A 57,671-nucleotide genomic window follows, 5' to 3' on the forward strand; every position below is an offset into this window, starting at 1 on the left:
CTTTCACTCTTTTACTTGCGACTTTTGCACTTTTGCTTGCGACTTCCACTCTTACTTGCGGCTTTCACTCTTTTACTTGCGATTTCCACTCTTTTACTTGCGGCTTTGGCACTTTTGCTTGCGACTTCCACTCTTACTTGCGACTTCGGCACTCTTACTTGCGGCTTTCACTCTTTTACTTGCGACTTCCACTCTTTTACTTGCGACTTCCACTCTTACTTGCGACTTTCACTCTTTTACTTGCGACTTCCACTCTTTTACTTGCGACTTCCACTCTTACTTGCGACTTTCACTCTTTTACTTGCGACTTTTGCACTTTTGCTTGCGACTTCCACTCTTTTACTTGCGGCTTTGGCACTTTTGCTTGCGACTTCCACTCTTACTTACGACTTCGGCACTCTTACTTGCGATTTCCACTCTTTTACTTGCGACTTTCACTCTTTTACTTGCGACTTCGGCACTCTTACTTGCGATTTCGGCACTCTTACTTGCGACTTCCACTCTTTTACTTGCGACTTTGGCACTCTTGCTTGCGGCTTTCACTCTTTTACTTGCGCCTTTTGCACTTTTGCTTGCGACTTCCACTCTTTTGCTTGCGACTTTCATACTCTTGCTTGCGACTTTGACACTCTTGCTTGCGGCTTTCACTCTTTTACTTGCGACTTCGGCACTCTTACTTGCGATTTCGGCACTCTTACTTGCGACTTCCACTCTTTTACTTGCGACTTTGGCACTCTTTCTTGCGACTTCCACTCTTTTACTTGCGGCTTTCATACTTGCTTGCGACTTTAGCACTTTTGCTTGCGACTTTCACTCTTTTACTTGCGGCTTTGGCACTTTTACTTGCGACTTCCACTCTTTTACTTGCGACTTTGGCACTCTTTCTTGCGACTTCCACTCTTTTACTTACGACTTCGGCACTCTTACTTGCGACTTCCACTCTTTTACTTGCGACTTTGGCACTCTTTCTTAAAACTTCCACTCTCTTCCTTACACCTCTCACCACTCTTTCTTAAAACTTCCCCACTCACCGCGAAACCCCAAGCTGCTTTCTCACCTCTTCCAAAGTTGGCAAGGTTCTGGCGCGCGCTTTTTCTGCTCCTTTTGCAAGAATGGCATCTATTTGCTCCGGGTTTGCCATTAATTCATTATATTTTTTGCGGGGTTCTTCTAAAAAGCGATTCATGACATAAAACAATTCCTTTTTGACTTCTCCCCATCCGACGCCATTTTCGTATCTTTTACGCATCTCTTCCGTTTCTTCCACGCTTGCAAACTCTTTATACAAAGTAAACAGAATAGACGTTTCTGTATCTTTTGGCGCTTCTGGAGGCAAGGAATCTGTCTTGATTTTATTGATAAGCTTCTGCAATTTTGTTGGCTCTTCAAAAAGCGGGATCGTATTATGATAGCTTTTGCTCATTTTTCGGCCATCTAACCCTGGTAAGATGCTCGTGTCATCATCCACAATATATTCTGGCAATACAAAGGTTTCCCCGTATTGATGATTAAAGCTTTCGGCAATATCTCGTGCAATTTCCACATGCTGAATTTGATCTTTGCCGACAGGCACCATATTTGCCTGGAATGCAAGAATATCAGCAGCCATTAAAATTGGGTACGTAAACAGCCCCATGTTTACACCATCATCTATATCTTTTCCTGCTAGTTTATTACTGTCGACAATTCCTTTATAAGCATGGGCCCGGTTCATCAGCCCTTTTGGAGTAAAACAAGCTAAAATCCAGTTCAACTCAAAGATTTCGGGAACATTGGATTGGCGATAAAAAATCACTTTTTTCGGATCTAATCCAAGCGCTAACCATGTTGCCGCAACTCCATATGTCAATGTTCGAAATGTTTCTCGATCATGAATTTTCGTTAATCCATGATAATCTGCGATAAAATAAGCCGCCTGATCCTCGTCATTTTCCGCTAGCTTTAAAGCTGGCTTAATGGCACCTATATAATTACCTAAATGAATCTGGCCCGTTGGCTTAATTCCAGTTAAGACGATGTTTTTCATTTTCTGATCCTCCTCTTATATTTTTAAAGCAACACAAAAAGGGCTACCCATCCTGTAAATAAGGACGAGTAACCCGTGGTGCCACCTTTATTCGTTTATAAAAATAAACGCACTTATCCGTACAGAAACAAAGCCGTTTCTTATACTTTGTCTTTTTTAACGGTAAGACATTCCGCGCAGCCTACTATTTGTTCAGCTTTGTAGCTCCGAAGCCCATTCAGCAATCAATCCGTACTGATTCGCACCAACCATCAGCTCTCTTTACACATTTCCATTGCTTACTCTTCTTCCTCATCGCTCTTTTATATTAGCTATATAGTAAATTATATGGGAAAAAAGGTCAAGAGTATTTCACTCTTGTTAAATGATTTTATGGATTGCCAATTCCAGATGGCACGAAGCGGAGCCAATGGCTTAAAAACGTACAAAAAATCACTTTTTTTTACTTGATATGGGAACAAAATTTTTTCAAAGGAATATAAAATTGCCTCTTGAATTTCCGAATTGTATCTGTTAGTATCTTTATAAAGTTAGTACTAACTTGATAAATTTGTTTATAATGTCTTTATATATATGCTTTGATTGGAATCAGTAGTGCCTATTTCCCTGTTATTAGAGAGTCAATGGTTGGTGTAAATTGACACAAAAATAGACGCGAATTACCTCCAGGAGCATTCTTTGTGAAAGAATTTTATTCCATTAGCGAAGAACGGATGAGCCGTTACCCATAATGAGTGGAGGAATAGTCAATATTCTTCAATTAGGGTGGTACCACGTGCATAAAAGCAACCACGTCCCTTTTTTTTAGGGGCGTGGTTTTTTGTTTTTTTTATCATTAATTTAACGAAAGGAGTAAGAAAGATGAGTCCATTTATTGAACAGTTAACAGTTGACCAGAAAAAAGAAATGCAGAGGCAACTAGATGTCTATCGTCAAGGCGTGCAAGATATAATCCCAACAGAAGAACTCGCAGAAAAAATCGCTAAGTCCCTTGTCACAAATACACCTTTAAAGGTAAAGCTCGGTCTTGATCCGTCTGCACCAGATGTTCACCTTGGCCATACAGTTGTCCTGAATAAGCTCCGTCAATTTCAAGACAACGGGCATACGATTCAACTAATAATCGGTGATTTCACTGGAAAGATCGGCGACCCAACTGGCAAGTCATCCGTAAGAAAACAGCTAACAGATGAAGAAGTGAAGGAGAATGCGAAAACGTATTTTGAACAATTTGGCAAAGTATTGGACATGGAAAAGGTCGAACTTCATTATAACTCTAAATGGCTCTCTTCCCTTTCCTTCGAAGATGTCATTGGACTGGCCGGAAAAATAACGGTTGCTCGTTTACTAGAACGGGATGATTTTGAAGAGCGGTTAGCATATGGAAAATCGATTTCCTTGCATGAATTTTTTTACCCGTTAATGCAAGGCTATGATTCAGTGATGTTAGAGGCAGATATTGAGCTTGGCGGAACTGATCAGCATTTTAATATTCTTATGGGACGCCACTACCAAGAGAAGTTTGGGAAAGAAAAGCAGATTGCGATATTAATGCCCCTTCTAGAAGGGTTAGATGGTGTTGAAAAAATGTCGAAATCGAAGAAAAACTATATCGGCATCGATGAAAGCCCATCTGAAATGTATGGAAAATCAATGTCTATCCCTGATCCATTAATGAGCAAATACTTTGAGCTTATTACAGATATTGAGCTTGCTGAAATAACGCAAATCAAGAAGGATTTACATGCTGGTTCTCTTCATCCTAGAGACGCTAAAATGCTGTTGGCAAGAACGATTGTCCGGATGTACCATGGAGAAGAAGCCGCCGAAAAAGCAGAGCAGCAATTCATCACTATTTTTCAAAAAGGCTCCTTACCAGATGACATTCCGACCATCCATTGGACTGGAAAAAATCCTGAATCGCTCATCCAGCTTCTAGTTGACTTAAATCTATTAACTTCCAAAAGTGAAGCAAAGAGGATGATTCAAAATGGAGGAGTTCGGATTAATGGAGAAAAGGTTGAGGATACGGAACTTGAGGTCACAATCCCTAATGAAATAATTATCCAAGTTGGAAAAAGAAAATTTGTAAAGTTGCTTGGATAATATACAGAGGCTGGGACAAATCTAAATAACTAATCTTTAAAGACGAACAATCTCTAATTTGGCTCTTAAATATGCTACTTTTTCATATTAGTTATTTATGGTTTTAAATATATTCAAGTGTAAAAACTAAGTCGTTCCATTGCGCTACAGACGGTCGATGCGCCGGGGAGGAAGCTGGGCCTCCTCGGCACGCACCTGCGGGGTCTCAGCCTTTCCTCTATTTCCCGCAGGAGTCGACCGTCCTCCGCTCCATTTCACTTTATTTTTAAATCTTTTTCTAAAATATAAATACGAACGATTACACAAACTCACCGTATAATCGTTCGTATTTATTGTTAACTGAAATGTTTATGTCCCAGCCTCACTAATTACGAGCTTACTGTTTCGCCCCCATTTACATGGAGGACTTGCCCTGTTACAAAACGAGAATCATCGGAAGCTAAGTAGACAAACGTTGGAGCTAATTCAAATGGCTGTGCTGCTCTTTGCATTGGGTTATCAGTACCGAAAACGGCAACTTGGTCAGAAGAAAAGCTAGCTGGAATTAACGGTGTCCAAATTCGTCCTGGTGCTACTGCATTTACTCGTATTCCATCTTTAATAACGCTTCTCGCAAGGGCACGAGTGAAACCGACATTTGCTGCTTTTGTAGCAACATAATCAATTAACAGTGGTTCCCCTGCATATGCAACAACAGAAGCCGTATTAATAATGCTGCTTCCCGGCTTTAAATGAGGAAGTGCTGCTCTTGTTGTATAAAAGTGGGAGTAAATATTAACCTTGAATGTATTATCAAATTGTTCATCTGTGATATCCGTTAATTTCGCCTGTTGAAATTGAATACCGACATGGTTACAAAGAATATCCAACTTTCCAAACGTTCTTACCGTTTTCTCCACAATGTCAATGCATTGCTTCTTTTTCCGTAAATCTCCTGGCAATAAGAGACATTGCTGCCCTAATTCTTCGATTCTTCTTTTCGTACGATTTGCATCCTCGTGCTCATCTAAATAAGCAATCGCCACATCTGCCCCTTCTTTTGCAAAGGCAATCGCAGCAGCTGCACCAATTCCACTGTCTCCCCCTGTAATTAACGCCACTTTCCCTTTTAGCTTTCCACTTCCTATGTAGTGGTCATTTTCGATAATCGGTTTGGGAACCATATAGCTTTCTAACCCTGGCTGACGGAGCTGTCTATTCTCAGGAAAATTAATCGGAATTTCTTCATACTTTGTTACTTTTCCGTAATTCGGATAGAGCGGATATGGATTGGTTTGCTTATTTGCTTCAAAAAGTTCTTGGATTTCGGTAAGCTGGATATGCTTTTCCGATTGATGATTTCGTTTTTCTAATAATTCATAATATGCTTCCGGAACTTGATACATCGAATCTCTCGGATCATTCACATAAAAGGACATACAGACCCCTCCATTTATTAGTAGTAAATTATCCTATGTTACGCTGCTATTTTGGTGCCTAATTATTTACTATGCAAAAAAGGGAAAGCTCTCTTTTTAGGAAGTCTGAATACGTTAAAGGAAGGAGGGGTATTGAATGAGATATGAATTTAATCCAAAACTAAAATTATTGCTCATGAAACAATCAAAAGATACGGTTAACATGACGTATATCAATCATAAATGGCCGATGCCAAAAACAACGATGAGACCACCTTATTATAAAAAGCCGATTTATGAAATGCATTTTCCGAAGCTTTGAAGGTATCCAAACTTACTAATCAACCATTCTCCAATAAAAAAGATTGGGAATAATTTTTTATTGGAGAATGTTCGTTGACTGGAGTCTCTTGAAATGCAATCAAAACTTTTCATTCTATCTCAGATATTATCTTCTTTAATAAATCTACTGGTAAATCATAGCTTAAACGGCCATTAAGGGTATTATGTAATTCAATTGTCACCCCACTCGCTTCCTCTTTACTCTTTTTTATTCTTAAGACCATTCTAGGATCCTTATAAACTTCTACAGCATCTAATTTTTGATTGATTGTATGTTCCCCATATTTTTTCTCCAAGTCAGAAAACCTCCTCTTTTACTTCACTTATTTTGCGTTTAAAAGCAGCCCTCGTTTGCCCCCAAAAAATAAGCACAATGCCGATAACTTGGAAAATATCCGGACGATACGCTGTTAATACAATGTCCATAAAAATCGCAACTGCTGGATCGATAAACACGAGAACGGCAATAGATCCAGAAGATAGTTTCGGCAAGCTGCTGAAAAATAAATAATACACGAAGCCAGTATGGATAATTCCTGTTAATAAAATATAAAACCAGTTTTCCCCTGTTAGATGAAGAAAATAATCCCATTTTACAAAGGGAAGGAGCATAATGATGCCGACACTTGTTTGAATAATGGTTGTTATAACGGGGTTTAGCTTAGCAATTTTCTTCCCTGTCAATGTCGTTAACGCATAGAATAACGCAGCCCCAAAAGCCCATGGCAATCCAGCAGACATCAGCTCATCAATAGACAGATAATCCTGCATTCCCCCGACCAATAACGTTCCGATAAAGCAAATAATCACCGTTAGCATTAATTTAAACGTAATCCTTTCTCGATAAAGAAAGCTTCCTAATAAAACGACAAGTACTGGTGCCAAATGATAAATCGAAACGGCAACTGTTACAGACATATGTTCAAAGGAACGGAAGAAAAATACCCAGTTCACGACAAGAAATACGCCACAAAACACACTATAGCCAATCTCCTTTTTCTCTATCTCTTCCTTTTTTCTCTTTGAAAAAAGATAGACAATACTTAGCACCACACATGCACAAATACACCGAATAAAAACCAATTCAATAGATGGCAAATTCGCTTTCGCGGAAAAATAGCCAATCGAACCAAATATCGCCATCGATAATGCAAATTTCACTGTTGCGTTCATACTCTTCCCCCACTGCTGTTTTCACACTGCTAGTATTTTTTGCTTATTTCTCTATCATATAGAAAAGTGTAGTGTTAATAAATACGATAGCACGCTCTTTTTCCCTTATATAGTAAATTCTATTAAAAAGTAACAACAGTGATATGATCCTAAATCCTGATTTATTGTCCACCCCTCGCAACTCTCTAAAAACAAATAAAAACCCTATCCAAAGGAAAGGGTTAAATTCTTTTTGCGCCATAATATTTTGTTTTCCAATAGGAGTTGGATAGCTTGTCCACTTTTACTCCTGAAGAAGAGCTATGAATAAACTTATTACTTCCTATGTATATACCGACATGGGATGCACCTTTTTTATATGTTTCAAAGAAGATTAAATCTCCCTTTTTTAAGTTCGCTTTTTTTACTTTCTTCCCCTTTTTATACATACTCGCAGTTGTTCTTGGCAACGACTTGCCTACTTTTTTATAGCTATAGACAACAAAACCGGAGCAATCAAATCCTTTTGGAGTAGTTCCTCCATATTTATAAGGGGTACCAATATAGTTTTTTGCAACAGTAACAACTGACTTTTTTGAAGCAGCACTTGCTTCCTGTGTACTAAATACCCCACTAAAAAATAATCCAAATGAAAGGAGTGACAAAACAATAATCTTTTTCATCTAGTGACCTCATTTACGTAAAGATTAGTTTCCAAGGCTTCCTTCTATCAACCAATTTATCTTCTCATATTATTCAGATAATTAGGTTACATCTATATGCAAATTAGATTACAAGTCTATTACATTATTATATAAGAATAATATTCCTTCTGTTCCATAATATTCATCTTGCTTAGCTATTCTTATTTTACGAAGAAAAAGTCGTAACATGATATACTAGTAGAAAAATAGAGGGAGCGTGTAAACAGTGGATTTTATTGCTATCGATTTTGAAATAGCAAATGCTGATATGGCTAGTGCTTGTTCGATTGGATTAGCTTATGTGGAAAATAACGCCATTGTAAAGGAACAATATTTTTTAATAAAACCCCCAAGTCTATCATTCCATCCAAAGTTTATTGCCGTTCATGGGATAACAGAAAAAGATGTGGAAGATGCGAAAAGCTTTCCGAAAGTATGGGAAATGATAAAAGAGGACATTTCCAGCCATACAATCATCGCACATAATGCACAGTTTGATATGAGTGTACTCTATTGTTGTCTGGAAAAATATCAATTGGATAAGCCTGATTTTCCCTATATTTGCAGTATTCCTATTAGTAATCGGGCAACAAGAGGAGCAAAGATTGGGCAATCTTTAAAGGATCGCACCTCATACTTTGGCATCGCGATGGAAGAACATCACCATGCAGGTTCTGATGCTAGAGCATGTGCGGAGCTCGTGATTGCTTGTATTGAATCAAGAAAAAAGGATTCATTAACTAATTACTGTGCTTCTTATCCTACACTTCCCATTAAACTGTTTTCAGAATTAAAGCCACAAACTACTTTTGGAAGAGCAACAACTTTTGCAAAAAGAAAGCCTGTTAAACAATTCAATTCCGTTTCTATATCAGAAATTTCGCCTACAACTGACTCATTTGATGAAAATCATCCACTCTATCAAAAAAATCTAGTTTTTACTGGAGACTTGCATTCCCTTGATAGGAAAGACGCGATGCAACAAGTTGTAGACGTTGGTGGCGTCATTAAAAGTGGTGTAAGCAGCAAAACCGATTATTTGGTTGTAGGTGTACAGGATCAAAAACTTGTTGGCTCTGAAGGCATTAGTTCAAAAGAGAAAAAAGCCTATGATTTACAAGCAAAAGGAAAACCAATTGAAATTATTAACGAGCAACAATTTTTAGCGCTTTTGAAAAAAGAGCGAGTTAATCATTAAGGATATTTCGTGAAGTTTGTTGCTATGACCCGCAGCCTGAATACACTCTGCTTTCCATGGGGCGAGCGGTGAGCCTCCTCGGCACGCCTGCGGGGTCTCACCTTTCTCGCTAATCCCATAGGAGTCTACATGTATTCAGGCTGCTCAGTGTCACTAATTAAGTTATTTTTCCTATTGAAAAATAAACATCTTCTAAAAAACAGCCTCTTTACCTTTTCCTTCTAAGTTGAAAAGGCAGAAGCAAGAGAAAAAACAATGCAAGTGCTACTACTTCAAGAATCAACAAGTAATATGGATATGGCCCTAAATAATCTAATAAGGAGCTGTTTGCAGGCTTGTATGCTAAAAACATATAATTGCCCCCTGTTAAACGATTGACTATCCAGGTTAGCGCTGCACTGCTATTTAAAAAAAGAAAGGACAAAACTAGTCCTTTTTTTGTCGGTTTATACTGATGGACAAGCACAAAGTACAGACAAGTCCATATAATAAGAATGTGCGTGACAAAAAAGTGGAAATAGCGGAAATGGGGATAACCTAAAAATAATTCTGGCGTGAAGATTGCCATTGATGCGCCAATAATACCACTAAAATAAACTACTTGAAATACAAGCTCCCATTTAGTTAGCAGAAGCAATAAACAAAGGATTAAACTGATGGAACAAAGATGGAACGGCAGCATAAAAGCAACATCCCATAACCCATCCTTATACATCCAATAATGGTACATCGCCTCTAGACCGAATAATAATACGAAAAACACAGACCGAAATAAACTGCTTCGTATTCGGATGTAAGTTCGAAAAATAGTAAGCAAAACTCCCCCAATGAAAAGTATCCCTATCATAGCTAGATGAGATATAGAAAATAATTCAAAGGGGAAATCCTCATACAGATGCCCGTACCATCCATTCATTTAAGCAAATTCTCCTTTCTGGTATTTTCCAAAAAAGTATTTTTTCCAAATTATTTTTGCAAACTAGGTATAAAAGTTTAATAGTTTGGGAATATTATAGACAAATACTACTGATAAGAAAATCAATTTCAAAAGGAGAGGATTACAATGAAAATACAAACAAATTCTGCGGTGACTGACTTTATTGAGAAAGATAAATTTGAATTAGAATCCTACCTTGAATATTTATTTAGCATTGTTTCGGAAAAATAAATTGAAGAATACGTTAATTTATCCCTAATAATATGGGCATTTGACATTTCCCTTTTAAAGAGGAGATGTGTCAAATGCCCATTAACCTACGAAGATTAACAAAGGCCACACTGATTTGATAGCAAACACTTTTACGAAAATCATCGTATCCTCCAAACTTTCTTTGTATTCCGCTGTTTTTTCGTCCATGTAAGCTCCAAGCCTATATAAAGCCATCTCCCCACATTTTTGTAAATTTTATTCAAAAAGAGCTTAATATTTCCAATTTTATTTGATAGAATAGTATAAGCAATCTATAAAAGGTAGGAGCATCATAAAATGGCACTTTCCAGAATAAACGTCGAAAATGTTTGTGAATTATTGGACACAATCGATCTTTTAAAAATCAAATTGCTTAAATACGGGATTGAAAAAGGCTTAAATGATCCCAATACCATACGAATAAGCGAGCTGCTAGATACATATATTGTCATGTATCAAAAAAAGATAGCCCAAAAATAGATAAGTATGCATACACCTCGTTCAGACTCCTACTAAACCGATTCGATTCCACTCTCTAACTTAGCGAATGAGATTAATCATATCTTTTAAGGCTGCCGCCGCTGCTCCTTTAGGATGAGAGGCACCGCCCACACAGCAAATTGTTCCCATCTCCTCTGTTTCAAACAATATTCCTTTATTTGTCCCTTTTACATGAATCAATGGATTTTCAGGAGCAAGAATTTCTGGTTTGACCTGCAAAATAAGCCTGTCTCCTTGTTTTTTTGCTGCTGCAATAAGCTTCCACTCACACCCATTTATTTTTGCCCGCTGCATATCCGCTTTTGTAATCTTCTCAATTCCCTCTATTGCCATATCTTTTAATGTTAACTTCGTATGAAATAATCCATTTGCCAACAGTAAAATTTTGCAGGCACTATCAAGTCCTTTAATATCTAAATCAGGGTTCTTCTCTGCAATCCCCTTCTCTTGTGCTTGATGTAGTGCCTCTCCAAAGGTTATATTCCCCTCTGACATACTTGTTAAAATAAAATTGGATGTTCCATTCAGAATTCCTTTTATCGATAAAATATTGCTTCCAGCCAAGCTAAATTCACCGATGTCTAATGTTGGTAGTGCAGCTGCTGTTGCCCCACTATATTTAATTTGGCGTCCATTTGCAGTTGCTCTCTCTAGTAATTCTGGCAAGGAATGGACAAGTGCTCCTTTGCTCACAGAAACAATATCCATCTTTGCCTCAAGGGCTTGTTTCATGTAAGAAAGGGCCGGACCGCCTGTTTCTAGATTGGTAGGTGTACATTCTAGTAGAATATCCCCTTTTAGCAATGGGGATTCAATCGATAAATCTTTCCTACTAGCATATTGCGAAATTCCTAGAGACCCTTTTGGCAACTGATGCAATACAGAAAGATTTAAGCCGTCCGGTTCATAAATCATCCCGATAGATCCGATGACTCCAACTACTTTAAATTCCGTATGATATTTTTCTACAAGTTCTTCTTTTTTTTGATCCAATAACTCGACAAATTCTTTGGCAACCGTTCCATACCCGGTAATGGCTATTTTTCTTTGCTTCATCACAGCTTTATTCCTTTCTTTCCTTTTCTTTCTATTGATTTCTTTCTTTTTGAAGGTATTTCCTTTATTTTGGATTAAATATTTTCATTTCAGTTAATTTGCTGTAACTTTTCGTAGACTTAACCGTGTTATTAGAGAGGCACTGAAAACTGTTAGCTATTGATGGGTAGTGGTAACCGCCCTTAAACTTAGATATGTAAATGGTTTAATAAATCATCATTTAATTTGGATAATTAAAAGAAGAGACCCTAGCGCGTTCAAGCACTATGGGTCTGTCCCTCCTACAAATATTTCCGGTGCATTGCTTTGCCATCATAAGTATAAAGAAGTTTTTTATCTTCTACTATTGTTTCGATATGAACGCCTCTTCCCCATAATTGATGAATATATGGAAGCACCTTTTCTAAGTATTTTAAGTCTAGTTCAATCCCTTCATAACCATGCTTTAAGTATAACTCCCCATTTTTGTTATAATCTCCATCATTGACTGTAATATATGGGAAGCCTCCATTTACCCGCATGCTTACCAATTGATCCCGCACCTGTTCCCAAGCTTTATCAACAATTTTATAATCTCTGCCCTGTTTTTGGAAAAGATACATATCTTCTCTCATCACAAGATCCTTTGTTAAATAGTTTCTTAAAAAGGAAATATCTGATTCTATTTCACGTACTTCAAACATTTTTTCCCGCCCTGATCCTGGTTTAACTCCCCGTTTCTTCATTTCTTCTGTTGGATTATTATAACGATCCTCAATATCTTCAAATATCTTTAATCCTAGATAATAGGGGTTAATGCCTGTTTTAGACGGCTGTACTACTCCTGCATTTAGCTTGGCAAATTCAATTGCTTCTGCACTTGTTAAATCTAATTCCCTTACAATTCGCTGATGCCAATAAGATGCCCAGCCTTCGTTCATAATCTTTGTTTCTAACTGTGGCCAGAAATAGAGCATTTCTTCTCGCATCATCGTTAAAATATCCCTTTGCCAATCAGAGAGCTCTCTACTAAAGTTTTCGATAAATAGCAGTAAATCCTTTTCTGGCTGTGGCGGAAATTTCTTTGCGACCTTTTTCTTTTGCTTTTTTGGCTTGTTTCGATCATCTAATCCCCATAGTTCATCATAAGGAGTACTGGTTATTTCCTCTTCCTCCACAAATTCCACATCATCCATCGACCATGCTAATTTTGGCCGCATCAAGCTTGGATCAATATGTTCATCAATCGCTAATACCGCATCCAAAAAGGTTTCTACTTCATGCTTTCCATATTTGATTTCGTACTGGCGAATCCGATCAGCCGTTGCCGCCATGCTTTCGACCATTTCACGCTTCGTATTTTGAAAACGAACATTATTTTTAAAGAAATCACAATGCGCCAAAACGTGGGCAACGATTAGTTTATTATTGATTAACGAGTTACTATCAAGCAAAAAGGCATAGCACGGATTTGAGTTAATGACTAATTCATATATCTTTGATAAACCTAAATCATAATGTAGCTTCATCTTATGAAATTGTTTTCCAAAACTCCAATGGGAAAATCGAGTAGGCATTCCGTACGCACCGAATGTATAAATGATATCCGCAGGACAAATTTCATATCTCATTGGATAAAAGTCTAGTCCAAATCCAGAAGCAATCTCAGTAATTTCGTCAATGGCATATTCTAATTCCTTTTGTTCTACCTCATTCATTCCGCTCTCTCCTTTCACCGTTTAAACTAATGTATGAAAGGAAGAAGTGAATCATGAGTAAATTAGATAGAAATTGCGCTAGAGGTTGGTTTTTATTAATCGGATAGACGGAGATTAGGCATTAGTAAGATGGATATTTTTAGGAGGTTTTGCTTTTCGTGGATTTTAGTCTATTTTGGGATATCCTAGTGTTGCGGTGCTTTTTTGTTTTACTTTTGCTTTCGTTTCGGCGTTCACTTGCTTATTGAACACCACTTTTCCTACCTGTCCAGCGGATTCTGGTTTTCAGCCCCCTTTATAAACACAACTTTTCCCCTTACTCCTAAACTTTTCGGGTTTTATCTCACTTAAGTTCCAACTTTCCTCAAAAATAAAAAAGGAGCATTCCATTCGAACACTCCTTTTCCCCTTATTCGATTATCTCTTTCACTTTTTTGACGACGTATCCGGAACTTCCTTTGTCTTGGACGCCTTCCATCATCATTGCAATTAAAAGGTCCTTATTGTCTTTATCATAGGTAACATACCAGCCATTTTCTGTTCCTTTTTCGCCTTGTTTCTCTTTTAATTCGGCTGTACCTGTTTTTCCAGCAAATGTTTTTCCACTTATTTTTCCAGCGCGTGCCGTACCATTGGGATTTTCAATTACTTGCTGGAGATCATCAGAAATCGTCTTAGCAACAGATTCGTCCATGATCTTTTCTTTCCAGACTTTGCTCTTCTCCTCGCTATCCAATAATACAGGGGTCATGAGGTTTCCACCTGTAACAAACGGAGTATACGCTGTAGCAAGATGAATGACACTCATTTCCACATGGCCCTGACCATAGCCTGAGTCTGCTAATAGCTGTTCCGTATCTAATGTTCCAAAAGTAGATGTTTCAATTGGATATGCATAAGGAAATGTCTCTTCAAAGCCAAATTTCTTTAGTTCATTCGCAAATTTTTCTTTCCCTAAATCGAGTGCCGTTTGGGCAAAGTAAATATTATCACTGTAAAGAAGAGCATCTGCTAGGTTTACGGGTGCTGAACTGCTATGCACTCTTGTTATATAATAGCCGCCCCATGATTTATCCTTTTGCCACTGTTTTGTGGTAATCTTTCTTTCCAGTTCTGGAGTAATTACACCTTCTGTTAAAGCAGCTGCAGCAACAAGAGGCTTCAGGACAGAACCAGGTGCATAGTTATTTTTAAAACGATTAGTAAAAGGGTCTAGCTTATTATTGTCATATGCTTCCTTCTCTGACGTTGTAAGGCCAACAATCATCTTATTTGGATCAAATGCTGGGCTGCTAACTAGCGCAAGTGTTTCTCCTGTTGATGGATTGATTGCAGCTGCAGCACCTGCTTCTCCATCCATTTTTTCATATATTTCTTTTTGTAAATCTGCATTAATCGTCAATTTGATGTTTTCGCCATTTTGCACTTCTTTTTCCGCTAATGTAACTGTACTACCGTCTGCCTTTTGAATTAAAATTTGTTCGCCATTAGATCCCTTTAATCGATCTTCTAGTACTTGCTCTAAGCCTCTTTTTCCAATTACATCTGTGCTTGAATAGCCTTTTCCTTCATTTTCCTCTAGCTCTTCTGCTGTAATACTGCCAATATAGCCAATCAAATGGGCAGCACTTTCTCCAAATGGATAAATTCTGCCTTTTGTATCTTGTTTTTGAACACCAGGTAATGCAAATAGTTTTTCCAAATAAGCACTATCTCCTGTGGCAACCTTTTTAATTGGAACAAAAAAGCTCGGTTGGACCCAGTCTGCATCTAATGCCTTTTGAATGGTTTCTTTTTTTATGTCTAGGAGTTTTGCTAGTTCATTGATAACTGTATCTGGATTATCTCCCATTTGCTCTGGAACAAGTCCAATTTCATAGATGACACCATTCATTGCAAGTGGATTTTCATTGGTATCGACAATACTGCCGCGCTCTGCTTGAATCGTGTTAACAGAGATTTTATCGTCAGGACCTAATTCTGAAAAAATAAAAGTAGTATCCCAATTTATATACCAGTTCTCGTCTTTCTCTCTTTCTTCTTTAACCAATGTAGCATCATTGTCAAAGCTGATTTCGCCTGCCATGCTATTCATTTTTACTGAAAACGGAATTTCTGCTTGTTCTGCTTTATCAAACTTCTCGTCTTCCGATGGTTTTGTATAGGTTATCTCTAAATCATTGATGTCTAAATCCTTGTAGATTTTTTCGTATCTGGAAACAAAATCGTCTTCTGAGATGTTTTCTTTCGCCTTTGTGGAAAGAAAAGCATACATCTCCTTAAATTTCTGATCATTCCAAAGCTTTATATATTGTGATAGCCGCTCATCTGGGGTAGGCTCATTTTTATTGCATCCTGTTGCCACTGCTACCAGTATTAATATCAGTAAAAGCATCCATCTCTTTTTCATTCCTATCTCCCCTTCTAATCTACTACTACTAGCGTACCATTTTTTCATAAAAACGGAAAAAGAATTACCTGAAAAGTTTATTTTTTTATTCTCTGTCTACTACCTGTATATTATTATCCTCCCAAAAAAATAATAACTCTATTACGAAAAGAAATAGGGAAAGTTTCACATTTTATAGATACTTTTTCATCCTTATTTGCTACAATACATGCTAATGATAGCCACCTTTTTGTAGGAGGAATAATGTGATTATCTTATTTGACGGAGTTTGTAATTTATGCAATTGGAGTGTGCAATTTATTATTAAAAGAGATCTAAATAGCCAATTTTCCTTTGCTTCCTTGCAAAGCGATGTTGGAAAAAGCTTGCTTGAAAAACATCATCTTTCTGATGTGAATAGTGTTGTCCTTATTAAACAGGGGAAAAGCTATGTAGAATCTGATGCAGCATTAGAAATATGCCGGCATCTTTCAGATGGATGGAGACTTCTAACTATTTTAAAAATAATCCCTTCCTTCATAAGAAATCCTCTTTATCGCTATATTGCTAGAAATCGTTATAAATGGTTTGGCAAACAAGAATCTTGCATGCTTCCGACAGAAGATATGAAAAAGCGATTTTTATAAGAACCATTATTACGTATTATTAGATGCATTCTTTTTGGCTGATATTTCTTATTATAGAGATTGCCGGAAATAAAAAAAGACCGCTTTCACACAGAAAACGGCAGAAAATTGGAGATAAAAGGACTACTCGTAAAACAGATATTGGGGTTTAATAGAAATGACGATTTCTATTAAACATGCTCAATTAAGTTCAAATGATGCTAATAATTAGAAGGCGTAGGTGGGCACATCTAAAATAGCAAAAATATTCTTAATATATTGCGGTAAAATTAATTAAATCATATTATATAGATAGATGAATTCTTTATTTTTAAGGATATTTCGTCATTTTGCGGCATTTCACACCATTTTTCCCTAAAAATCACAACAAAATATAACTTTAGGAATATTCATAAAAAAAGGTATGCTTTTCTAAGTAGGAGTGGATCAATTGGATTTTTCAGCGGTTGGAGAAAAAATCAAGGAATTACGAAAGCAAATGGGATTATCACAAAAGGAGCTTTCTCATAATATATGTACACAGGCCCAGATAAGTAAGATTGAAAAAGGAGAAGTTCTTCCATTGTCTTCTACTCTTTATCTCATTTCTAAACGATTGGGAGTAGATGTGAATTATTTCTTTGATATTGGCACGACACCAAGACTGGATTATGTAGATGAAACCCTTCGTCAATTAAAGGCGGCACGAAGAAATACTGATTACCATACGCTTAAACAAATTGTAAAAGCAGAAGAAAAAAATCCTTTATTTACCCACCATAAGAAAAACTATCAAATGCTACTTTGGCATAAGGCCATTTATACATATGAAATCGAACGAGATTTTAATCGAGCCTTAAAAATTATTAATGAAGCAATTGACCTTACCTTTGATACGGTTTATACCGAAAGAGAGTTAGAAATCTATATTAGCAAAGGGATTTTTTACTATGAGGAAGGCTTCATCGATAATTCCTTAACCATTTATGAACAAGCGTTTAAAGCAATCAATCAGCTTCCCTATTTACAAGATAATACGATTAAAAGTAGATTATATTTTAATATTGCTAAATCATTAACAGATCAGTCACGATATGATGCCTCCATTGCTTATTGCAAGGAAGCGATCGATTGGGCTGTCCAGCAGGATAACCTTTACCTGTTGGCTCACTTTCACTATCATATCGGATATAATTACGAATTACAAAAGGATTTTGAACTAGCTACTCAATATATGAAAGATGCTCTAATGATTTTTCAACTAGTGAAAGATAACAGGTATACAGAATATATTCAAAACAAAATAAATAACTGGCAAAAGTAATAGTTCTACAAGGATTGTCTCATTCATCTTTTACACACATCACTTGTGAATAAAGGATGTCCGGGAGCAATCCTTTTTCAATTCCTCTCACTCACCCCAATATAACCGGTCCATTTCTATCAATACCTCGAAACAGTTCTTTCCAACGATAACTTACGTCCCATCCTTAATTATCTATGATAATTTACCTATTTTCCTAAAACTCTATCTTTTTTCGCAAAATTAAAGGTCAATAGTCTGATAGGATATGGTAATATAGGTATACTATAGTATATTCATTAGGAGTGAGTGATAAAAAATGAAGAAGAAAGTCACAGTATTGGCCACTACCGCGATTCTGTCAACCACTTTTGCAGCGAACGCCTCAGCTAGTACTTATGTAGTAAAAAAAGGGGACACATTAGGACAGATTGCGAAGACCTACAATACGACTGTTAATGAGTTAAAGTCGATTAATAAACTTTCATCAGACTTAATATTAATTAATCAAAAATTAACAATTGCAGATAGTTCAAAGTCTACTAACAGCAGTAAAACGACTACTACAACGAGCCAATCTTCCACAAAGACCAGCTCTGCTGCAAAAACATATAAAGTTGTTTCTGGGGATTCCCTTATTAAAATAGCAAATAAGCACTCTATTTCTTTAGCCGAATTAAAGCAATGGAATAAGCTAACATCCACACTTATTTATCCAGGGGATGTTCTATATGTTTCTAAGCCGGGAACTTCTTCTTCCAATACTTCTACACCTAATTCATCTGGAAATTCTAGCAGCAACAGCAATACAACTGTTAAAGAAAATACAACTACTTCTACAGGCACCTATACAATTAAAAGCGGGGATACATTAAGTAAAATTGCGTCTTCTTATAAAATGTCTGTTAGTCAGCTTAAGCAATTAAATAATCTTAAATCTGATTTGATTTTCCCAGGACAAAAACTAAAGGTTACAGCCTCTGAAAAGGTTACGAATACAGGGAATACTGACTCCTCTTCTAGTACTCCAACCTTTATTAATAATGGCGATAATGAACAATCCTATGCTTCAAAGGTAGTTTCTGTTTCTAAAAGTCTTATTGGCCTTCCATATGTTTGGGGCGGTTCTACAACTGCCGGCTTTGACTGTAGCGGATTTGTTTACTATGTATTAAACCAAAGTGGGAAATCGATCGCTCGTTATTCTGCAGAAGGCTACTTTGATCGCAGTTATTATGTAGATGTGCCATCCATTGGAGATATTGTCTACTTTAAAAACACTTATAAAGAAGGTATCTCTCATTTAGGAATTTACATTGGCAATAATGAATTTATCCATGCTGATTCAAGCGGTGTTCGAGTGACAAGCTTAGATAACTCTTATTACAAAGAGCATTTTGATAGTTTTAAACGTTTATATTAGTAGATTATGTGATTAATTGGGGCTGTCTAAATGGACAGCCTTTTTTGTTGGGAAGGGTGGGGCAGATTGAGGGGTTAGTGGTTGGGATCATATCCTCACCCCATTCGAGCATTTATTTCTCTTTCCAACTCCTATCCTCCTATTCCTCCCATCATCTTTACAAGCGAGCTAAATTCTCCTTATTTTGTTCCCCATTTCTGCTTCCTATAAACTTATTCCTCTTCTATCTCACTCCAAACGGATGGAACCTCCTCTTTCTTATGTCCCCTACCATCTCCTCACAAAAAGCGTTATAATTAATGAATGGACTTTTTTCGTGCGTCATATAAGAAAACACAAAAAGACAACAAAGAAATTACTAATACCAATAAATGTTCTTACGAATATGGGAGGGGTACATTATGCTTCTAGAAAAATATTTAGAGCCATTGAATTTTTGTGCAGAAAACTTAATGAATATATTGGATGCAAATGATCCCCGAATGAAAAACATTGTAGAAAAGGGACTTCTCTTGTACAGACAAAGCTTTGTCTATCAAGTGAAATTTTCCAATGAACTTGTTACCGGAATGATTCAAGACGTTACACCGGTAAAGGCAACATTGGATTTGGATTATATTCAATACAGCTCTTGTACTTGTCAGGCAGAAGGCTTTTGCCGCCATCAGCTTGCCCTTTTTTTCTATTTACTTGCTCAAGTTGGGAAAGTATCCACTTGGCTAGAAGCTTGGCGAAAACCAATTCAAAAGGCGGAAACGTTAAAGAATCTCGGCATTATGCGAGCAAGTGACTTATTGAAAGAAACAGAGGATAAAGAGCCAAATTACGAAGACTGGATTGAAACCTTTGAAAAGAGTTTCCAATCGCTTATCAAAACGAATGAAAACAAACCATATATGATTGCAGAAACGTATTACATTTATATGCGAAAGATAAAAGCTGCCGCCCCTCTTCAAACAGAGTGGAAGCTCCTTTATTTAGTCATCGCCCAAGTATTCACTTTTAAACAATTATTAACACTCAGCAAAAACCTTGATCATAATTCCCAAACAATTAATCGCTATTATCGTCATCTTTTTCAAGATTTAATGAACAGCATTGAGGATAACCTTTATAAGCTATCAAACTTCACCTTTCCCTTTGCGTTTGATAACTTTTTAATTCGTTTAAAGGACGACTTGCGTGCAGTCCTTACAATTCAACCCATTTTAACATTTGAGTGTATACAGCTTTATCGACTTATGTGGACAAATCTTTTTGCTACTAAGAGCTGGAGACAAGATGAATTGGAACAGCTCTTAGCTAATAAGAATCCGGCATTCTCTGAAAATGTCGCGATTATCCATCTGGAAATTCTGCTCGAAAAAGATGTAGATGCCCTTAAAGTGATTCAGTCTCTTGATTCTCAGATTACAACCTATATGCTTTATTGGATCGATTATTTGTCGAGCCGGAAATCGTGGAAGCGAATGGAATTATACGTTCCTGCGTTTATACAAGAATTGAAAAATTACCTATCTGCAGATGAGGATGACGAGTTTTGCTATGAATTTACGCAAATGGCATTGCGAGCGATTCTCCCTTACTGCACAGCATTAAACAAAGAGGATTTATTGGAAAAGGCTTATATTCATACACTCCCATACAGCTATCGCAAATACGAGGATTTTCTGTATGAAAAAAAACAGTTTGATAAATGGATCGATTTATTTACAATGATGGGATATGGGCTAGATAATCTCTATAAAGAGCAAATAAAACTATTGCAGGAGTATGATCATTCTTTACTGCTTTCTTTATATCACCGTTCTATTCAAGAGCATATTGACGGGAAAAATAGAGAGCATTATCGAATCGCTGTCCGTCAATTAAAGAAGTTGCGCACCCTTTATAAAAAAATGAAGAAGCAAGCCGAATTCGAGCAATTCTTACTGGTTATCTTAGAGCGCACAAAACGATTAAGAGCCTTTCATGAAGAATGTAGAAAGGGAAAACTAATCCATGTTGAAAACTAATTATTTGAAAATAAATGTTCATTATTATGAAAATAGCGGATTTTTTTTAACAGGTGAAGTAGAGGAGTACTACCTTTATCCAAACTATTGGAAAAAGCTTCTTTTTCAGCAGCACCAAGAAAGCTATTATGGCACTATTTTAGATACCGTCAAGATAGATGGGGTAGAAGGAGTACTAGTCAGCGGCTGGCAGCTTGTTACCTTACTTGCTACGGAAGGATTTAATCGCTATATCGAATGGGATTGGAACGATACGGCACAAGTTTGCTTAGCTGCAGCTCCAAGTATACTCGAAGCTATCAAGCATAAGGAGTGGATTCCAGATTTCAGTCAATGGGAAACAGGGAATTTCCAATGGTCCCTTCCACATCGAGTGATTGATGAGTTTGATCCAAGTTTCTGGGACATGGGGCTTCGCGAGGAATTAGAAGGACAAACGAACAAAGATCTTATTCATAAATGGTTCCAACAGTCTCTTAATCACTATTTAGAAGACCGTGAAGAAACAAAACAAAGCTTCCATGAAAGAATCGACACATTAAAAAACGCAAATATTCCTTCTGAACAGCTTTCCGCTTATTTTACGGAAGATAAATGGCAGGAATGGATGGGGCTAAAAGAAAATGATTGTCCTTTTACATTAGGGATTCGTTTAGATGAGCCAACAGAAATCGATACACCATGGGATTTGGATTTATTCTTAAAATCCAAGGATAATCCAGAGCTTGTCGTAGATATTCATGATGAGGGCAACATGCCAAAGAAATGGCTTGATTACTCCTCTTATATAGAGGAAGAACAACAGCGCTGGCTCCTTCTTTTTCCATGGCTAAAAGGGAAGAAAGGCATAACCAACCAATTAACAGAGGAAGAAGCATGGCTTTTCTTATCAGAAGCAAGTGAAACATTTCTGGCACTTGGTGTGGACATACTTCTTCCTTCCTGGTGGCAAGCAATGAAATCGGCAAATCTGAAAGTAAAAGCCAAGGTATCGAACGCAAGTCATCGTCCATCCTTCGTAGGACTTCAGGCGATGCTTGACTATAATTGGCGCTTTTCTATGAATGGCGTTACTCTTTCGGAAGATGAATTCAATAAGCTTGTAGAAGAAAAACGTCGCCTAGTCTTTATTAAAGGGCGTTGGATAAAATTAGACCCTGCCTTTATTCGTCAAATTCAGGATTTAATGAAAAAGGCAGAAAAAGAAGGTCTGCATGTCCGTGATATTATCGAACAGGAATTAATGCAAGCAGAGGAACACCAAAATGATGAGCTTGAAAATCCAAAGACATTTGCTAAAATCCAAATTGAGCTAAATAGACAATGGCGAACAATGATTCATCAATTAAAAGAGATTAAAAATCTTCCATTGGAGGAAGTTCCACAAAGCTTCTTGGGAGATTTACGCGCCTACCAGGTACTTGGTATGAGCTGGCTACTTTTTTTAAGAAAGTATGGATTTGGAGCAATTTTAGCAGATGATATGGGGCTTGGAAAAACGGTCCAACTCATCTCTTATTTATTAAAAGTGAAAGAAACAGAAAAGGAGCAGAAGACTCCTGCTCTTATCATTTGCCCAACCTCTGTACTTGGCAACTGGCAAAAAGAATTAGAACGGTTTGCACCTGATTTAAATATCTATCTCCATTATGGAGCGAGTCGTTTAAAGGATGATGCTTTTATCAAAAAAGCAAATGAATCAGATGTTGTCTTAACCTCCTATGGCTTGACTCATATTGATTTACAAAACTTTGAAGAGCTTACATGGAGCACCATCGCGATTGATGAAGCGCAAAACATCAAAAATGCGCAGACAAAGCAATCAAGAGCCGTTAGAAAACTAAATGGCACCCATTATATTGCCCTTTCTGGAACGCCGATGGAAAATCGCCTGAATGAGCTCTGGTCTATTTTTGATTTTACCAATCACGGTTATTTAGGAAGTCTTGGTCAATTCCAAAAACGCTTTGTGATTCCAATTGAAAAAGAAAATAAACCGGAACAGATTCAGCAATTGCAGACGCTTATCCGCCCATTTTTACTGAGAAGAACGAAAAAGGACGAAGATGTTGCATTAAATCTGCCTGATAAGCTGGAGCAGAAGGAATATTGTCCACTAACACCAGAGCAAGCTGCCTTATATGAACAATTAGTAACCGATACATTTGTGCAAATTGAGCAGCTATCTGGTTTTGAGCGAAAAGGGCTTGTCTTGCAAATGTTAAGTAAGTTAAAACAGCTATGCAATCACCCTGCTCTTTATTTAAAGGAACCGACACCGACCAGCTTACTAGATAGGTCTGTGAAAATGGAGAAATTAGCTGAGCTGACAGATACAATTTTGGAAAGAGGAGAAAGCTGCCTTATTTTCACCCAATATATTGAAATGGGACATATGATTCAACAAATGATGAAGAAAAAATTCAAAGTGGATGTGCCATTCCTAAATGGCAGCATGTCCAAACAGCAGCGTGATCGCCTTATTGAACAGTTTCAGGATGGCGAATTCCCGATATTCCTTCTTTCTTTAAAGGCAGGAGGAACGGGATTAAATTTAACAGCAGCCAACCATGTTATCCATTATGACCGCTGGTGGAATCCAGCTGTTGAAAATCAGGCTACTGACCGTGCATATCGTATTGGCCAGACTCGTTTTGTGCATGTCCATAAGCTTATTTGCACGGGAACACTCGAAGAAAAAATCGATGCGATGCTTGAGAAGAAGCAATCATTAAACGATCAAATCATCCAAAATGAAAATTGGATGACAGAATTAACAACAGATGAATTGAAGGATTTAGTATCATTAAATGAAAATCCGGCCGTGCTTTAAAAGCTCGACCGGATTTTTTCTTTGCTTATTTATCCCCAGGAATCTTAATATCTTTTCGTTTTTCTTCTTTACTCATTTTATAGAAGTAAACAGTTTTGGTTGTTTTATGGCCAGCTAAATCTGTTGCTGTAAACGCAAACTCATTTAAGCCTTCTTCTAAATTTAATTCCACTTTTTTCACTGTTTTTTCTAGACTTCTCATTGCATAAGGCTGTTTAAAGGTTTGATAATACAATTCACTTCCATTTAACGCTAGCTGTATTTCATCAAAGTTATCCTTTACCGTTACATGAACAGATGGATTTTTTCCATTGCTGTTTACAATGCGATTTCCAGAAAGACCGTTGAATGAAATACTAGGAGCTTCTGCGTCAACAATGAAGCTGCGCTTAAATACTGCTGTATTATCAGCATCATCTGTAGCTTTTATTTCAACAGAATGAACACCATTATCATAGGAAATCGATGTATTAAAGGTGTATACTTCCTTTTCTTCATCATAGAAGACGTCCACTTTTTGTCCATCAATCGTAAACTCTTTTATGCCTGACTCGTCCTTTATTGTTCCACTAAATGCTACTTCCTTTGCTCCGTACACCTCTAAAGCTTCAGGTGTCTGTAAAGTGACTACTGGAATTGTTGTATCCTTCTTCCCTTCTTCTGCTGTCACACTTGTTTCTTGCTTATTGCCTGCATAGTCATATGCAACTACTGTTACAGCTGTGCCTGGCTCTACTTCATTCGGTAATGTAAATTCTGTTGTATCTCCACTTAATGGCGTACCTAGAACAGACTTCCCATCTACTAAAATATCTAAATAAGAAACACCTGAGCCATTTTTATTATCTGATGCAGCAAATTCCAATGCTTTATTATCCTCTACTAAGGCTACTTCAACAGATGGACTCACTGTATCAACGATTACTGGTATATCTACAACTTGTGGTTTTGCACCTGGATAATCCAGGGTAGCACTAATACGATAGTAATATTGCCCCTCTGCTAATTTTCCATTTACTTTTCCATCCCACGCCCATTTAGAATCAAGCAAATAGCTTGTTCCTTTACCACTATCATAGTAATTTTTTCTGATTTCCTCTTGTGTCAGTAGTGTTCTAACTGTTTTTCCATTACTGTCCACAATAGAATACTGAACGGTTTTTGCATTTCTTAAGAAGGACAGAATCGGAATAATTTCTTCCTGTATCCCATCACTATTTGGTGAAATAGCAATCCCCTCTTTTGTGAATGCATTTTTTATCGGATCATAACCTAGGTATAGGAAATCTTCGCCTTCTTTTGTCACCGCTCCAGCCATGCCATAAAAAGATGTTTCATCATATTTCATGCCATCTAGAATCGGCGCTTTATTCCAATCCCCTTTAAATCCTACATAAGGAACGGTTAATGTTGCATTCGTTTCCGCAGGATCTGTTAAGGTTACAAACCCTTCAACGAAATAGCCGTTTTCAAACACACGATCAATCGCAACAGGTGTTTCCCAACTGCCTGTTAGAGAAGGATCTATTACTTTTGCATTTGTTAAATCAACAGAAACTTTGATTTTTTTACTTTTGTTTGCTGGAATAGTAATTGTTGTTTGTTCCTTATCATTTACTTTGATGGTTGCATCTAAGATTTTCTGGGCTTCTAATAGATTAGCAGAGTAACCTAGCTCCCCATAAGCAGCAAAGTCTGTTTGAATATTTGCAGCAACATCATATTTAACCTTTTTATCACTATAGTTTTTTGCCTCTAACGTAAAGGTGAAAGTATTTCCTACTTCTTTTAAGGCCACTTTCCCTTCTTGTGTCTTCTTCTCTGTTACAATCACTGGTGATTGTAATGCTGCGTGCAGTTGCATCAGACCTGCACCTTGTCGACGCGGAGAATATGGTACATCCCAATCAAAAGCACTATTTACTGTACCACTATCCGTTACTGGCTTCGCAGTGTTCATCAATAGATTTTTCGCCATGTTTACTCGCTCAAATCCAGATACGTCGAATTCATTATCTACCCGTTCTAATACGAGTGCTGAACCGCCAGAAACATGCGGTGCCGCCATTGATGTTCCACTCTTCATTCCATATTGATTATTCTCTAGTGTCGAGTAAATTTGCCCACCTGGAGCTGTAATTTCCGGCTTAAAATCTAAGTTTGAGGTTAATCCCCAAGAAGTAAAACTACTCATTTTTCCAGCCTCTGGGTTAGCTGAAGTTGTTTTCTTGCCTTCAAATGTAATGGAGATATTTTCTCCATCTTGAAGCACTTCTGCTAATTTATCCCCATCCGTTTTTAATAAGAAAAGCTGAGGAATTTTAATGCTTGTATCTGTTGCCATGCTCACAAATCCATCTGTGTTATTATAAATAATAACACCAGCTGCCCCTGCCTCTTGTGCATTGATCGCTTTATCAACGAAGCCAATTTCGCCTCTTTGAATTAATGCATAGTTATCCTCTACATTAACTGCTGCTAGTTCTTCTGGTGTTCCTAATCCTGCATAAACAATCTGGAATGTTTTTTCTTCTACTGTATTTGGATGCACACTGCTTGCAGATAAGAACCCAGCCTGTCCAGTCGTCTCGCTATATTGATAGGAAAAGGCATCAATATCTATAAAGCTATTTTCAACAGAGGCAACTTGTAAGCTGTCATATGCGACACCAGGTGATCCTGTAACACCGATATCCGGATTAGAGCTAGATGGATTTGCAAAGCCATTACCTAAATGTGCAGAGTTCCCTGCGGAAATGGACATCATGATACCATTTTCCACTGCACGCTCAATTGCCTGCTGTTCTGGTGCATCTTCGGCCACGAATCCTGCTGGTGATCCTAAACTCATGTTAAGGACATCTGCACCTAACACAATCGCATCATCTATTGCTTTAATATAAATATCTCCCCAAGTAGTAGAGACACTAGGGTCATTTCCGAAAACTTTCAATGCTAGAAGCTGTGCTTCAGGAGCAACCCCTTTTATGCCATTATTATCTTCATCTCCATTTGCTCCTACAGTACCAGCAACGTGCATCCCGTGCATGCTTGCACCTTCTGCAATATCTTGGATAATATCATTTTCATCCATATAGTTATAGCCATAAGGAACCTTTTCACTATAAAATTTCCCTTGAAGTCCATTTTCTTCTTTAAATTGAGCAATTTCTTCTTTTGTTAATTCCTCTTCTGTTTCATCAGAAAGAATCATATCTTTATGATTTGGATCAATGCCGGTATCAATAACACCAACTACCATTCCTTCCCCTTTAAATCCATAATCACGCCATGCGTCTTGTGCTTGGACAAGCTCTTTACTATAAATCATGTCTGTTTCTTCTTCTGGCCTTTCATAGGTGGTCGCAATATGTACTTTCGCTACCTCTGGAAGTTCTTCGATTTTTTCTATATCTCCATATTTCATTTCTCCACTAAAACCATTAAAAATGGTAGTGAAATTCTCGAACTCTTTAAATTTCACTTTTTTTGCTTTCACTTTATCTTTTACTTTTTTCTGTTCTGCTAATTTTTCACTCTTTAATTTTTCTTTCGTTGTTTTCGGCAATTCCTTAACTTGCTTTGCTTGCGCCTGTGCATATTGAACAGTCGGCTCTGTATTCATCTCAACAACGACACGGACCGTATCTGATTCTTTATAAACGGTCTCTAGCTCGTCCACCTTAATGGTCTGTACATTTTGCTGATTTTCTTTCCCTTTCGTGGTGATTACTTTGTCAGGCACTGTTGCTGCTGAAATACTATTTGAAAATAGCATAAAGAGCATAATGACTAGAGCAAATAATTTACTTTGCTTCACGTTAAAACTCCCCTCTGAACCTTTTTTATTTTTTGAATATATCGAACTATATAAAAATATCATAATATTCTTTCTTTTTTTAAGTGAAAATAGTACCGTATCTTCTTTTTCATGCTAGTAATTTAGTCATTTAATATCGCAAAATTATTCATTTTTCGTCAAGGACAGACGAAAAAATAGTGAACAATAGCGAACAATCTTTTTTCAATATAATTTAAGGAAGATGTTATTAAAGATTGATTCTTACAGTCGAGTTCGCCGGGAAAGTTTTTGTAATATAAATGCTAGGTTCATTTCCTTAAGTATTTAGATGAAATGTTCAAGGTAAGGTATAATAAAAGAAAATCAAGCATTTGCCGGAGGAGGATTTAGCGTGAAAACATTTAAGTTGATTTCTTTACAAATTCTGACGAGGGAAAAGCTGATACCAATTAAATTATTGGATGGGTTGATTATCAATAAGGAAGATGATAATAATCATTGGCTAATTGAAGTCTATACAGATTGGTCCTCTATCGACTTTCTTGATGAAGCCTTTCAAAAGAAGGAAGATTTGCTTGTCCAAGCGGTAATCACCAAAAAAGAAAATGATCCCGCTCCTTTTGAAGTCACCATTTTGTCGATCCAAAATTTGGGGGACAAAGCAAGTATCTTATTAGAAGGAACATTAAAACGAGATAGAAAAGACTATGCAGAACTATTGCTCCAATATTTAATTGGGGAAGGGTACGAAGGAAATAACTTATCGAATAAATTTACCGAACTGATGCAAAGCAAGCCTCAGACTTTTTTGGAGAAGAAATTGTAGCTGTGAAAGGTTCATCTAGCATTTTCTATAACGAAAATAGATTATTTTGCCAAAAAGAACTTTCCTGCAAAGTTCTTTTTGCTATTTTAATAATATTACTCATGCAATTATTGCTTTGAATAATATTTAGAACAAGATGGGCTTGAACGAGCCTATAAGCCCACAAAAAAAATTCTACTAAAATACAAACGTTTCCATACGCGTTATTAAGCCTTTTCCCCTCCTATCTTGCATTTAGTCTAAAATAAACCTTGTTATAAAATCTGACAAGTTACTTGTTTATGCCTTTTTTAATAGATAGAATGCAGCTATGAGATATCAAATATGTGATCACAAATATCATTTGCTTGGAGGAGGTGTATATCGGGTTGAAGAATTCTGCAATTGTCGTCCCTACTGTAGCTCAAGAAGTGTATAAAGCTATTCGCAACCAGATCATTAGAGGAGAATTTGCACCTGGGCAAAAGCTGTCCATAAGAAAATTAGCTGAATTATATGGAGTTAGTACAATGCCTGTTAGAGAAGCTTTATCCAAGCTCGAAACAGAAGGCTTTGTTCAATTTGATAGAAGAAGCATCATCGTGAATCAGCTTTCTACCAAAGAATTAATCGAAATATTTGCCATTAGAAAATTACTGGAAAAACAAGCAATTGAATGGGCTACACCAAATATTTGTCCTCCAGATTTAGTATTGCTTGAAAACATCATCAAAGAAATGGACGAGAATATTCATTCTCCTTTTGAATGGAGACGATTAAATAAGAAGTTTCATTTTGAATTATATTCTCATGCTCATTCTAAACCGCTATGGGAATTACTACACCAGCTTTGGGGTAGAGTAGAATCTTATATGAATATCTATTCTTCGTCTGAACACCTTTCCTCTGCCCAAGCAGAACACTATAAAATGTTAGAATTAATAAAAGAAAAGAAATTGGATGAACTAACTGCTCTTATTTTAGAACATATCCAAATAACTTGCGATGCCATTATAGAGGAGATGGCTAAATTAGAGTAATATTAATTTTTTTACAGAAAATTTTCTGAAAACTCTTAATTTTAAGTTAGATCATACATTGAAATACCAAATAAAATAATTAGGGTTCTTTTAACAATAGGAGGAAACAAAGTGAAAAAATATTTAATTAGCATTATTTCTATTATTTTATTATTCAGTTTAGCAGCATGTAGTTCTTCTAGCAGCTCTTCATCAGAAGCAGAGGAATTCCCAACAAAGCCTGTAAAATTAGTAATTCCTTATCCTCCAGGTGGTGGAACAGATGTATTATTTCGTTTAGTTGCTCAATACGCGGAGAAACATTTAGGCCAGACTATTGTTCCTACAAATATGGCTGGTGCTACTTCTACTGTTGGTTCTCGTTTTGTAAAGGATGCTGAACCAGATGGTTATACGATATTAGGCACACACCAAGTTGTTGCAACAGCTCAACATACGGGAGTTGTAGATTATGGATTCTCTGCTTTTGATCCGGTTGTACTAATGACTTCTACTCCCCATATTCCATCTATAAGTAAAAAATTTAGTGAAGAACATAATATCAAAAATATGAATGATTTTATTGAATACGTAAAAGCAGGAAATAAAGTGAACTGGGCTTATACTGTTGCCTCAGAAGACCATTATTCTATAGCTGCCATACTGGATGCCGCTGGTGTGGATCCTAAATCATTAAATTATATTCATTATGATGGAACTGGACCTCAATATGCTGCAATCCTAGCTAATCAAGCCGATGGGATGATTGCCGACTATGCATCAGGAAAAGGATATTATGATGATGGAACCCTTGTACCCCTTGGAATGGTTTTTGATGAACGTAATCCTTTCTTGCCAGATGTACCAACTTTAAAAGAACAAGGCATTGATTTCTCGGTTACAGTGGACAGAGGTATTCTTGCTCCTAAGGGAACAGATCCTGAACGAATCAAAGTTATTAATGAAGCATTTAAAAAAGCACTAGAGGATCCAGAATTGCAGAAAAAAATTGAGGAATTAGGAAGTTTCCCTCATTACATGACTTCTGAGGAGTACTCTAACCATGTTAATGAATTAGATAGTGAAATGGGTAAACTTGCTCCTAAAATGGAGTTTTAATAGAGGGGGCTGAATAAAATTGGTTAATCGATTATTCTCCATATTTATTTTAATTGTAGGCAGTATCTTTTTTATAAACTCCAATGAATTTTCCGAAAAATCAGGGGTGCAGACTTTTGCCCCCTCGTTTTTCCCTAGAGTTATCATTGGGTTAATGATGATTTTAGCTTTATGCTTACTGATAAAAAGTTTCCTAAATAAAGATAAGGATTCCTTCTCTTTAGAAACTATAAGGACCTATATTTCAAAGCATTTTCGTGTTTTATTGATACTGTTCTTATTCCTTCTTTATGTCATTTTCTTAAATATAGTAGGGTTTTTAATTTGTTCAATTGTTTTTTTATTCATTTCCACGATTATCTTACGCCCTTTCCAAAAAAAATACATGGCAACAAATATTATTTTGTCAGTGGCATTTCCTGTCATCGTACTTCTTGTGTTTGAACAAGTATTACATATTTATCTACCATAATGGAGCGTGATTAAGTTGGATATTTCAATGGTTTTAGCAGCTTTTCAAGAAGTATTACATCCTATGATGATTCTATCTATCGTTATTGGCGTTTTGGTTGGGATTATAGCTGGTGCAATCCCAGGATTCACCTTTACAATGGCCCTTATTTTAGCTTTTCCATTCACCTTTGGGATGGAACCAATTCAAGGTTTAGCCGTCATGATCGGCATTTATATTGGCGGACTTTCCGGAGGGTTGATTTCTTCCATACTTTTAGGAATTCCTGGTACTCCTTCCTCTGTCGTCACCACCTTTGATGGCTATCCAATGACAAAGAATGGAGAAGCACCACGAGCACTAGGAGTAGGCATCGTCTCTTCTGTTATTGGAACCATTATTGGTGCGATTATTTTATTTCTATTAGGACCAATCATTGCTAAGGGGAGTCTTCTTTTCGGACCATGGGAAATATTCTCTCTCGTTGTTTTCGCACTGACTCTTATTGCTGGCTTAAGTGGTAAATCTATGCTAAAAGGGTTAATCGCTGGCTGTCTTGGCCTTTTAATTGGAACGGTTGGTGTATCTCCAACTGGAACGGTTCGATTTGATTTTGGAATCCCTGAACTTACCTCAGGATTTTCAACTTTACCTGTTCTAATTGGTTTATTTGCCATCTCCCAGTTACTAATGAATGTAGAAGAGTTAAAAAGCGCTATTCCAACAAATCAAGCTACTTCTAACATGAAGAAATTAATCCGCATTCCTTACGGGCAAGTGTTTGTTGATATTTTTCAGGAAAAATGGAATGTGCTTCGTTCCTCTATCATAGGCTGCTTTATCGGATGCCTTCCTGCTGCTGGAGCAGAATCTGCTACCTTTATTAGTTATGATCAAGCTAAAAAGTTTGGAAAAAACAAAGCAAAATTCGGGAAAGGTCATCCTGGTGGAATCGTCGCTTCGGAAAGCTGTAATAATGCAGTTGCTGGCGGAGCCTTTATTCCAACGATCACATTAGGGATACCTGGTGATGTCGCACAGGCAGTAATGATTGGTGCCTTAATTTTGCATGGAATTAATCCTGGACCGGCATTATTTACCCAACAGCCTATTTTAGTAAATTCCATCTATGTTGTGATTATCCTTAGTGCCATTTCCATCTTTTTCATCCAAACATTGCTGTTGCCTGTCTTTACAAAAATTACAGCTATTCCTAAATCGTTAATGGTCCCTTGTATTTTAGTTATCAGTACAGTAGGCGCTTTTGCCCTTAATAACCAACTATTCGATGTCATGCTTGTATTCATTTTTGGATTAATCGGCTTTATTTTTCATAAAATAGATGTTCCTTTATCGCCGATTATTCTGGGGCTAATTTTAGGACCAACATTGGAAAAGGAAATGACTAGAGCTTATCAAATGGACCCAAGCATCATACCATTTTTCACAAGACCGATTTCCCTTGTTTTCTTGATTCTTGCTGTTGGCTCCATTATTTTCACAATCATTCAATTAAAGAAAAGTGGGAAGGCACAAACTACTCCTTCCAATCATGAAGAATCACAAACTCATCTTTGATTTATCATGGATGAGTTTCCTTATTAGGCTAGATTCTCATAGACGAAATACGTCCATTCTAAAAAAACTAATTACATACTTGAAACTACATAGGAGGGAATAGACATGAAACAATCAATAGTTGGAACAAAATCCATGATTGTAAGTCCTCATTATCTAGCATCTTCTGCAGGAAATTCCATATTAGAAAAAGGAGGAAATGCCTTTGATGCAGCAGTGGCTGTTAGTGCTTGTTTAGCGGTTGTTTATCCACATATGACTGGATTAGGGGGAGATTCCTTTTGGCTAATGTATGAGTCTAAAGAGAAAAGGATAGATGCTTATAATGGAAGTGGCCGTTCAGGAGCAAACATTACTCGCAATAATTTTTCTGGCGAGGATGCTATTCCTTTTAGAGGGATAAGAAGTATTCTAACTGTTCCAGGAATGGTAGATAGCTGGGCTGCCGTATTGGAAAAATACGGTTCAATGGAATTATCTGAAGTTTTGGCTCCTGCGATTCATTATGCAGAATTTGGATTTCCTGCTTCCAATGACCAAATTAAGAATACAATAAAAAATAAGGAAATTCTCCAACTAGATGAGGATATTGCTGCTATTTTCCTCAAAGGAAATGAAGCACCAAAAATGAATGAGAAATTTATTCAGAAGGATCTTGCCCATACATTAAAAGAAATTGCCCAAAAAGGTCGTAATGAATTCTATGAAGGTAAACTAGCAGAAAAAATTGTCTCCAGCCTACAAAGCAAAGGCGGATTATTAACAAAAGAAGATTTTTCCAACCATTATGGTAATTGGGCCAATCCCATTTCTTCTACTTATCGAGAATATACCATGTACCAGGTTCCCCCTAATTCACAAGGATTTGTTGGATTAATGGCGTTAAATATTCTTGAAAACTTTGAACTACCTTCTATCCCACATAATTCGTACCAGTATTATCATTTACTTATTGAATCACTAAAACAAAGCTTTCAAGATAGAAATAAATATTTAACAGACCCTAATTTCAATGAAATTCCCCTGGACCACTTATTAAGTAAAACTTATGCAAAAGAACTAGCAGATAAAATTTATTTGGACCAAACAAATGCTATAACGACCCAAAGCGTTGGCAATGATACTGCCTATGCAGCTGTTGTTGATGAGAGTGGAAATGCCGTTTCTTTTATCCAAAGTATTTATTTTGAATTCGGATCGGGAATTGTAGCGAAAGATACTGGTATTATTTTGCAGAATAGAGGCTCTTTCTTTTCCTTAAACGAAAATAATGTTAATTGTTTAGAACCTAAAAAACGCACTTTTCATACGCTAATGCCAGCTATGGCCTTTAAAGGTGGTAAACCTATTGTTTTATACGGGACACAGGGTGGAGAAGGACAACCACAAACGCAAACAGCCATCATTACAAGAATGCTTGATTATGGAATAGACCCTCAAACAGCCATTAATGAGCCAAGATTTGTATGGGGAAGAACTTGGGGAGATACAACAGAAGAGTTAAAGATAGAAAGTCGAGTCTCACAGGAAGTAAGAGATAAACTGAAACATTCCGGTCACCTTGTGAATTGTGTAGAAGACTTTGATGATATTATGGGACACGCTAATGCCATTCTTATCGACAGCCAAGGTTTCTTACATGGTGGAGTCGATCCAAGAAGTGATGGAGCTGCTATTGGGCGTTAAAACTACCGCGAAAAATTAATTTCAAGTTCGTTCTTACCACAAGCTACATTCTAAAATAAGTAACTTATTCGGTAAGAACGAACCTTTAACAAACTCTATAGCCTTATTCGTCTATGTCGTCTTCATCATTTGCATCATCTTTATCTTCGATCATATCTTCACCAGGATCATTATCATCTGTAGTTGGATCTAGATCATCATCTGTATTCTCATCTTGTACATCTGTTTCGTTGTCGTTATCCAAATCAGTATCTGGAACAACGTCATCCGTATCTAAATCGGTATCTTCAATTGTTGTATCATCATCTGGTGCTGGACTTTGATCATCATTGTCACCACAAGCTGTTAAAAGCATTGCGGATAACGCTGAAATACCTAATAACTTAATCCATTTATTCATTCGTTATACCCCTTTTCTTGATAAGTATCATCATGACCTTTAATAGGTCAATAATTAGGTTATCCAAGAAAAGAAAATTATTGCGGCTTATCCCCTAATTCCAATAATAAGCAAAGTTGTAAAGAATCATTTGTAAAAAAAAGAGAAGTCCTCCCGTTAGTTTACAGAATCTTCTTCTCTTTCTCCTTTTATGCTTCCTTTTTATCCCCAAGGGCAAACATGATTTCCGCTTCACAGGCAATTTCACCATCAACAGTAGCTACACATTTTCCCTTTCCGAAGTTTCCGCGCACTCTTGTCATTTCTACCTCAAGTCGCAGTTGATCTCCTGGATATACTTGTTTTTTAAAGCGACAGCTATCAACTCCAGCGAAGAATGCCAGTCTCCCTTTGTTTTCTTCTTTAATCAACATAGCAACTGCCCCAACCTGCGCTAACGCCTCTACAATCAGCACACCTGGCATTACTGGGTATTCCGGAAAATGTCCATTAAAGTACTCTTCATTGGCAGAAACATTTTTAATCCCAACTGCTTTTTTGCCTTCTTCCACTTCTAAAATTCTATCTACTAATAAAAAAGGATATCGGTGCGGAATAATTTCTTTAATTTGATTGATATCTAACATTTGTGACCTCCTACTAATATGTGGTTATATATTATTGTACTAAATAATCCTATAAAAAAGGAAGGGATATCCCTTCCTTTTTTAAAAGATGTTTTTTAGAGAATGTGTTAATAGCCTGTCACTCTAAAAAGTTATAAAGCGTATTTTAGGTAAGCCACAATCAAAGAAAGGAGATATAATTGCTATTTTTTACAAATCCACGCTTGTTTACTCTTCATTTATTAAATTGACAATATGTGTCCAAGTTTCCTTTTTAAAGGTATCGCTTGCTTTACCGTCTCCCATTACACTATACCCGACAAGCGCGCCTGCTAGAACACTGACAACCATTATTAAAACGATGGCAATTATGCGCAGCCATATAGGAAACAGACGAACTCTAACTTGTCGTTTAGGAGAAGCATTCTCTTCTGAATTCTTCTTCTCTTTCCGTAATTCTTTTACCTGTTCTCTTGTCTTAACCATTTCCTGACTACTGCTATTTAATGCCATCATTTTTCTCCTTTTTAACGTATTCCATTCACTAATCCCATCATCTGATCTGCTAAAGAGATGGATCTGGACTGAAATTGATAGGAGCGCTGTGTAGCAATCAGATTAACCATTTCTTTGCTTATATCTACATTCGATTGTTCCAAGGCATTTTGCTTCATCCCAATTTCATTTCTTCTAGCACCGTCTAGGTCTAAAATTGCTTGGTTTTCGTCCGCTGAGTCAGAAAGTCGGTATACATTATCCCCCGTTTTTTCAAGACTTTGCGGATTGTTGGCATAGGATATACCGAGATTCACCATTTCCTGTCCACCGTTATTCAACTGAACTGTTAGCGTTCCTGTTGATGAAAAAGAATATTCTTTACTATTATTATTTAATAAAATTGGGTTATTATTCTCATCAAGGATAGCATGGCCATCTTTTGTAACGAGCATATTTTCATTATCAGATACTGGAGATAAGTACATAGCTCCATCTCTTGTATAGCGAACTTCCGTTTCTCCACCGTCTTGCACTAGCACTCTGTATAATTGTCCTTCTTTTGTTAACGCCGTATCTAAAACACGATCGGATGCTTTTATGGTTCCCTGTGTCATCACTAACTGTGTTTGAGCAATTTTTGCCCCTACACCTTGTCTGATTCCGTTTGGAGTTTGACGATTGACTTCTTGCGTTTCATCAGCTTGGTTATTAAATTGCTGAAAAAGCATATCCGTAAAGGTTCCATTTTGTTTTTTATAGCCAGTTGTATCAACATTGGCCATATTATTACTAATGAGATCCATTTGCTTTTGTAGCTGTGTTAATGTATTACTAGCCGTTATCATCGTTCTATTCATAGCGATTCCCCTTTACTACCCTTTCTATCGAAAAGCTGCTTTCGGAAAGCTTTTGCATGTAGCTTACAATCAAAATGGTTTATATTCCCCTATTGAAAAAAGCATTTATTTTAGAGAAATTCCAAAATAATCTAATCTTATATTTTTCCAATTTCATTTGCAGCTTGGTCCATGCTTTTATCATATGCCTGCAGCATTTTCTGATTTGCTTCAAAAGCACGATATGCTGTCATCATATCTGTCATGGTTTGGGCTGTATCAACGTTGGAATTCTCTAAGAATCCTTGTTTTATCTGGAAATTCACTTCATTATTTGCGTATGCACTCGGAAGTTCTGCACCGTCTTGCGCTCGATATAAGCCATCGCCCTCTTTGGAAAGCTGTTCTGGTGTATCTGTGTAGCTTATTCCAAGACGATATGCTTCCCCGTTACTCCCAGTAATCACCCCATCAGATGTAACGGAGAAATCTGTGCTAGTTAGTTGAATGGGTTCATTATTTTCATTTAAAACACGTAATCCGCTAGCAGTGGTTAAATAGCCTTGTCCGTCTAAAGTGAAATTTCCATTCCGTGAATATGCTATTTCGCCATTTGCATTTTGGATAGTAAAGAATATGCTGCCACTAGGATTTGTACCATTCCCTGGTACATTGACATTTAATAATGCCAAATCCGTACTTAGTTCCGTTTGATTAAGGTCTCCCTGTGTAAATTTTGGTGTCGCTTCCTGCATATAGACTCCTGTTGCTAAATAGCCTACTTCTTCTTTGTCTACAACACCAACTGCATTCTTGCTAACACTTTGCTGTAATAATTCCGGGAAGGCTCTCATAGACGATTGATCTGTTTTAAAACCTGGTGTCGTACTATTTGCCATGTTATTGGAAAGCATTTCTGTCTTACGCTGTTGTGCAAGCATACCAGAGGCTGCTGTATAGAATCCTTTAAACATACTTGTCTCCAATCTATACAATATTTTCGATTCTCATATATATATTCTATTATAAAAAAAATATGGAAATATTACATTAAATTTTGTTGAAAAAAGTCTAAAAATGTTTGTATTCATCATTTATTATATCGGGTTTCCATCATAACAATCTACTGGTAGATATAGGGGGAGTTTTAAAGGACGTTCACTTTCAATAATTCCTTCCTTAAAGCAAAAAAATCGGAACAAGAAAAAATTTTCTCATTTCCGATTTTTTAGGTTTAATGTTTCGTACAACGGGTATGAAATAACTAGATTTCATTTTCCTATGCATAAACAAGAACTTTTCGCTCTTGTTTATGCCCCCCATATTTATTAGCTTAATTTTCTTTTTGGGAGACGATCAATGTTATCTAACATAATCCCAGTACCTATTGCTACACAATCCATTGGATTTTCCGCCACTAATACAGGAACTTTAAGTTCATCCGCCAACAGTAAATCAATCCCATGAAGCAATGCTCCACCACCTGTTAAAATAACCCCACGATCAATAATATCTGCTGAAAGCTCAGGAGGTGTTCTTTCTAGGACACTTTTCGCAGCTTGAACAATTACAGACACCGATTCTCTTAATGCTTGTTCAATTTCATCTGAATAAACAGTAATCGTTCTAGGAAGTCCAGAAACCATATCGCGGCCACGAATATCCATTTCTTCTTTTCTAGATCCAGGGAAAACAGTTCCGATATTGATTTTTATATTTTCAGCAGTACGTTCTCCGATTAACAGCTTATATCTGCGTTTAATATATTGAAGGATTTCATTATCAAATTTATCTCCAGCCATTTTTATACTGGAAGATGTAACGATATCACCCATTGAAAGTACAGCTACATCCGTTGTACCGCCACCAATATCAACAACCATATTTCCGCTCGGTTGGAAAATATCCATTCCAGCACCAATTGCTGCAACTTTTGGTTCTTCTTCTAGATAGATTTTCTTTCCTCCGCTTTTCTCTGCTGCTTCTTTAATTGCCTTTTGTTCCACACTTGTAATATTTGTCGGACAGCAAATAAGAATTCTTGGCTTTGAAAGAAATCCTTTTACATTTAATTTATTGATAAAGTGCTTTAACATCGCTTCCGTTACGTCAAAATCAGCAATAACGCCGTCTTTTAATGGTCGGATAGCCACGATATTCCCAGGTGTACGTCCAACCATACGACGTGCTTCTTCTCCTACTGCTAATACTTTGCCTGTATTGCGATCTAATGCCACAACAGAAGGCTCGTTTAATACAATACCTTTTCCTTTTACATGAATTAGAACATTCGCTGTTCCTAAATCTATACCAATATCTCTAGCAAACATTAAATACGCTCCTCCTTTGTCTTAGCTTATCCTTTTATTTGATTTAATCATTTCATTTTCCTTATAGAGACTAAGAGCTGGCTTTCACACTATATGTAACGATATCTTCATACTTAAGTTTCATTAAATGACACTACTGGCCAATAAATATTCATTTTTTCTTTATTCCTGTTTAAAATGGGTTTTATTCGCACAGCTTTCCGAAAAATGCCAGCCATTATTTTTATCGCTTAAATATGTCTTACTTATCGCTCTATATTAAATCAACCATTTTTTCTTTTTCAATAGACGAATTATGTATGTTTTTGGTTAAAATTTTGTATGTTTTTTCTCTATCTATTTATACCACTCTAATTTTTTATTCTATCACAAGGATGCAGAAATAAGTAACTTTTTGTCAAAAAAATGAGTTTTTTTTCACAAAAAGAATTTATAATTATGTTAGGCAGCTCTTAAACGACCACCACACCATTTTCAAGCTGGTTATGTTTTCTTTACAAAAGAAAAAGGACATTGATTTCAAAGTCCTTTAAAGCTATTATGTACCTTTTCTTAGCATATCAATCAGCGTCTCTTTTTATACAAATCTTTTTTTCTATCGATGAAGTCACCTCCATCGATAGACTGTTGTAGCTGCATTTCACAAACTTTCCTTTCTGTTTTAAAAATCACTAGGGCATTTTTATCCTTATTTTTTGCCATGCTAACAGTTCTACAAAATTGCCCCATTTGCTTTTTACTGTACAGTTTCCCCTTCTAACTCTTCTTTTTTATACTTCATTTTAGTTGCTTCCCCACCACGCAGATGTCGAATTGATTTATGATAATCAAGTATCTCTTTTACTTCATTTGCTAAATCTGGGTTAATTTCAGGAAGTCTTTCTGTTAAATCTTTATGGACTGTACTTTTGGATACGCCAAACTCCTTCGCTATTACGCGAACCGTTTTTCTCGTCTCCACGATATACTTTCCAATCTTGATAGTTCTCTCTTTGATGTAATCGTGCACACCACTCGCCCTCCCTAAATTGGATGTGAGAAGTGTGAAATGAGACTCGCTTTTCGCTTCATCGAAATTCTTCATCCCGCACGTTTCCTTTCCTACAAAATACGATTCTTCATGCGGCAGAAAGTCAAAGGCTTTCTGTACTTATTATGATTAAACATGTCCTCGACTACATATCCATTGTCTTCAAACGACCCCTCACTCCAAACTTCCTCTTTGTAAGGTTTGTAACATTTTATTAGCTTGGATGATACTTTATGCAGAAAAATATGAATAGGGACAAGGTTTGTCTAATTTTTTTTATGATTTCTTTGATTTTAATGAGTTTTTTAACTAAAATTCTTTATTTTGCTGAATTAAAGAAGGTTTATATGGAGAGCACATGAGGAATTTAAAATGTGGATCGATTATTTGAGAATGAAATACTACTACCCTTTAATAAGCTTATTTATCCAAAACTGATTGTTTCCTAAGGACAATTATTTCCCGAGAAATTTGTCAGTTTCCGTACCTAATTGGCAACTTCCATCAAACATTTCTTAAAACATGGAAATAAACCTATTACTTTTTACCTAATAAAGATTTGAATAGGTGAATTAACGGAACTAGCACCATCATGAAAGGAAGGAGGAATTTATCTAAAAGCTTAGTTGTTTACATAAACGCGGCTTCTCATTTCGACATTTCCCATGCTAAAAATATTTTTTTCGCGTAGAAAGTTATATAGACATAAAAAAAGAGTGCTATAAAGGGCTTCTTACTTTGCAAAAGATGATATCTCATGCATGTAAGAAACCGATTTATAGCAACCCCTATTTTCACAGTTTTTCAATTATGCGTTCGGATCTGTAGTTCCTTCTGCATCTTCATCCTGATTAGAATTTATTCCATTTTCTAATGAGTTATCTGTTGGCATTTCTTCATCAGCAGATTCAGACTCTTCCACCTCTGAATCAGCTTCTGATGTAGCACCAGAAGTATCATCACTTTCCAAAGCACTTAATGGCTTACCAAAATAATCAATTGGGTTTACCGCAACATTGTCTTTTCTTACTTCAAAGTGAACATGAACACTTGCATCTTGATTTAACTTACTTTTTCCAGCAGTGGCTAATGGTTGACCTTTTTCCACTTCATCTCCAACTTCTACTTGGAAATCCTTCACAGACTGGTAATATGTTTTAATCCCATTTTCGTGATCAATTTCAATCGTGTTACCTAATAGAGAATCTTCCGCCACTTTCGTAACAGTTCCGCTTAAGGCAGCTACCACTTCGAATTCGCTATCATCTTCCATTTTTAAATCAATACCTGTGTTTGGCTGATATTGATTATTATAAAACACTAATGATTCAGCTTGTTTTTCTTTACTAGCCGTATTATCGTAGAATTCCTTTTGTGTAATAAATGACTCTTCATCTACTACTGGCCACGCAAAGTTTTCAAATTCTTTTGCTACTGGTTCTGCAGGTTCATCGATTTGCTTTGTTGGCATATCAGCATCATATTTATACTTATCTGTTTCTGATGCGCTATTTTGATACCAAAGAACACCTGTTAGAATAATAGCAGCACTTGCGATATAAACGGCTGGAAATGCCCAACGCTTTTTAAAAAAGCTTTTTACTTTTGACTTTTTTGGAGAAGTACGTTTGTTTTCTTCCTCTCTCATTTTATCATCACCTCAGCAATCATTCTGAACAGATAATGATAAATATATACCTATTAGCAAAAAAATTTTTTTAGACTTATTTTTCGACAAAGTTCTTTATTATATACATGGAAATTTATTTTTTATTTGTAGCGTAGAAAAAAGCAAGTCTCGGGATGGAGACTTGCTTAGTTTGAGTTTGGCTGATATTCTCGTTGCTTTGGCTGATTTCCTCGCTGCTTTGGCTGATTTATCATTATTTTGGCTAATACCCTCGCTACTTTCGCTGATTTATCACTATTTCGGCTAATACCCTCGTTACTTTCGCTGATTTTCTTATTTCTGAGCTGTATATTTCGTCAGCATATCATCTGAGGCAGTGACTTCAACCCCTTTATAATAGTATTTAACGATTTCATCATATGTTTTTCCGTTGGCTGCCATTCCGTTTGCTCCATATTGGCTCATTCCGACTCCATGACCATATCCCTTTGTGGCAATATATACAGTCTCTCCTTTTCGTTCCATAGTAAAGTCAGTTGATTTAAGATTTAACTTTTCTCTAATATCTGTTCCTGACATCTCTTTTCCGTTGATTTTGGCACTTGCTATTCTTTTTCCCTTTGTATATTTAATATCTTCTAATACTTCACTACCAGTCCCTAAAGACACTCCTAGCGTCTTCTCAAACTCCTTTACAGTCAATGTCACTTCCCCATTAAACTTAGGAGAATTAACATCCCACGGGCTTTCTACGCTTTGTAAATAGGAGATAGAATTTGGCCATATTGCATCTGAGTTTTCCGTGTAGCCATTGCTTGTGGAGAAGAAAGTGGCATCAATCGGATCACCTTTATAGGTTAAAATTTGTCCCTTTGTAGCAGCTACAGCTTCTTCGATTTTTTCCATATTCTTTTTCCAATCATAACCGGCATTTTCCCAAATTTTCTTTAACTCGTCTTGATTGTTGTATACTTGATAATCAATTGTGTCTCCAACAAGGGCACCGTCTGGTAAATCTGATTTTTCTTGATTCATCATTCTTTTTACAATATATGTTCTGGCTGTTAAGGCTTGTGCTTTCAATGCTTCCATTTCAAACTTTGCCGGCATTTCAGAAGCAACAACCCCAACTACATATTCTTCTAAATCTAATTTCTCAACTTCTTGCTTATTCTGCCTGTATACGGCTACTTCTATAGCTGGCTCTTTGGCTTCTGCAGATTCTACATTACTGTTTGGCTCATCCTTTTTTTCCTGAATAGAGGGTAAAACAAGGATTGTGGGAACAAGTAAAGTGATAGCAAACAGAATAACTCCTAGTACGATGAAAGGTTTGATTTTAATCATGAATGAAAAGCCTCCATAAAATAGAAATAAGACCTTCTAACTGTCTCTAAAACATTCTTATGGAGGTGGACAAGCTTTTATTCCTTCTTTTTCTGTTTAAATCGATAGCTTTTCACTAAAAAAATTGTTCTAAATATGTCGGTTTTGCATACTATTTTAGCAATCCTGTTATTTATGCACCTCTTGTTATTTCCCCATTACATAACACCTTTTCCATTAGCCATTTTTAAAGGAAGCTAATACCCATTTCGATTTGTTTTTAAAATATTTTTTACATGCTATGTATAATTTTGCCCACAAAAAAACAAACTTTATTTATCTGAACGTAAACGATAAATAAAGTTTGCCCTTTGTTTTATGCATTTAAATCCGCAACATAGCTTGCAGTTAATGTTAATTCACTTTCTTCCGTAATTCTTTCGATATCAGCACCTAAGGCAGCTAATTTCTGATGGAAATTTACATAGCCACGATCTAAATGCTTAAGCTCTGTAACGCGCGTGATACCATCAGCTACAAGTCCAGATAAAATCAGAGCAGCAGCGGCACGCAAATCTGTAGCAGCTACTTCTGCTCCTTGCAGATTAGTTGGTCCGTTCATTACAACTGAACGACCTTCAATTTTCACATCGCCATTCATGCGTCTGAATTCTTCTACATGCATAAAGCGATTTTCGAAAACTGTTTCCGTAATCATACTTGTTCCTTTTGCACGAAGAAGTAATGCCATCATTTGTGATTGCATATCTGTTGGGAATCCAGGATGAGGCATTGTTTTAATGTCTACAGCTTTTAAATTCTCAGCACTAACAACACGAATACCATCTTCTTCTTCTTTGAAGATAACACCCATCTCTTCCATTTTTGCAATTAAAGAAGATAAATGCTCAGGAACTGCACCCTGTACAAGTACATTTCCGCCAGTGATAGCAGCAGCAATTAAGAATGTACCAGCTTCGATTCTGTCAGGAATAATAGTATGTTCTGTACCATGTAGCACTTCCACACCTTCGATACGAATTGTTCCAGTACCTGCACCTCTTACTTTTGCTCCCATTTTATTTAGGAAGTTTGCTAAATCCACAATTTCTGGTTCTTTTGCTACATTTTCTACAATTGTTGTACCTTCTGCTAAGGAAGCAGCCATCATAATATTTTCAGTAGCACCTACACTTGGAAAATCAAGATAGATTTTTGCTCCTTGTAAACGGCCTTCTACTGAAGCTTCGATAAATCCATTACCAACCTGAACCTTTGCTCCCATTGCTTCAAAGCCTTTAAGATGCTGATCAATTGGTCTTGAGCCAATTGCACAACCTCCAGGTAATGCTACTCTTGCATGGCCATTTCTAGCTAACAATGATCCCATAACTAAAACAGATGCACGCATTTTTCGTACATATTCAAATGGTGCTTCCACACTTAAGTCCCTTGATGCATCAACGGTTACTTCACCATTTTCAAAATGTACATCTGCATTCAAATATCTTAATACTTCATTAATCGTATATACATCTGAAAGAGTCGGAACTGATTTAATTATACTTTTTCCATCACTTGCTAATAATGTAGCGGCGATCACAGGCAAAACGGCATTTTTTGCGCCTTCCACTTTAACCGTTCCATTTAACCTTTTTCCGCCGCGGACGATGATTTTATCCAAAGTCTATTCCCCTCCGCGTCCAATATCTCTATATTAATATTCAATCGTTATGATGGGTGTGCCAACTACGAACGTAGTTTTTCCTCCCATATCTTGTGTTCTCAATCCTATTTGTACGTTCATTTCCTTTTCGCTATTATCAATTCGTTCTTCAAATAAGGGCGAATAAGCGGAGGTGGATATAAAATCACCCTCTTCCAACGCCTCTACTTCTTTTGCTTGAAATGCATTTAGCAATTGGTTAACTTTATAAGGCAAAGTCCCATTCATCTTATCACTGAATTCGCCTTTAATACAAGAGAAAATTGTCGGTTCCCCACGAAATATGTTAGAAATTTTTTCGTTAATTTCCATATCTAACCTTTTCATTTCTTTATCCTCTAACTTTTTCCCTCTCACCTCATAAATAATATATGATTGAACGGTATTAGTTGTTAAAGAAGTGGTTATAATAATACTTTCTTCCGTTTGGTTACTGGATGGAACGATCATTTTTGCTTGCCAGTTTTGATGTGTTTTCATTTCTACCCAGTCACCATTTGGGAAAACTTTTTTCAATTTTGACTGATATGCTTTTGCATCTTCTATACTTGTAACATTATCCAGCCTTTCTCTTGCATGCAGAGACCATTCATTTATTGCTACGTTTTCTTGTTTTTGTAAAATTTCATTTATTGTTATTAAATCTGACTTTGTTCTCGCGATAGTGATGTTATTCCCAAATGTTAGGCAAGCCAAACCAATTATAATTATTATAATAATTAACGTTTTATTTATCTTCATTTCAATTCCTCCCCCATACTACCATTGTTTCCAGAGAGAAGAATTGCATACTAGTGATTAATCGTCACTTTTTGACATGAATAAAACATTAACCAAGGAACAAACTATTTAAGCACACAAAATGAATTTTACTGAAAAAACGAAGCAATGAAAACATGTATGAAGACCTATCTTTTCTTATTAATTGTTTCTATTTTTGGTAATTAATTCAATATTAATGGTAATTGTTGTGACCAACTTAAGTAGTCTAGTAAAAAGTTACTGACAATCGAACCCATAATAATGGCTAATAATACATACAATACTCTTGCCTGGAAAACTCGATTTTTACGAAGAAATTTCTCGAAGTTTAGTGACTGTAATGCCCACCACGAAAGAGCTATAAACACGATATGTATTAATATACTTAGTAATGCCTGTTGTCCAAAAGCATCAATCATTTTTTCCTCCAATCTATCCTTTCAGATTCAACTATTATTTGACGTATTTACCTATCAAAAGGTTTCACTTTTGATTCAGGTATTTTTTTGATTTTTTGTCTGTTTAACCACAGCTTGATATTCTCTTTTTCAAAGCACTCCACAGATTAAAAAAAGCCCCCTTAGGGACTTTTTAGTATTTTTTCTCAACAATGGATATACGATTCATTGCACGTTGAAGAGCAAGTTCTGCACGTCTAAAGTCTACATGCTCTGACTTTTGAGCATGTAATCTTTGTTCTGCGCGCTCCTTAGCACGTAAGGCACGATCATAATCAATTTCTTCCGCTAATTCAGCAGATTGAGCAAGTACTGTCACCTGATCCGGGCGAACTTCTAAAACTCCACCATTCACCGCTAGATATTCAGAATCTGAACCTTTTTTCAAATGAACAGCTCCTATTTTCAGTGGAGCAACCATCGGAATATGTCCTGCTAAAATTCCAAGCTCTCCACTTTCTGCTTTTGCGATCACCATATCTACATCTGATTCATGCACCGGGCCATCAGGAGTTACTACATTGACTTTAATCGTCTTCATTACTACCCCTCCTGATTAGTTTATACTTCCACACCCATAGATTTCGCTTTTTCAATTGCTTCTTCGATACGTCCAACTAAGCGGAACGCATCCTCTGGAAGATGATCATATTTTCCATCAAGAATATCTTTAAATCCTTTTACGGTTTCTTTTACAGGTACATAAGAACCTTTCTGACCTGTAAATTGCTCCGCTACATGGAAGTTTTGAGATAAGAAGAATTGGATTCTTCTTGCACGGTGAACGATTAATTTATCTTCGTCACTTAGCTCGTCCATACCTAGGATACTAATGATATCTTGAAGCTCTCTATATCGTTGTAGTGTAGATTGTACACTTCTTGCTACATTATAGTGCTCTTCGCCAACAATTTCAGGAGAAAGGGCACGAGAAGTAGAAGCAAGTGGATCTACTGCTGGGTAAATACCCATCTCTGTTAATTTACGCTCAAGGTTTGTTGTTGCATCCAAGTGAGCAAATGTTGTAGCTGGCGCTGGATCTGTATAGTCATCCGCTGGTACATAGATAGCTTGGATAGATGTTACAGAACCTACATTTGTTGAAGTAATACGTTCTTGTAATCTACCCATTTCTGTTGCTAACGTCGGCTGATAACCAACCGCTGATGGCATACGGCCAAGCAATGCAGAAACCTCAGAACCAGCTTGTGTAAAGCGGAAGATGTTATCAATGAAGAATAGAACGTCTTGTCCTTGTTCATCACGGAAATATTCTGCCATTGTTAATCCTGTTAAGGCAACACGCATACGAGCACCTGGTGGCTCGTTCATTTGTCCGAACACCATTGCTGTTTTCTTAATAACGCCAGAATCTGTCATTTCATGGTAAAGGTCGTTTCCTTCACGTGTCCGTTCTCCAACACCTGCGAATACAGAAATACCACCATGCTCTTGAGCGATGTTATTAATTAATTCCTGAATTAAAACGGTTTTACCTACACCGGCTCCACCAAATAGACCAATTTTACCACCTTTAATATAAGGTGCTAATAAGTCTACTACTTTAATACCTGTTTCTAAAATTTCTACTTGTGTTGATAATTGTTCAAACTTAGGAGCTTCTCTATGAATAGAATCACGTCTAGCACTCGCTGGAATTTCGGAATCTAAATCAATGGTTTCTCCTAAAACATTAAATACACGACCTAACGTAACATCACCAACAGGAACAGAAATAGATTTTCCAGTATCTATAACCTCTGAGCCTCTTGTAACGCCATCAGTAGAAGACATTGCAATAGCTCGAACTGTGTTATCACCTAAATGAAGGGCCACTTCAAGTGTTAATTCTACGTTAGAAGTACTATTTGGACCTGGAACAACTCTTAATGCGTTGTTAATGTCAGGCAGACTTCCTCCATCGAACTTCACGTCAACAACTGGTCCCATAACTTGAAGAATTCGTCCTGTGCTCATTATTTTCCCTCCTAAACTTTCTTAAAAGCAGGTTCTGCTAAACCTTACGTCAAGCAGAACTTATTAATCATCGTTATTCTAACGCTGCAGCTCCACCAACGATTTCTGTAATCTCTTGTGTAATCGCAGCTTGTCTTGCACGGTTGTACTGTAGACTTAATTCACCTATTAATTCTTTCGCATTATCAGTAGAATTCTTCATCGCAGTCATACGTGCAGAATGCTCACTTGCCTTACTATCTAGTAAAGCACCGTATAGAAGACTCTCTGCATACTGCGGTAATAGCACATCAAGAATCTCTTCTGCTGATGGCTCAAATTCATATGATGTCAATGTAGTATTCGTAGCATCCATATCCGTTAAAGGAAGAACCTTCTTCTCTACTACATCCTGTTGAATTGCACTTACATAATGACTGTAATAAACATTGAGCTCATCAAAAGTACCATCATCAAACATGCCTACTGCTTTACTTGTTACATCTTTAATATCTAGGAAATCTGGTAGGTCTGGTATTCCAACTACATCCAAGATGACATTATGTCCTTGTTTTAATAGGAAATCTCTACCGATTCTTCCAATGACAATAATGGCATACTCCTCTTTTGATTGATGTCGCTCATTAATTGTTTGATTCAATTTTCTAAGTACGTTACTGTTGTATGCCCCTGCCAGTCCGCGTTCGGAAGTGATGACAAGATAGCATGTTTTTTTAACAGGACGCGTTTGAAGCATTGGATGGCTAACGCCTGAGCTGCCGAGCGCTACTGAATGTGTCACTTCTTCCATTTTAGACATATACGGAATAAATGCTTTTACATTAATAACTGCTCTATTCATTTTAGCCGAATATACCATTTGCATGGCTTTCGTAATTTGGCTAGTCTTTTTAGTTGATTCAATACGAGCTTTTATATCACGTAAAGATGCCAAAGATTCTCACCACCAATCTTTAAGTTTGCCTTCTTATTCAGAAGCTACAAACGTTTTTTTGAAATCGTTAATTGCTGCTGTCATATCATCATCAGATGGAAGATCTTTTGTTGAAACAATCTGTTCTACCACATTTGTATGATTGTGATCTAGCCAATTTAAGAATTCTTCTTCGAAACGTCTAATATCAGTAACAGGAATATCATCTAAGTGACCACGTGTTAGGGCATATAGAATCGCAACCTGTTTTTCTACTTTTAACGGTTTATTAAGATCTTGCTTCAATACTTCTACTGTGCGAGCACCACGATTTAATTTATCTTGTGTCGCTTTATCTAAATCAGAGCCAAATTGAGCAAATGATTCTAGCTCACGGAATGATGCAAGGTCCAGACGCAATGTTCCTGCAACCTTTTTCATTGCTTTGATTTGTGCAGAACCACCAACACGGGAAACAGATAAACCTGCATTTATCGCTGGGCGTACACCAGAGAAGAATAAATCCGATTGTAAGAAAATTTGTCCATCTGTAATCGAAATTACGTTTGTTGGAATATAAGCAGAAACGTCCCCTGCTTGTGTTTCAATAAATGGAAGAGCCGTAATAGAACCTCCACCTTTTGCGTCGCTTAATTTAGCAGCACGCTCAAGAAGACGAGAATGCAAGTAGAATACATCCCCTGGATATGCTTCACGACCTGGAGGACGACGAAGTAATAGGGACAATTCACGATAAGCGGATGCTTGTTTTGTTAAATCATCATATACGATTAAAACATGCTTACCGTTATACATAAATTCTTCACCCATTGCTACACCAGCATATGGAGCTAAGTATAGTAGTGGTGCTGGTTGAGAAGCAGAAGCTGTGACAACGATTGTGTAATCTAATGCACCATTTTTACGTAGTGTTTCTACCGCGTTACGTACAGTTGATTCCTTTTGTCCAATCGCAACGTAGATACATACCATATCTTGGTCTGCTTGGTTAAGGATGGTATCAATCGCAACAGATGTTTTACCAGTTTGACGGTCACCGATAATTAATTCACGTTGTCCACGACCGATTGGCACTAATGCGTCAATCGCTTTAATACCTGTTTGAAGCGGCTCGCTTACAGATTTACGATCCATAACGCCAGGTGCTAAAAATTCGATTGGACGTGTTTTTGTTGAATTAATTGCTCCTAGTCCATCTACTGGTTGTCCTAAAGGATTAACTACGCGTCCGATTAACGCATCTCCTACTGGAACTTCCATGATTCTTCCTGTACGACGAACTTCATCGCCTTCGCGAATATCTGTGTAAGGACCAAGAATAATGATACCTACATTGCTTTCTTCTAAGTTTTGAGCTAAGCCCATTACTCCATTAGAAAATTCAACAAGCTCCCCAGCCATACAGTTATCCAGGCCATGTACACGAGCGATACCATCACCAATATTAATTACCGTACCAACTTCGCTTACTTGAACTTCTGATTGGTAACTTTCAATTTGCTTTTTTATAAGAGCACTGATTTCTTCCGCTTTGATGCTCATGCGTTTCACCCCTATCTAAAGAATTACTATCCTAATAATTGTCGTTGTAGACGGTTTAGCTTCCCTTGAAGACTACCATCAAATATTTGATTACCTATTCTTACTTTAATTCCACCTAATAGGTTAGAATCAATGATATTTTCAATATTTAGCGATATTTTCCCAACTTTTGCAGCGAAAGTAGCTGAAATAGCTCTTTTCTCATCCATAGTTAACGGTTTGATGGAATATACTCTTGCATCTGCAACCCCTTTTGCTTCATTTACAAAAGCAATAAATTGATCACAAATACTAGTAATCATCTCTTCCCGATGGCGATCAATCAGTAGCATCAAAAGATTTTGTATATACTCACTTGCTGAAGCAAATGCTACTTTCACCATTTCTTTTTTCTTTTCTAATGAGATATTAGGAGATTGTAGAAATGTATGAATGTCTGGCGAAGAGGTTAAAAGTGATTTCACTACGCGAACTTCTTCATCCAATTGATCTATCTGTCCGTTTTCTTTGGCGATTTGGAAAAGGGCTAAAGCATAACGCTTTGCAACACCTGTATCCATCATCGTTTCTCGCCTACCTCTTGAATGTAATCATGAATTAATTTTTCTTGATCTTGCTCATTTAATTCTTTTTCGATCACTTTAGAAGCGATTAATACAGAAAGAGAAGTAACCTGATCGCGAATTGTTGCAACAGCTTTTTCTTTTTGTTGCTCAATTTCTACTAAAGCAGCATTTTTTAATCGTTCTGCATCTTTTCTAGCATCGTCAATGATTGTTTCTCTTTGAGCATCTGCTTGTTGTTTAGCTTTATCGATTAATTCTTGTGCGTCAGTACGCGCTTCTTTCAATAACGCTCTTTGTTCTTCTAATAGTTTGGCAGCTTCTAGTCTGCTTTTCTCTGCATTATCTATTTCATTTGCAACGAATTCCTCGCGATCCTTCATTATTTTCATTAAAGGACCCCAAGCAAACTTTTTGATTGCCCACAATAATAATAAGAAAGATCCTAATTGAACAGCTACGTCGCCGCCCGCGAATTCCATTACGGCACCTAATACTAATCCATTTGTGAACACGCTTGATTCACTCCTTTCAGGTAATGTGTTTTATCACATACAGGAAACCTTTATTCGCTTATGGAAAAAAGGTGAACATGCTTATTTATAAAATAATAGGAACAATTTTTGGCTATCAATATACTCAAATTAAGTATGGTATTGTAGGCTGCTTTGTCTTCCCTAATAGTTAGTATTTCTATTGAAATAACAACCATCTTCAAGAAAACAGCCTTTTTTTAAGAATTGTTGGTTTTAAATAAAGGAATGGCGAAGGTTCTTATCGAATGATCTTCGCCATAACTAAGGAATAATTTATTCTAAATCTATTAAAGAACCATAAATGCGATAACAACCGCCATGATAGGAATCGCCTCTACGAACGCAACCCCGATAAACATTGTTGATTGAAGCATACCTCTTGCTTCTGGTTGACGAGCAATCCCTTCTACTGTACGAGAAACGATTAATCCGTTACCTAAACCTGCACCTAGTGCTGCTAAACCAATTGCAATTGCTGCTGCTAATGAACCCATTATTAAAATCCTCCCTAAATTGTAATTATTATAAAGTTTGTCCATTTTCTGAACTGGGTATATATATTAATGGTCTTGACTTACTTTATGAGCCATATAAACCATTGTTAATAAAGTGAAAATAAAAGCTTGGATACTTCCGATAAAAATAGAGAACCCTTGCCATACCATTGTTAATGGGAAGGCAGCTATTGTACCAATAATATTTGTCTTAGCTAAGCTATTCACTAGTAAGTCTAGTAGAACCTCACCCGCAAAAATGTTTCCGTATAAACGAAGACCAAGTGTGAGTGTATTAGAGAATTCTTCGACAATTTTTAATGGTAGTAAAAATCCTACTGGCTGTACATACTCCCTAAAGTATCCTTTTGTACCACGCATTTTGACACCGTAGTAATGAGTTAAACCCACTACCATAATTGCCAACGTTAAGGTTATACCAGGATCGGCAGTTGGGGATTTCCACCAAAGCGTATGATCCACTGTAATAGCGAAAGGCAGTCCTAACATGTTGGAAATAAAGATGTACATAAGAAGGGTGATCCCTAATACGTGAAATCTTCCACCATCTTTCCAATCCATGTTATTCTTAATAATATTTCGGACAAAGTCCATTATCCACTCCATCAAATTTTGTCTGCCAGTTGGCTTCATTTGAAGATTTCGAGTAAGGAAAAATGCGATTAAAAACACAATTAAACTTGATACAACAATCATTAAAACATTAGATAGGTTAAAAGTTAATCCTAAAAACACTTTGGTAGGTGCTTCATGATGCAATATTACTCACCTCTTTTCTCACCATTCTTATGTAAAATAAAATAACGCACTAAATAATCTGCCATAATGACAATATAAGCTGTCATCAATCCAATTACAACACTTATTAAGTGAACTTTTTGTGGATATTCTACGGCAATTAAGCAAACAATTACTGCTGTCGCCATTCGAGAAAGAGTTCCTAAACCATAAACCTTCCCTTCATCTTCAATGGCTTTATCAAATACCTTTGCTCTTCTAACCAATAAGGTGAGATTGAATACACTGGCACTCGTTCCGACGAAGAGACCAAGAAAAACAGATTGATAGGGGGTAAGCGCCCAAGCAAATGCACAAAATGATAAAAAGAAATAAAGATATTTTTTAACCCTTATGTATATCTCAAATAATTGTTCCAAATCTCTATCCTCCTTTATTTTCAGGGCATCACTCTAAACCCGCGAAAAATAAAGCGAAGCAGAGAAAAAGCACATTCCTTTTGTATCATTTTACGGGTGTCAATCCAGATAATTTATCTTCAATTTCCAAAGACAAACTAGTAAAATTCACTTTTGCCCGTTAACTCTATTAACACTATCTCTGTGTTAAAATCTTGATACTCCGCGGGTGAAAACCTATTCATACCCCTTGTAAGCATACAATAGGGTATTGTCAATGTCAATGCATTTAAATACAAAAAAAAAATTCATTGCTCACCTTTTAACAATCTCTAACTTATAGCTTATTTTATTTTCAACATTTTTTCAAGCATGTCCTCTTTTCCGGCTTTTTTCGCAAAAACTTTGATTCGATAGTTTCCTGATTCGTCCAAATCTCCAACACTAAATACCCCTTTTAACCGTCCTCTTTTCACTTCTTTTTTCCAATCTAAAAACTGAATAAATTGTAATGTATCTTCCCGAAAAAGAGCTATTCCAAATTCTTCAGCGCCTGTCGGTAAATACGTCTCATATTCATAACTATTTTCTCCAGTCTTTTTAAGGAGATCAAACCCCATAATTCTAGGATAGTCTGGTTCCTCTAGTACATATAAATAAGGAAGTTTTATTAATTGCTCACCGGCCCTTACCTTAATTATACCATCTTGAAGTTTTTCATTAAAAAGATTACTGTCAATATTCATTATAATTGGGACATTTTTCTTCTGACCCGGTTTTAGTGTAAATGAAAGAGGCAATCGCCAGCTAATCCCCCTTTTTCCTTTTGGAAAATCAAAGGATATTTTCTCCATATTATCACCGACATTTTTAACCGTAATGTACGCCTTATATTGGTTTTGTTCTTTCACCAATTTGTATTTACCAAAACGAATACTTCCAGGCGTAATTAGAACATTAGCTTCTATCGCTTTATCAACTTGAATTCGACCTGCCCCTTGTTCATATACTTTATATGTCACATTTTGTCTATTTTTGACCGGTTTTGCTGTATTCATTAAAGATGCTTTCACTTCTTCTGGACCCCAGTCTGGATGCGCCTCTAATAACAATGCACAAGCTCCCGCAACAAAGGGCGCTGCCATACTTGTCCCTTGTAATGACATATAACCATTAGGGACTGTGCTATTTATCACTACTCCTGGCGCAAGCACATCTGGTTTAATTTCCCAAGTGCTAGTCACAGGGCCTCTAGAGCTAAAATCTGCCAATATATCTTTTTCCCATTTTTTTACTATTGTTAAATATGTTTCTTTTTTACGAATAGACTCTTTTATAAATTCTCCCTCCGCCTTCGTAATTCCTGCCACTGGTATAGCTACTTCTTTTTCTAGCATCCCTTGAAAAGGTCCTTCTATATTGTTGTATATAAGTACACCAATCGCTCCCATTTCATATGCGTTTTGCACTTTTTCTGTAAAGGTTAGTTCTCCTCTTTCCATTAATACAAGTTTTCCTTTTACATCGGTTAATTGATTTCTTTTCCCTATTCCACCACTTACTAAGTGAACAGAGCCTGTATCTGCCCATTCTTCACTATTTTCCATATTGGTTAAAGGGATTTTTTGATCATTTATAAGGATAAAAGGTGTATATATATTAGGAGTGGAGGCTCCAACTGAAATAGCTTTAGAGGCTGTACCTGGAGAACCGACCGTCCATTCTGCTGGGCCTGCATTCCCGGCAGCCGCAACGGCAATAATCCCCTTCTTCACTACTTCATTTAAGGCAAGACTAATCGGCAAATCTGGACCATTTACATCACTGCCTAATGAGAGGTTAATAATATCTACTTTATCTCTTACAGCTCTATCAATCGCAGCCAATATTTGCTCTGTTGTTCCAGAGCCCCCCGGACCTAGTGCTCTATAGGCATAAATAGTCGCATTAGGAGCCACACCTTTCATCTTTCCATCTGCTGCAATAATCCCAGCGACATGTGTACCATGAAAAGTATCTCTCCTGCCTAATCCCTTTGTTTCCATCGGATCCTGGTCCTTATCTACAAAATCATAGCCTTCCTTATAGTTCTTCTGTAAATCGGAATGCTGATAGTCTATTCCTGTATCTATCACACCTACCTTTATTCCTTTGCCACTTAGATGCTCTAATGATTTTCCTAAGAAATTTCTTATTTCATCTGCTCCTATAATTTCAACAGGGTCATCTGCTTCTGCCATATATGTTTGAACCTTTGATACTTGATTTACGCTTTCGCTTTGTTTTAACTTTTCCAGTTCCCATACTGGGCCTTCTACCGAAAAACCATGGAATACTTCTTTAAATATAAATCTTCTTTCTAAATGAGGGTATTCCTTAAGGAGCTCATCTATTTCTTGTTCGGTATAATTAGTCTTCGTATGCACAATGGCAATTTGTAATTCGTTTGGATTTTGCGAGGGTAAGTCTGGAGTTTTTAAGGATGCAGCTAATGTTGTATAGGATATGAATAGTGGGAAAATGAGGAGTATTCCAAGTGTTCTTTTTATCATGCCAATCACCCCTTGCAAATCATTATGCTTTTTATTCTGACCGCAAGTTGTTATTTTATGTATCCATGAAATCAGGTGTGACTTTTCTCACACAAACAAATGCCAATACTAATAATTTCGTTCAAGATGAATATAAATTAAAAAGGGAAATACTGCTTTTTTTATAAAGTTTGGTGCAAAAGTAAAAATAGGGTGGTTCTGTATGGAAATGGGGTTTGTCCATCTATCAGCCATTATCGTAGCAATTTTTCAAGTATTACTTTCAGTTAGTTATCCATTAGGAGAGTATGTGATGGGTGGTTCTCATAAGGGTTCTACCAAAAAAATTGCGGATTTTGAGTATATTAAATGCTATCATTCTCTTATTTATTAGTTTGATTTTTCTAACACATACAAATGTGTTAACCACCTTTCATTTTTTACCAACAAACATATTAGTCTGTGTTATTACCTTATACCTTGGTTTAAATACAGTAATTAATCTACTGTCTCAAAGTAAGAAAGAAAGGTTTATCATGACGCCATTATCATTCATTGCTTTTCTCTTATGTTTATTTGTCTTTTTATCTACTTTAAAACTTTGAAGCCCACTAAGAAGCTTGCAAGTCTTTTTCCTTATTTATCGAGTGTTCGAGAGGACCCGAACTTATCGGTTGGGATATAAGACAAAGCATCTGAGTTGAAAAATAGACGGAAGAATTTCGCTTATTTAGTAATTATTATTAAAAAAGGCTTAAATAGACGGAAAGATTCCGCCTATTGACTCGAATAATGCGAAAAAGGGAGATTTTGCTTTGCATAATCGGAAAAACTCCCCTTATTTACGCCGAAACAAGCACTATCATGCATTTATCCGAAAAATTCCGCTTATTTTCCTTTTGCCGGTTACTCGATTCAGGACAAAACATCTTAGTAAAAAGGGAGTGAGTCCAAAAGATTCTCATTTAATGCATTACGGTGAACCATACCAAAAGTAAGTGGTGAGGCTTTATATAAGGATTTTATATTCCAAATAAAGAAACTCGCCAATTCCAATGGCGAGTTTCCCATTTTATATACCAATAACGATGCCAAAGCTACTATCAAATCGCTACACATTTTAAGAAAAGCACCTCAAAACGGAATCCTTTGCTATTTTAGCCCGAGCATTTTTTGGCACGATTATTTTGTCCCAAATAATCTGTCACCAGCGTCTCCAAGACCTGGAACAATATAACCTTTTTCATTTAACTTCTCATCAAGTGCAGCAATGTAGATATCCACATCTGGATGAGCTTCTTTTAATGCTTCCACACCTTCAGGAGCAGCAATTAAGCACATAAATTTAATGTTTTTTCCGCCTCTGTTTTTTAAAGAGTGAATTGCTTCAATGGCAGAACCACCTGTCGCAAGCATTGGATCCACTACGATAAAGTCTCTTTCTTCTACATCGGAAGGTAACTTTACATAGTATTCGACTGGTTTTAATGTTTTAGGATCACGGTATAATCCAATATGTCCAACTTTAGCAGCAGGGATTAATTTTAAAACCCCGTCCACCATCCCGATACCAGCACGCAAGATAGGAACAATCCCTAGTTTTTTACCAGAAAGCACTTTAGATTTCATTTTGCTAACTGGTGTTTCGATATCAATTTCCTCTAATGGCATATCACGAGTAATTTCAAAAGCCATTAATGTTGCTACTTCATCTACTAGCTCTCTAAATTCCTTTGTACCTGTTTGGGTTTCTCTAATGTATGTAAGTTTATGCTGAATAAGTGGGTGATCAAATACATATACCTTTGCCACAACATTCACTCCGTTCCTTCATTATTAGTATAAATATCCTCTTTTTTCGACAGGATACTTCGTTAACACACTTCTATTCATTCTACAGAAAAAGTTTTGGCGAATCA

Annotated in this window: 52 protein-coding genes and 2 other annotated features; of the genes, 16 read left to right on the plus strand and 36 right to left on the minus strand. The window is 36.7% G+C overall.

The features are described from left to right. Positions 1–11: 11 nt before the first annotated feature. From ACTQ5K_RS14195 to ACTQ5K_RS14210, 4 genes are all read right to left on the minus strand, one after another. A complete protein-coding gene (locus tag ACTQ5K_RS14195; protein ID WP_251628650.1) occupies positions 12–152 on the minus strand; it encodes a hypothetical protein in 141 nt (46 codons plus the stop codon). Between the two features lie 187 nt (positions 153–339). Then, the gene (locus ACTQ5K_RS14200) at positions 340–795 is read right to left on the minus strand and encodes a hypothetical protein (protein WP_441994012.1); all 456 of its coding nucleotides are present in this window, start codon (positions 793–795) and stop codon (positions 340–342) included. Continuing rightward, a complete protein-coding gene (locus ACTQ5K_RS14205) occupies positions 758–982 on the minus strand; it encodes a hypothetical protein (protein ID WP_441132449.1) in 225 nt (74 codons plus the stop codon). Before ACTQ5K_RS14205 ends, ACTQ5K_RS14200 begins: the two co-directional genes overlap by 38 nt. Before the next feature lie 45 nt (positions 983–1,027). Then, a complete protein-coding gene (locus ACTQ5K_RS14210) occupies positions 1,028–2,026 on the minus strand; it encodes a tryptophan--tRNA ligase (RefSeq protein WP_441132451.1) in 999 nt (332 codons plus the stop codon). A 57-nt stretch (positions 2,027–2,083) separates the two neighbouring features. Beyond that, positions 2,084–2,330 (minus strand) — a binding site (T-box leader). Between the two features lie 265 nt (positions 2,331–2,595). Continuing rightward, positions 2,596–2,828 (plus strand) — a binding site (T-box leader). A gap of 59 nt (positions 2,829–2,887) precedes the next feature. On the opposite strand from ACTQ5K_RS14210, the gene tyrS reads away from it, so the two are divergent. Beyond that, the gene (gene tyrS, locus ACTQ5K_RS14215; protein WP_441132453.1) at positions 2,888–4,132 is read left to right on the plus strand and encodes a tyrosine--tRNA ligase; all 1,245 of its coding nucleotides are present in this window, start codon (positions 2,888–2,890) and stop codon (positions 4,130–4,132) included. Between the two features lie 368 nt (positions 4,133–4,500). Here tyrS and ACTQ5K_RS14220 read toward each other — a convergent pair whose 3' ends face one another. Next, positions 4,501–5,550, minus strand: coding sequence for an SDR family oxidoreductase (locus tag ACTQ5K_RS14220; RefSeq protein ID WP_396953884.1), 1,050 nt, complete (start codon positions 5,548–5,550; stop codon positions 4,501–4,503). 136 nt (positions 5,551–5,686) lie between these two features. Between ACTQ5K_RS14220 and ACTQ5K_RS14225 the strand changes: the two genes are divergently transcribed. Continuing rightward, on the plus strand, positions 5,687–5,851 hold the full coding sequence (locus ACTQ5K_RS14225; RefSeq protein ID WP_192840967.1) for a hypothetical protein: 165 nt from the start codon (positions 5,687–5,689) through the stop codon (positions 5,849–5,851). 109 nt (positions 5,852–5,960) lie between these two features. On the opposite strand, the gene ACTQ5K_RS14230 is transcribed toward ACTQ5K_RS14225, so the two are convergent. The 3 genes from ACTQ5K_RS14230 to ACTQ5K_RS14240 form a co-directional block, all read right to left on the minus strand. Continuing rightward, positions 5,961–6,167: a hypothetical protein gene (locus ACTQ5K_RS14230; protein WP_031539902.1), complete on the minus strand. Its 207-nt coding sequence runs from the start codon at positions 6,165–6,167 to the stop codon at positions 5,961–5,963. 1 nt (position 6,168) lies between these two features. After that, positions 6,169–7,044 carry a DMT family transporter gene (locus ACTQ5K_RS14235; RefSeq protein WP_109769507.1) on the minus strand — a complete coding sequence of 292 codons (876 nt, stop codon included), beginning with the start codon at positions 7,042–7,044 and terminating at the stop codon, positions 6,169–6,171. A 221-nt stretch (positions 7,045–7,265) separates the two neighbouring features. Further along, positions 7,266–7,706, minus strand: a complete 441-nt coding sequence (locus tag ACTQ5K_RS14240; protein WP_251628639.1) for a C40 family peptidase — start codon at positions 7,704–7,706, stop codon at positions 7,266–7,268. A gap of 247 nt (positions 7,707–7,953) precedes the next feature. Between ACTQ5K_RS14240 and ACTQ5K_RS14245 the strand changes: the two genes are divergently transcribed. Further along, positions 7,954–8,925 (plus strand): exonuclease domain-containing protein, encoded by a 972-nt coding sequence (locus ACTQ5K_RS14245; RefSeq protein WP_251628638.1) that lies wholly within the window; start codon positions 7,954–7,956, stop codon positions 8,923–8,925. A 208-nt stretch (positions 8,926–9,133) separates the two neighbouring features. On the opposite strand, the gene ACTQ5K_RS14250 is transcribed toward ACTQ5K_RS14245, so the two are convergent. Then, complete coding sequence (locus ACTQ5K_RS14250; RefSeq protein ID WP_031539896.1) at positions 9,134–9,841, minus strand: YwaF family protein; 708 nt, start codon at positions 9,839–9,841, stop codon at positions 9,134–9,136. Between the two features lie 570 nt (positions 9,842–10,411). On the opposite strand from ACTQ5K_RS14250, the gene ACTQ5K_RS14255 reads away from it, so the two are divergent. Further along, positions 10,412–10,594, plus strand: a complete 183-nt coding sequence (locus tag ACTQ5K_RS14255; RefSeq protein WP_251628637.1) for an aspartyl-phosphate phosphatase Spo0E family protein — start codon at positions 10,412–10,414, stop codon at positions 10,592–10,594. Between the two features lie 60 nt (positions 10,595–10,654). Here the strand turns inward: ACTQ5K_RS14255 and ACTQ5K_RS14260 are convergent, their stop codons facing one another. The 3 genes from ACTQ5K_RS14260 to ACTQ5K_RS14270 all read right to left on the minus strand — a co-directional run bounded on the left by ACTQ5K_RS14260 (position 10,655) and on the right by ACTQ5K_RS14270 (position 15,778). Then, positions 10,655–11,674, minus strand: a complete 1,020-nt coding sequence (locus tag ACTQ5K_RS14260) for a homoserine dehydrogenase (protein WP_342395205.1) — start codon at positions 11,672–11,674, stop codon at positions 10,655–10,657. 278 nt (positions 11,675–11,952) lie between these two features. After that, a complete protein-coding gene (locus tag ACTQ5K_RS14265) occupies positions 11,953–13,368 on the minus strand; it encodes a SpoVR family protein (protein WP_031536685.1) in 1,416 nt (471 codons plus the stop codon). Positions 13,369–13,777: 409 nt separating this feature from the next. Beyond that, the gene (locus ACTQ5K_RS14270; protein ID WP_441994013.1) at positions 13,778–15,778 is read right to left on the minus strand and encodes a penicillin-binding transpeptidase domain-containing protein; all 2,001 of its coding nucleotides are present in this window, start codon (positions 15,776–15,778) and stop codon (positions 13,778–13,780) included. Between the two features lie 245 nt (positions 15,779–16,023). On the opposite strand from ACTQ5K_RS14270, the gene ACTQ5K_RS14275 reads away from it, so the two are divergent. The 5 genes from ACTQ5K_RS14275 (at position 16,024) to ACTQ5K_RS14295 (ending at position 23,957) form a co-directional block, all read left to right on the plus strand. After that, entirely contained in the window at positions 16,024–16,404 is a 381-nt protein-coding gene (locus ACTQ5K_RS14275; protein ID WP_048717357.1) for a thiol-disulfide oxidoreductase DCC family protein, read from the plus strand. A gap of 430 nt (positions 16,405–16,834) precedes the next feature. Next, positions 16,835–17,707, plus strand: coding sequence for a helix-turn-helix domain-containing protein (locus tag ACTQ5K_RS14280; protein ID WP_268817839.1), 873 nt, complete (start codon positions 16,835–16,837; stop codon positions 17,705–17,707). Positions 17,708–18,005: 298 nt separating this feature from the next. Beyond that, positions 18,006–19,109: a LysM peptidoglycan-binding domain-containing protein gene (locus ACTQ5K_RS14285; protein WP_441994014.1), complete on the plus strand. Its 1,104-nt coding sequence runs from the start codon at positions 18,006–18,008 to the stop codon at positions 19,107–19,109. A gap of 401 nt (positions 19,110–19,510) precedes the next feature. Further along, entirely contained in the window at positions 19,511–21,124 is a 1,614-nt protein-coding gene (locus tag ACTQ5K_RS14290; RefSeq protein WP_441994015.1) for an SWIM zinc finger family protein, read from the plus strand. After that, a complete protein-coding gene (locus ACTQ5K_RS14295; protein WP_235251359.1) occupies positions 21,111–23,957 on the plus strand; it encodes a DEAD/DEAH box helicase in 2,847 nt (948 codons plus the stop codon). The genes ACTQ5K_RS14290 and ACTQ5K_RS14295 overlap by 14 nt, the downstream gene beginning before the upstream one ends. Before the next feature lie 25 nt (positions 23,958–23,982). On the opposite strand, the gene ACTQ5K_RS14300 is transcribed toward ACTQ5K_RS14295, so the two are convergent. Beyond that, positions 23,983–27,777: a S8 family serine peptidase gene (locus tag ACTQ5K_RS14300; protein WP_441994016.1), complete on the minus strand. Its 3,795-nt coding sequence runs from the start codon at positions 27,775–27,777 to the stop codon at positions 23,983–23,985. Between the two features lie 373 nt (positions 27,778–28,150). Here ACTQ5K_RS14300 and ACTQ5K_RS14305 point away from each other — a divergent pair, with 373 nt between their 5' ends. From ACTQ5K_RS14305 to ggt, 6 genes are all read left to right on the plus strand, one after another. Continuing rightward, positions 28,151–28,585 carry a YwpF family protein gene (locus ACTQ5K_RS14305; protein ID WP_349204875.1) on the plus strand — a complete coding sequence of 145 codons (435 nt, stop codon included), beginning with the start codon at positions 28,151–28,153 and terminating at the stop codon, positions 28,583–28,585. Between the two features lie 368 nt (positions 28,586–28,953). Further along, positions 28,954–29,604: a GntR family transcriptional regulator gene (locus tag ACTQ5K_RS14310; RefSeq protein ID WP_031536694.1), complete on the plus strand. Its 651-nt coding sequence runs from the start codon at positions 28,954–28,956 to the stop codon at positions 29,602–29,604. A gap of 111 nt (positions 29,605–29,715) precedes the next feature. Next, a complete protein-coding gene (locus ACTQ5K_RS14315) occupies positions 29,716–30,702 on the plus strand; it encodes a Bug family tripartite tricarboxylate transporter substrate binding protein (RefSeq protein WP_048717372.1) in 987 nt (328 codons plus the stop codon). Positions 30,703–30,721: 19 nt separating this feature from the next. Beyond that, positions 30,722–31,174, plus strand: coding sequence for a tripartite tricarboxylate transporter TctB family protein (locus ACTQ5K_RS14320; protein ID WP_048717374.1), 453 nt, complete (start codon positions 30,722–30,724; stop codon positions 31,172–31,174). A gap of 15 nt (positions 31,175–31,189) precedes the next feature. Continuing rightward, complete coding sequence (locus tag ACTQ5K_RS14325; protein ID WP_082169251.1) at positions 31,190–32,731, plus strand: tripartite tricarboxylate transporter permease; 1,542 nt, start codon at positions 31,190–31,192, stop codon at positions 32,729–32,731. A gap of 105 nt (positions 32,732–32,836) precedes the next feature. Next, a complete protein-coding gene (gene ggt / locus ACTQ5K_RS14330) occupies positions 32,837–34,417 on the plus strand; it encodes a gamma-glutamyltransferase (RefSeq protein ID WP_441994017.1) in 1,581 nt (526 codons plus the stop codon). A gap of 103 nt (positions 34,418–34,520) precedes the next feature. Here ggt and ACTQ5K_RS14335 read toward each other — a convergent pair whose 3' ends face one another. The 22 genes from ACTQ5K_RS14335 to ACTQ5K_RS14440 form a co-directional block, all read right to left on the minus strand. After that, positions 34,521–34,817, minus strand: coding sequence for a hypothetical protein (locus ACTQ5K_RS14335; RefSeq protein ID WP_251628627.1), 297 nt, complete (start codon positions 34,815–34,817; stop codon positions 34,521–34,523). Between the two features lie 188 nt (positions 34,818–35,005). After that, positions 35,006–35,443 carry a 3-hydroxyacyl-ACP dehydratase FabZ gene (gene fabZ / locus ACTQ5K_RS14340; RefSeq protein ID WP_031536700.1) on the minus strand — a complete coding sequence of 146 codons (438 nt, stop codon included), beginning with the start codon at positions 35,441–35,443 and terminating at the stop codon, positions 35,006–35,008. Between the two features lie 207 nt (positions 35,444–35,650). After that, positions 35,651–35,935 carry a DNA-directed RNA polymerase subunit beta gene (locus tag ACTQ5K_RS14345; protein ID WP_031536701.1) on the minus strand — a complete coding sequence of 95 codons (285 nt, stop codon included), beginning with the start codon at positions 35,933–35,935 and terminating at the stop codon, positions 35,651–35,653. A 14-nt stretch (positions 35,936–35,949) separates the two neighbouring features. After that, positions 35,950–36,777 (minus strand): flagellar hook-basal body protein, encoded by an 828-nt coding sequence (locus tag ACTQ5K_RS14350; protein ID WP_031536702.1) that lies wholly within the window; start codon positions 36,775–36,777, stop codon positions 35,950–35,952. 137 nt (positions 36,778–36,914) lie between these two features. Beyond that, entirely contained in the window at positions 36,915–37,730 is an 816-nt protein-coding gene (locus tag ACTQ5K_RS14355; RefSeq protein WP_031536703.1) for a flagellar hook-basal body protein, read from the minus strand. Positions 37,731–38,084: 354 nt separating this feature from the next. Further along, on the minus strand, positions 38,085–39,086 hold the full coding sequence (locus ACTQ5K_RS14360; RefSeq protein ID WP_031536704.1) for a rod shape-determining protein: 1,002 nt from the start codon (positions 39,084–39,086) through the stop codon (positions 38,085–38,087). Between the two features lie 736 nt (positions 39,087–39,822). Further along, positions 39,823–40,095, minus strand: a complete 273-nt coding sequence (spoIIID, locus tag ACTQ5K_RS14365; RefSeq protein ID WP_016204804.1) for a sporulation transcriptional regulator SpoIIID — start codon at positions 40,093–40,095, stop codon at positions 39,823–39,825. Between the two features lie 829 nt (positions 40,096–40,924). After that, a complete protein-coding gene (locus ACTQ5K_RS14370) occupies positions 40,925–41,764 on the minus strand; it encodes a M23 family metallopeptidase (RefSeq protein WP_031536705.1) in 840 nt (279 codons plus the stop codon). A gap of 315 nt (positions 41,765–42,079) precedes the next feature. Further along, entirely contained in the window at positions 42,080–43,093 is a 1,014-nt protein-coding gene (spoIID, locus tag ACTQ5K_RS14375) for a stage II sporulation protein D (RefSeq protein ID WP_251628622.1), read from the minus strand. Positions 43,094–43,448: 355 nt separating this feature from the next. Beyond that, complete coding sequence (gene murA, locus ACTQ5K_RS14380; RefSeq protein ID WP_251628620.1) at positions 43,449–44,756, minus strand: UDP-N-acetylglucosamine 1-carboxyvinyltransferase; 1,308 nt, start codon at positions 44,754–44,756, stop codon at positions 43,449–43,451. Between the two features lie 33 nt (positions 44,757–44,789). Further along, complete coding sequence (locus ACTQ5K_RS14385; RefSeq protein ID WP_251628617.1) at positions 44,790–45,539, minus strand: YwmB family TATA-box binding protein; 750 nt, start codon at positions 45,537–45,539, stop codon at positions 44,790–44,792. Positions 45,540–45,742: 203 nt separating this feature from the next. Beyond that, entirely contained in the window at positions 45,743–45,979 is a 237-nt protein-coding gene (locus ACTQ5K_RS14390; RefSeq protein ID WP_031536709.1) for a DUF1146 family protein, read from the minus strand. 172 nt (positions 45,980–46,151) lie between these two features. Then, positions 46,152–46,559, minus strand: a complete 408-nt coding sequence (locus ACTQ5K_RS14395) for a F0F1 ATP synthase subunit epsilon (protein ID WP_441994018.1) — start codon at positions 46,557–46,559, stop codon at positions 46,152–46,154. Between the two features lie 20 nt (positions 46,560–46,579). Continuing rightward, the gene (gene atpD / locus ACTQ5K_RS14400; protein WP_031536711.1) at positions 46,580–47,995 is read right to left on the minus strand and encodes a F0F1 ATP synthase subunit beta; all 1,416 of its coding nucleotides are present in this window, start codon (positions 47,993–47,995) and stop codon (positions 46,580–46,582) included. 73 nt (positions 47,996–48,068) lie between these two features. Further along, positions 48,069–48,929, minus strand: coding sequence for an ATP synthase F1 subunit gamma (atpG, locus tag ACTQ5K_RS14405; RefSeq protein ID WP_031536712.1), 861 nt, complete (start codon positions 48,927–48,929; stop codon positions 48,069–48,071). A 33-nt stretch (positions 48,930–48,962) separates the two neighbouring features. Then, the gene (gene atpA / locus ACTQ5K_RS14410) at positions 48,963–50,471 is read right to left on the minus strand and encodes a F0F1 ATP synthase subunit alpha (RefSeq protein ID WP_031536713.1); all 1,509 of its coding nucleotides are present in this window, start codon (positions 50,469–50,471) and stop codon (positions 48,963–48,965) included. A 26-nt stretch (positions 50,472–50,497) separates the two neighbouring features. Beyond that, positions 50,498–51,034 carry a F0F1 ATP synthase subunit delta gene (locus ACTQ5K_RS14415; RefSeq protein ID WP_235251339.1) on the minus strand — a complete coding sequence of 179 codons (537 nt, stop codon included), beginning with the start codon at positions 51,032–51,034 and terminating at the stop codon, positions 50,498–50,500. Continuing rightward, complete coding sequence (gene atpF / locus ACTQ5K_RS14420) at positions 51,031–51,549, minus strand: F0F1 ATP synthase subunit B (RefSeq protein ID WP_235251337.1); 519 nt, start codon at positions 51,547–51,549, stop codon at positions 51,031–51,033. The genes ACTQ5K_RS14415 and atpF overlap by 4 nt, the downstream gene beginning before the upstream one ends. A 308-nt stretch (positions 51,550–51,857) precedes the next feature. Further along, on the minus strand, positions 51,858–52,064 hold the full coding sequence (atpE, locus tag ACTQ5K_RS14425; protein ID WP_016204791.1) for a F0F1 ATP synthase subunit C: 207 nt from the start codon (positions 52,062–52,064) through the stop codon (positions 51,858–51,860). A gap of 66 nt (positions 52,065–52,130) precedes the next feature. Beyond that, positions 52,131–52,844, minus strand: a complete 714-nt coding sequence (gene atpB, locus ACTQ5K_RS14430; RefSeq protein WP_031536716.1) for a F0F1 ATP synthase subunit A — start codon at positions 52,842–52,844, stop codon at positions 52,131–52,133. A gap of 2 nt (positions 52,845–52,846) precedes the next feature. After that, positions 52,847–53,242 carry an ATP synthase subunit I gene (locus ACTQ5K_RS14435; protein WP_031536717.1) on the minus strand — a complete coding sequence of 132 codons (396 nt, stop codon included), beginning with the start codon at positions 53,240–53,242 and terminating at the stop codon, positions 52,847–52,849. 323 nt (positions 53,243–53,565) lie between these two features. Beyond that, a complete protein-coding gene (locus ACTQ5K_RS14440) occupies positions 53,566–55,773 on the minus strand; it encodes a S8 family serine peptidase (RefSeq protein WP_441994019.1) in 2,208 nt (735 codons plus the stop codon). A 202-nt stretch (positions 55,774–55,975) separates the two neighbouring features. On the opposite strand from ACTQ5K_RS14440, the gene ACTQ5K_RS14445 reads away from it, so the two are divergent. After that, positions 55,976–56,146, plus strand: coding sequence for a hypothetical protein (locus ACTQ5K_RS14445; protein ID WP_231512528.1), 171 nt, complete (start codon positions 55,976–55,978; stop codon positions 56,144–56,146). A gap of 788 nt (positions 56,147–56,934) precedes the next feature. On the opposite strand, the gene upp is transcribed toward ACTQ5K_RS14445, so the two are convergent. After that, positions 56,935–57,564, minus strand: a complete 630-nt coding sequence (gene upp / locus ACTQ5K_RS14450; RefSeq protein WP_031536719.1) for a uracil phosphoribosyltransferase — start codon at positions 57,562–57,564, stop codon at positions 56,935–56,937. Positions 57,565–57,671 lie beyond the last annotated feature (107 nt).

It is taken from the genome of Niallia sp. Sow4_A1 (assembly GCF_052116745.1).
Taxonomy (GTDB): Bacteria; Bacillota; Bacilli; order Bacillales; family Cytobacillaceae; genus Niallia; species Niallia hominis.

What these genes read in the sequence shown, in the direction of transcription:
- atpA (WP_031536713.1), bottom strand. Translation starts at nt 50,471, where the DNA reads ATGAGCATCAAAGCGGAAGAAATCAGTGCTCTTATAAAAAAGCAAATT.
- ACTQ5K_RS14390 (WP_031536709.1), bottom strand. Translation starts at nt 45,979, where the DNA reads ATGATTGATGCTTTTGGACAACAGGCATTACTAAGTATATTAATACAT.
- ACTQ5K_RS14445 (WP_231512528.1), top strand. Translation starts at nt 55,976, where the DNA reads ATGGAAATGGGGTTTGTCCATCTATCAGCCATTATCGTAGCAATTTTT.
- ACTQ5K_RS14360 (WP_031536704.1), bottom strand. Translation starts at nt 39,086, where the DNA reads ATGTTTGCTAGAGATATTGGTATAGATTTAGGAACAGCGAATGTTCTA.
- ACTQ5K_RS14250 (WP_031539896.1), bottom strand. Translation starts at nt 9,841, where the DNA reads ATGAATGGATGGTACGGGCATCTGTATGAGGATTTCCCCTTTGAATTA.
- ACTQ5K_RS14240 (WP_251628639.1), bottom strand. Translation starts at nt 7,706, where the DNA reads ATGAAAAAGATTATTGTTTTGTCACTCCTTTCATTTGGATTATTTTTT.
- spoIID (WP_251628622.1), bottom strand. Translation starts at nt 43,093, where the DNA reads ATGATTAAAATCAAACCTTTCATCGTACTAGGAGTTATTCTGTTTGCT.
- ACTQ5K_RS14385 (WP_251628617.1), bottom strand. Translation starts at nt 45,539, where the DNA reads ATGAAGATAAATAAAACGTTAATTATTATAATAATTATAATTGGTTTG.
- ACTQ5K_RS14355 (WP_031536703.1), bottom strand. Translation starts at nt 37,730, where the DNA reads ATGTTTAAAGGATTCTATACAGCAGCCTCTGGTATGCTTGCACAACAG.
- ACTQ5K_RS14270 (WP_441994013.1), bottom strand. Translation starts at nt 15,778, where the DNA reads ATGAAAAAGAGATGGATGCTTTTACTGATATTAATACTGGTAGCAGTG.
- ACTQ5K_RS14415 (WP_235251339.1), bottom strand. Translation starts at nt 51,034, where the DNA reads ATGATGGATACAGGTGTTGCAAAGCGTTATGCTTTAGCCCTTTTCCAA.
- ACTQ5K_RS14295 (WP_235251359.1), top strand. Translation starts at nt 21,111, where the DNA reads ATGTTGAAAACTAATTATTTGAAAATAAATGTTCATTATTATGAAAAT.
- atpD (WP_031536711.1), bottom strand. Translation starts at nt 47,995, where the DNA reads ATGAGCACAGGACGAATTCTTCAAGTTATGGGACCAGTTGTTGACGTG.
- ACTQ5K_RS14225 (WP_192840967.1), top strand. Translation starts at nt 5,687, where the DNA reads ATGAGATATGAATTTAATCCAAAACTAAAATTATTGCTCATGAAACAA.
- ACTQ5K_RS14210 (WP_441132451.1), bottom strand. Translation starts at nt 2,026, where the DNA reads ATGAAAAACATCGTCTTAACTGGAATTAAGCCAACGGGCCAGATTCAT.
- atpE (WP_016204791.1), bottom strand. Translation starts at nt 52,064, where the DNA reads ATGGGTTCATTAGCAGCAGCAATTGCAATTGGTTTAGCAGCACTAGGT.
- ACTQ5K_RS14345 (WP_031536701.1), bottom strand. Translation starts at nt 35,935, where the DNA reads ATGGCATTAAATAGCAGTAGTCAGGAAATGGTTAAGACAAGAGAACAG.
- ACTQ5K_RS14335 (WP_251628627.1), bottom strand. Translation starts at nt 34,817, where the DNA reads ATGAATAAATGGATTAAGTTATTAGGTATTTCAGCGTTATCCGCAATG.
- ACTQ5K_RS14255 (WP_251628637.1), top strand. Translation starts at nt 10,412, where the DNA reads ATGGCACTTTCCAGAATAAACGTCGAAAATGTTTGTGAATTATTGGAC.
- ACTQ5K_RS14395 (WP_441994018.1), bottom strand. Translation starts at nt 46,559, where the DNA reads ATGAAGACGATTAAAGTCAATGTAGTAACTCCTGATGGCCCGGTGCAT.
- fabZ (WP_031536700.1), bottom strand. Translation starts at nt 35,443, where the DNA reads ATGTTAGATATCAATCAAATTAAAGAAATTATTCCGCACCGATATCCT.
- ACTQ5K_RS14235 (WP_109769507.1), bottom strand. Translation starts at nt 7,044, where the DNA reads ATGAACGCAACAGTGAAATTTGCATTATCGATGGCGATATTTGGTTCG.
- ACTQ5K_RS14350 (WP_031536702.1), bottom strand. Translation starts at nt 36,777, where the DNA reads ATGAATAGAACGATGATAACGGCTAGTAATACATTAACACAGCTACAA.
- ACTQ5K_RS14440 (WP_441994019.1), bottom strand. Translation starts at nt 55,773, where the DNA reads ATGATAAAAAGAACACTTGGAATACTCCTCATTTTCCCACTATTCATA.
- ACTQ5K_RS14265 (WP_031536685.1), bottom strand. Translation starts at nt 13,368, where the DNA reads ATGAATGAGGTAGAACAAAAGGAATTAGAATATGCCATTGACGAAATT.
- ACTQ5K_RS14285 (WP_441994014.1), top strand. Translation starts at nt 18,006, where the DNA reads ATGAAGAAGAAAGTCACAGTATTGGCCACTACCGCGATTCTGTCAACC.
- ACTQ5K_RS14220 (WP_396953884.1), bottom strand. Translation starts at nt 5,550, where the DNA reads ATGTCCTTTTATGTGAATGATCCGAGAGATTCGATGTATCAAGTTCCG.
- ggt (WP_441994017.1), top strand. Translation starts at nt 32,837, where the DNA reads ATGAAACAATCAATAGTTGGAACAAAATCCATGATTGTAAGTCCTCAT.
- ACTQ5K_RS14290 (WP_441994015.1), top strand. Translation starts at nt 19,511, where the DNA reads ATGCTTCTAGAAAAATATTTAGAGCCATTGAATTTTTGTGCAGAAAAC.
- tyrS (WP_441132453.1), top strand. Translation starts at nt 2,888, where the DNA reads ATGAGTCCATTTATTGAACAGTTAACAGTTGACCAGAAAAAAGAAATG.
- ACTQ5K_RS14370 (WP_031536705.1), bottom strand. Translation starts at nt 41,764, where the DNA reads ATGAGAGAGGAAGAAAACAAACGTACTTCTCCAAAAAAGTCAAAAGTA.